52 protein-coding genes (1 of these 52 running past the window's edge) are annotated in these 57,671 nt (G+C 35.8%); 22 read left to right on the top strand and 30 right to left on the bottom strand.

What is annotated here, in order from left to right:
- The 4 genes from HOO91_06875 to HOO91_06860 all read left to right on the top strand — a co-directional run.
- Positions 1 to 677, top strand: the 3' portion of a protein-coding gene (locus HOO91_06875) for a glycosyltransferase family 2 protein (protein NOU17267.1). It extends 280 nt beyond the left edge of the window; the window shows 677 of its 957 coding nt (coding positions 281–957); its start codon lies beyond the left edge, outside the window; the stop codon is at positions 675 to 677.
- 439 nt (positions 678 to 1,116) lie between these two features.
- Positions 1,117 to 3,138 carry a methyl-accepting chemotaxis protein gene (locus HOO91_06870; GenBank protein NOU17266.1) on the top strand — a complete coding sequence of 674 codons (2,022 nt, stop codon included), beginning with the start codon at positions 1,117 to 1,119 and terminating at the stop codon, positions 3,136 to 3,138.
- A gap of 253 nt (positions 3,139 to 3,391) precedes the next feature.
- Positions 3,392 to 4,141 (top strand): NADPH-dependent oxidoreductase, encoded by a 750-nt coding sequence (locus tag HOO91_06865; GenBank protein ID NOU17265.1) that lies wholly within the window; start codon positions 3,392 to 3,394, stop codon positions 4,139 to 4,141.
- Positions 4,142 to 4,294: 153 nt separating this feature from the next.
- A complete protein-coding gene (locus tag HOO91_06860) occupies positions 4,295 to 6,007 on the top strand; it encodes a BamA/TamA family outer membrane protein (GenBank protein NOU17264.1) in 1,713 nt (570 codons plus the stop codon).
- Positions 6,008 to 6,026: 19 nt separating this feature from the next.
- Here the strand turns inward: HOO91_06860 and HOO91_06855 are convergent, their stop codons facing one another.
- Together HOO91_06855 and HOO91_06850 are read right to left on the bottom strand one after the other, a co-directional pair.
- On the bottom strand, positions 6,027 to 7,100 hold the full coding sequence (locus HOO91_06855; GenBank protein NOU17263.1) for an Ldh family oxidoreductase: 1,074 nt from the start codon (positions 7,098 to 7,100) through the stop codon (positions 6,027 to 6,029).
- A gap of 209 nt (positions 7,101 to 7,309) precedes the next feature.
- Complete coding sequence (locus HOO91_06850; GenBank protein ID NOU17262.1) at positions 7,310 to 8,065, bottom strand: SDR family NAD(P)-dependent oxidoreductase; 756 nt, start codon at positions 8,063 to 8,065, stop codon at positions 7,310 to 7,312.
- Between the two features lie 225 nt (positions 8,066 to 8,290).
- On the opposite strand from HOO91_06850, the gene purL reads away from it, so the two are divergent.
- The 5 genes from purL to HOO91_06825 all read left to right on the top strand — a co-directional run bounded on the left by purL (position 8,291) and on the right by HOO91_06825 (position 15,540).
- Positions 8,291 to 10,534 carry a phosphoribosylformylglycinamidine synthase subunit PurL gene (gene purL / locus HOO91_06845; GenBank protein NOU17261.1) on the top strand — a complete coding sequence of 748 codons (2,244 nt, stop codon included), beginning with the start codon at positions 8,291 to 8,293 and terminating at the stop codon, positions 10,532 to 10,534.
- Positions 10,535 to 11,275 carry a bifunctional demethylmenaquinone methyltransferase/2-methoxy-6-polyprenyl-1,4-benzoquinol methylase UbiE gene (ubiE, locus tag HOO91_06840; protein ID NOU17260.1) on the top strand — a complete coding sequence of 247 codons (741 nt, stop codon included), beginning with the start codon at positions 10,535 to 10,537 and terminating at the stop codon, positions 11,273 to 11,275.
- A gap of 96 nt (positions 11,276 to 11,371) precedes the next feature.
- A complete protein-coding gene (locus HOO91_06835; GenBank protein ID NOU17259.1) occupies positions 11,372 to 12,112 on the top strand; it encodes a PorT family protein in 741 nt (246 codons plus the stop codon).
- A gap of 124 nt (positions 12,113 to 12,236) precedes the next feature.
- Positions 12,237 to 13,811, top strand: a complete 1,575-nt coding sequence (locus HOO91_06830; protein ID NOU17258.1) for an FAD-binding protein — start codon at positions 12,237 to 12,239, stop codon at positions 13,809 to 13,811.
- Positions 13,812 to 14,124: 313 nt separating this feature from the next.
- Positions 14,125 to 15,540, top strand: coding sequence for a sugar transferase (locus HOO91_06825; protein ID NOU17257.1), 1,416 nt, complete (start codon positions 14,125 to 14,127; stop codon positions 15,538 to 15,540).
- On the opposite strand, the gene thpR is transcribed toward HOO91_06825, so the two are convergent.
- From thpR to HOO91_06765, 12 genes are all read right to left on the bottom strand, one after another.
- The gene (thpR, locus tag HOO91_06820) at positions 15,521 to 16,090 is read right to left on the bottom strand and encodes an RNA 2',3'-cyclic phosphodiesterase (GenBank protein NOU17256.1); all 570 of its coding nucleotides are present in this window, start codon (positions 16,088 to 16,090) and stop codon (positions 15,521 to 15,523) included. The two genes, HOO91_06825 and thpR, sit on opposite strands and share 20 nt — an antisense overlap.
- Before the next feature lie 60 nt (positions 16,091 to 16,150).
- Positions 16,151 to 16,396: a hypothetical protein gene (locus HOO91_06815; GenBank protein ID NOU17255.1), complete on the bottom strand. Its 246-nt coding sequence runs from the start codon at positions 16,394 to 16,396 to the stop codon at positions 16,151 to 16,153.
- An 81-nt stretch (positions 16,397 to 16,477) separates the two neighbouring features.
- A complete protein-coding gene (locus HOO91_06810; GenBank protein ID NOU17254.1) occupies positions 16,478 to 17,221 on the bottom strand; it encodes a hypothetical protein in 744 nt (247 codons plus the stop codon).
- Positions 17,222 to 17,499: 278 nt separating this feature from the next.
- Entirely contained in the window at positions 17,500 to 19,773 is a 2,274-nt protein-coding gene (locus HOO91_06805) for a T9SS type A sorting domain-containing protein (GenBank protein ID NOU17253.1), read from the bottom strand.
- Positions 19,774 to 19,794: 21 nt separating this feature from the next.
- The gene (locus HOO91_06800) at positions 19,795 to 20,382 is read right to left on the bottom strand and encodes a hypothetical protein (protein NOU17252.1); all 588 of its coding nucleotides are present in this window, start codon (positions 20,380 to 20,382) and stop codon (positions 19,795 to 19,797) included.
- 664 nt (positions 20,383 to 21,046) lie between these two features.
- Entirely contained in the window at positions 21,047 to 21,424 is a 378-nt protein-coding gene (locus tag HOO91_06795; GenBank protein ID NOU17251.1) for a hypothetical protein, read from the bottom strand.
- Positions 21,425 to 21,907: 483 nt separating this feature from the next.
- Positions 21,908 to 22,555, bottom strand: a complete 648-nt coding sequence (locus HOO91_06790; GenBank protein ID NOU17250.1) for a DNA repair protein — start codon at positions 22,553 to 22,555, stop codon at positions 21,908 to 21,910.
- A 728-nt stretch (positions 22,556 to 23,283) separates the two neighbouring features.
- Positions 23,284 to 24,660, bottom strand: coding sequence for an aldehyde dehydrogenase (locus tag HOO91_06785; protein ID NOU17249.1), 1,377 nt, complete (start codon positions 24,658 to 24,660; stop codon positions 23,284 to 23,286).
- 26 nt (positions 24,661 to 24,686) lie between these two features.
- Positions 24,687 to 25,493, bottom strand: a complete 807-nt coding sequence (locus HOO91_06780) for an SDR family oxidoreductase (GenBank protein ID NOU17248.1) — start codon at positions 25,491 to 25,493, stop codon at positions 24,687 to 24,689.
- Positions 25,494 to 25,868: 375 nt separating this feature from the next.
- On the bottom strand, positions 25,869 to 26,147 hold the full coding sequence (locus HOO91_06775; GenBank protein NOU17247.1) for a DUF2442 domain-containing protein: 279 nt from the start codon (positions 26,145 to 26,147) through the stop codon (positions 25,869 to 25,871).
- Positions 26,144 to 26,449 (bottom strand): DUF4160 domain-containing protein, encoded by a 306-nt coding sequence (locus HOO91_06770; GenBank protein ID NOU17246.1) that lies wholly within the window; start codon positions 26,447 to 26,449, stop codon positions 26,144 to 26,146. The genes HOO91_06775 and HOO91_06770 overlap by 4 nt, the downstream gene beginning before the upstream one ends.
- Positions 26,450 to 26,679: 230 nt before the next feature.
- Entirely contained in the window at positions 26,680 to 27,279 is a 600-nt protein-coding gene (locus HOO91_06765; GenBank protein ID NOU17245.1) for a DUF4294 domain-containing protein, read from the bottom strand.
- Between the two features lie 150 nt (positions 27,280 to 27,429).
- Between HOO91_06765 and HOO91_06760 the strand changes: the two genes are divergently transcribed.
- The 3 genes from HOO91_06760 to HOO91_06750 all read left to right on the top strand — a co-directional run bounded on the left by HOO91_06760 (position 27,430) and on the right by HOO91_06750 (position 28,877).
- The gene (locus tag HOO91_06760; GenBank protein NOU17244.1) at positions 27,430 to 27,939 is read left to right on the top strand and encodes an RDD family protein; all 510 of its coding nucleotides are present in this window, start codon (positions 27,430 to 27,432) and stop codon (positions 27,937 to 27,939) included.
- 257 nt (positions 27,940 to 28,196) lie between these two features.
- Complete coding sequence (locus HOO91_06755; GenBank protein ID NOU17243.1) at positions 28,197 to 28,679, top strand: hypothetical protein; 483 nt, start codon at positions 28,197 to 28,199, stop codon at positions 28,677 to 28,679.
- Between the two features lie 6 nt (positions 28,680 to 28,685).
- The gene (locus HOO91_06750; GenBank protein ID NOU17242.1) at positions 28,686 to 28,877 is read left to right on the top strand and encodes a CDGSH iron-sulfur domain-containing protein; all 192 of its coding nucleotides are present in this window, start codon (positions 28,686 to 28,688) and stop codon (positions 28,875 to 28,877) included.
- A gap of 36 nt (positions 28,878 to 28,913) precedes the next feature.
- Here the strand turns inward: HOO91_06750 and rsmI are convergent, their stop codons facing one another.
- On the bottom strand, positions 28,914 to 29,627 hold the full coding sequence (gene rsmI / locus HOO91_06745) for a 16S rRNA (cytidine(1402)-2'-O)-methyltransferase (GenBank protein NOU17241.1): 714 nt from the start codon (positions 29,625 to 29,627) through the stop codon (positions 28,914 to 28,916).
- 228 nt (positions 29,628 to 29,855) lie between these two features.
- Positions 29,856 to 30,665, bottom strand: a complete 810-nt coding sequence (locus HOO91_06740) for a hypothetical protein (GenBank protein ID NOU17240.1) — start codon at positions 30,663 to 30,665, stop codon at positions 29,856 to 29,858.
- A 78-nt stretch (positions 30,666 to 30,743) separates the two neighbouring features.
- Between HOO91_06740 and HOO91_06735 the strand changes: the two genes are divergently transcribed.
- From HOO91_06735 to HOO91_06720, 4 genes are all read left to right on the top strand, one after another.
- Positions 30,744 to 31,337, top strand: a complete 594-nt coding sequence (locus tag HOO91_06735; protein NOU17239.1) for a thymidine kinase — start codon at positions 30,744 to 30,746, stop codon at positions 31,335 to 31,337.
- Positions 31,338 to 31,540: 203 nt separating this feature from the next.
- Positions 31,541 to 34,000, top strand: coding sequence for a bifunctional UDP-N-acetylmuramoyl-tripeptide:D-alanyl-D-alanine ligase/alanine racemase (locus tag HOO91_06730; protein NOU17238.1), 2,460 nt, complete (start codon positions 31,541 to 31,543; stop codon positions 33,998 to 34,000).
- A 398-nt stretch (positions 34,001 to 34,398) separates the two neighbouring features.
- Positions 34,399 to 34,941, top strand: coding sequence for a hypothetical protein (locus HOO91_06725; GenBank protein NOU17237.1), 543 nt, complete (start codon positions 34,399 to 34,401; stop codon positions 34,939 to 34,941).
- 460 nt (positions 34,942 to 35,401) lie between these two features.
- Positions 35,402 to 36,034 carry a hypothetical protein gene (locus tag HOO91_06720; protein NOU17236.1) on the top strand — a complete coding sequence of 211 codons (633 nt, stop codon included), beginning with the start codon at positions 35,402 to 35,404 and terminating at the stop codon, positions 36,032 to 36,034.
- 37 nt (positions 36,035 to 36,071) lie between these two features.
- Here the strand turns inward: HOO91_06720 and HOO91_06715 are convergent, their stop codons facing one another.
- The 3 genes from HOO91_06715 to HOO91_06705 form a co-directional block, all read right to left on the bottom strand.
- Positions 36,072 to 36,779 carry a Crp/Fnr family transcriptional regulator gene (locus HOO91_06715; GenBank protein ID NOU17235.1) on the bottom strand — a complete coding sequence of 236 codons (708 nt, stop codon included), beginning with the start codon at positions 36,777 to 36,779 and terminating at the stop codon, positions 36,072 to 36,074.
- Positions 36,780 to 36,901: 122 nt separating this feature from the next.
- Entirely contained in the window at positions 36,902 to 38,560 is a 1,659-nt protein-coding gene (locus tag HOO91_06710; GenBank protein ID NOU17234.1) for an NAD+ synthase, read from the bottom strand.
- Positions 38,561 to 38,569: 9 nt separating this feature from the next.
- Complete coding sequence (locus HOO91_06705; GenBank protein ID NOU17233.1) at positions 38,570 to 39,238, bottom strand: PorT family protein; 669 nt, start codon at positions 39,236 to 39,238, stop codon at positions 38,570 to 38,572.
- A gap of 54 nt (positions 39,239 to 39,292) precedes the next feature.
- Here HOO91_06705 and HOO91_06700 point away from each other — a divergent pair, with 54 nt between their 5' ends.
- The 5 genes from HOO91_06700 (at position 39,293) to HOO91_06680 (ending at position 43,357) form a co-directional block, all read left to right on the top strand.
- Complete coding sequence (locus tag HOO91_06700) at positions 39,293 to 39,514, top strand: hypothetical protein (GenBank protein ID NOU17232.1); 222 nt, start codon at positions 39,293 to 39,295, stop codon at positions 39,512 to 39,514.
- A 248-nt stretch (positions 39,515 to 39,762) separates the two neighbouring features.
- Positions 39,763 to 40,677: a toll/interleukin-1 receptor domain-containing protein gene (locus tag HOO91_06695; protein NOU17231.1), complete on the top strand. Its 915-nt coding sequence runs from the start codon at positions 39,763 to 39,765 to the stop codon at positions 40,675 to 40,677.
- A 192-nt stretch (positions 40,678 to 40,869) separates the two neighbouring features.
- On the top strand, positions 40,870 to 41,640 hold the full coding sequence (locus tag HOO91_06690) for a hypothetical protein (GenBank protein ID NOU17230.1): 771 nt from the start codon (positions 40,870 to 40,872) through the stop codon (positions 41,638 to 41,640).
- Positions 41,641 to 41,836: 196 nt separating this feature from the next.
- On the top strand, positions 41,837 to 42,280 hold the full coding sequence (locus HOO91_06685) for a VOC family protein (GenBank protein ID NOU17229.1): 444 nt from the start codon (positions 41,837 to 41,839) through the stop codon (positions 42,278 to 42,280).
- A gap of 177 nt (positions 42,281 to 42,457) precedes the next feature.
- A complete protein-coding gene (locus tag HOO91_06680) occupies positions 42,458 to 43,357 on the top strand; it encodes a hypothetical protein (protein NOU17228.1) in 900 nt (299 codons plus the stop codon).
- A gap of 123 nt (positions 43,358 to 43,480) precedes the next feature.
- Here HOO91_06680 and HOO91_06675 read toward each other — a convergent pair whose 3' ends face one another.
- The 11 genes from HOO91_06675 to HOO91_06625 all read right to left on the bottom strand — a co-directional run bounded on the left by HOO91_06675 (position 43,481) and on the right by HOO91_06625 (position 55,412).
- Positions 43,481 to 44,200, bottom strand: a complete 720-nt coding sequence (locus tag HOO91_06675; protein ID NOU17227.1) for an NUDIX domain-containing protein — start codon at positions 44,198 to 44,200, stop codon at positions 43,481 to 43,483.
- Between the two features lie 126 nt (positions 44,201 to 44,326).
- On the bottom strand, positions 44,327 to 44,887 hold the full coding sequence (locus HOO91_06670) for a GNAT family N-acetyltransferase (GenBank protein ID NOU17226.1): 561 nt from the start codon (positions 44,885 to 44,887) through the stop codon (positions 44,327 to 44,329).
- A 176-nt stretch (positions 44,888 to 45,063) separates the two neighbouring features.
- The gene (locus HOO91_06665; protein ID NOU17225.1) at positions 45,064 to 46,101 is read right to left on the bottom strand and encodes a winged helix-turn-helix transcriptional regulator; all 1,038 of its coding nucleotides are present in this window, start codon (positions 46,099 to 46,101) and stop codon (positions 45,064 to 45,066) included.
- 137 nt (positions 46,102 to 46,238) lie between these two features.
- A complete protein-coding gene (locus tag HOO91_06660) occupies positions 46,239 to 49,232 on the bottom strand; it encodes a type I restriction endonuclease subunit R (GenBank protein NOU17224.1) in 2,994 nt (997 codons plus the stop codon).
- Between the two features lie 9 nt (positions 49,233 to 49,241).
- Entirely contained in the window at positions 49,242 to 49,847 is a 606-nt protein-coding gene (locus tag HOO91_06655) for a hypothetical protein (protein NOU17223.1), read from the bottom strand.
- Positions 49,847 to 50,842, bottom strand: coding sequence for a hypothetical protein (locus HOO91_06650; protein NOU17222.1), 996 nt, complete (start codon positions 50,840 to 50,842; stop codon positions 49,847 to 49,849). Before HOO91_06650 ends, HOO91_06655 begins: the two co-directional genes overlap by 1 nt.
- Positions 50,839 to 52,155 carry a restriction endonuclease subunit S gene (locus HOO91_06645; GenBank protein NOU17221.1) on the bottom strand — a complete coding sequence of 439 codons (1,317 nt, stop codon included), beginning with the start codon at positions 52,153 to 52,155 and terminating at the stop codon, positions 50,839 to 50,841. The genes HOO91_06650 and HOO91_06645 overlap by 4 nt, the downstream gene beginning before the upstream one ends.
- A complete protein-coding gene (locus HOO91_06640) occupies positions 52,155 to 52,790 on the bottom strand; it encodes a transposase (GenBank protein NOU17220.1) in 636 nt (211 codons plus the stop codon). Before HOO91_06640 ends, HOO91_06645 begins: the two co-directional genes overlap by 1 nt.
- Entirely contained in the window at positions 52,790 to 54,577 is a 1,788-nt protein-coding gene (locus tag HOO91_06635; GenBank protein ID NOU17219.1) for an SAM-dependent DNA methyltransferase, read from the bottom strand. Before HOO91_06635 ends, HOO91_06640 begins: the two co-directional genes overlap by 1 nt.
- A 147-nt stretch (positions 54,578 to 54,724) precedes the next feature.
- Complete coding sequence (locus HOO91_06630; protein NOU17218.1) at positions 54,725 to 54,862, bottom strand: hypothetical protein; 138 nt, start codon at positions 54,860 to 54,862, stop codon at positions 54,725 to 54,727.
- Between the two features lie 199 nt (positions 54,863 to 55,061).
- Entirely contained in the window at positions 55,062 to 55,412 is a 351-nt protein-coding gene (locus HOO91_06625) for a hypothetical protein (GenBank protein ID NOU17217.1), read from the bottom strand.
- 612 nt (positions 55,413 to 56,024) lie between these two features.
- Between HOO91_06625 and HOO91_06620 the strand changes: the two genes are divergently transcribed.
- Entirely contained in the window at positions 56,025 to 56,495 is a 471-nt protein-coding gene (locus tag HOO91_06620; GenBank protein ID NOU17216.1) for a hypothetical protein, read from the top strand.
- Positions 56,496 to 57,671 lie beyond the last annotated feature (1,176 nt).

The raw sequence follows: 57,671 nt of genomic DNA, 5'->3' as shown, positions 1-57,671 counted from the left end.
ATTTACAGGATAGTCCTGATGAGATTCCAGAATTATTTCGAATGATTAAGGAGGATAGGTTTGATCTAGTTTCTGGGTGGAAGAAAAAGCGACATGATCCTATTCTATCGAAAAATATTCCCAGTAAATTTTATAATTGGATTACGAGGAGGATAAGTGGTATCAAGTTGCATGACATGAACTGCGGCTTAAAAGCTTACCAGAGTAAGGTTGTTAAAAGTATTGAGGTTTATGGCGAGATGCATCGGTATATCCCTGTGCTGGCTAAATGGGCTGGTTATCGAAAGATAGGGGAGAAGGTTGTTATCCATGGTGAGCGCAAATATGGGGTTACAAAGTTTGGACTTGAACGCTTTATTCGTGGGCCACTCGATTTATTGTCAGTTACTTTTATTACGCGCTTTGGTAAAAAGCCAATGCATTTTTTCGGTTCGTTGGGTATGCTTATGTTTGCATCTGGGGGGTTAATAACTATTTGGATGATTATTGCTAAGTTAATGGCTCAATATAGCCATCTTAAATATAGACCAGTGACCAGTCAACCCCTTTTCTATATAGCTTTGGTTATTGTAATTATTGGTGTCCAGTTCTTTATGGCTGGATTTATAGGAGAACTGGTTTCCCGCAGTTCGTCGGAGCGAAATCAATATCTGATTGATAAAGAGATTGGTGATTAATAATTCGAATTTACACAAAAAAACCACCTAATAACAGGTGGTTTTTTTGTGTCCTTATCACAAATGCATTTTAGAAACGTTGAAAAAAAATCAAAATCTTTAATGTTTGATGGCATATAAGAGTTCGAGAGGTGATTTTCGGTTGGTTGGTGCCTATTGTACTATGAAGGGATAGCGATAAATCTTTTGAGGTACTTCCCGCACTATGGGTATTCGAATGGACATTCTTTTCGTTAGAAAGTTTCCTTATGCCAAGTGTGGAATATGAAATACATCCTTTCAAGAACAAAGCAAGGAATAATTTGATTATGATTCAAATATAGAGTTGAAAAATAGATTTTAAACGGGCTTTACTTTTTCTGGGATTTTTATGGTGGAGTAACATTTTAAAATTAGTAGTTTTATAAGAAGTATTTTAAACTATTTATATTATTATTTTATGAAGAACCTTAAGATTTCTACAAAATTATTAACGATCTTTCTTGTTATCGGATTATTAAGTCTTACGATAATAGGAACCATATCAGTCATTAGTTCGGGTAATGCTTTACTTAATGCAACTAATGACAAATTAAAGGTTATTTGTGATTTGCGGAAAAAAAACATCGAAAATTTTTACACCAATCTTTCAACGGATGTTCAAATAATTGCTCTTAGAAATTTCGTCAAAAACTCATTTTACGATCTGAAAAGATACCATGACAGTTTACACGTCGGCTCGTTAGAACGATTTGTTACTACAAATCCTAACTATGAAACTATATATAATAAGTATGCGAAGGATTATAAACAATATCTTGATTATAAGGGATACACCGATATGTATTTGGTTTGTGCGGCTCACGGACATGTAATGTTTACAGTTAAACGCAACAGTGATTTAGGCGAGAATCTTAGATCGGGTAGCCTGAAAGATTCGCCACTGGAGCATTGTTGGAAAAATGCTATTTCAACAGGCAATATTGTAATATCGGATCTTGGATTGTATCAACCTGCTGGCAATAAACCCGCGCAGTTCATTAGTATGCCTGTAAAAGATAACGATGGCAAAATATTATGTGTATTGGTTGTCCAAATTCCAATAAAGATTATTAATAACGTCACAACAGATGTAACTGGGTTAGGCCAAACAGGTGAGACCTATTTGGCAGGTAAAGATTACATAATGCGTTCAGTTTCGAGGTTTGATTCCATATCAACCTTGAAGACAAAGGTTGAGAAAGAAATTATCGATGAGGCATTTGATGGAAAAACTGAAAGTGTGGTTTTTCAAAGTTATAAGGGTGCAAAGGTAATTGGCACATTTAATAAATTAAATATTTCTGGTTTAGATTGGGCGGTAGTTGCTGAGATAAATCGAGATGAAGCAATGGCCCCATCTTATAATTTACGAAATATTATTATTGTTTTCATGATAATTATTAGTGTCATGATTGTAGCAATTTCATGGTTTTTTGCACGTAGTATTTCGAAACCAGTTGAACAAGCAGCTATGTTTGCCGATGCTATATCAGAGGGAGATCTTACTTCTCAACTAAACATTGACCAGAAAGATGAAATAGGTCAGTTAGTGTCCGCTCTAAACAATATGAAAATGCGGTTACAGCAAACAATATCAGAAGTAGTTACAAGTGCCCATTATATTGCAGATGCAAGCCAGCAGCTCAGCAACTCTTCACAGGCAATGGTACAAAGTTCAAATGAACAGGCATCTGCAGTTGAAGAAATATCTTCATCTATGGAAGAGATGGTATCTAATATTGAACAAGGTGCTGAGAACGCTGGACAAACAGAAAAAATTACTAGTATATCTACTAATGGCATTAAGGAAAGTAATAAGGCTGTAGAAATTTCGGTGCTAGCAGTTAAATCCATTTCTGAAAAAATAAAAATCATCAACGATATAGCATTTCAAACCAATATACTTGCACTTAATGCTGCTGTTGAGGCGGCAAGGGCAGGAGAGCATGGCAGGGGTTTTGCAGTAGTTGCATTAGAAGTAAGGAAACTTGCCGAGCGCAGTAAGATTGCTGCTGATGAAATAAATGCCTTGTCTGTTAGTTGTGTTAACACATCAGAACAAGCTCTAAGTAAATTAACCCATATTATTCCTGAAATTGAAAAAACAATGAGGCTTATACACGAAATTGCTGGTGCAAGTGTAGAGCAAACAGCAGGAGCAAGCCAAATAAATAATGCTATTCAACAAATAACCAGGGGATCCCAACAAAATGCTGCAATATCAGAAGAACTGTCAACTAGTGCTGAAGAATTGGCCAGCCAAGCCGAAACATTAAACGATACAGTTTCCTACTTCAAACTAGGCTTTGTAGAAAATACCCATAAAAATAATAGTAATATTAAACCAATTAAACAAAATGTCCAGAAGAGCAATCTTACACAGATAATTAGTAGGGCTAAAACAAGAAAGAAGGAAGATTATAAATACGAAAATTTCTAAAATCTTAATAGACATTATACCGATTAGATTATAATCATGCTGATTATCAGTGCTAAATATTACCAACTAATGCTTAATCTATATAAAGTTTAATGATTAATTAAGATTTCTTTGAATATCGAAGAATTATTAGAATATATTTTATTAATAAATTAATTTACAGCAATATATATCGAATAATGTTAAATAACACTCATTAAAAAAATTTATTTTACTCCAAAAGTGATTCCTTTGCTAGGTTAAATTTTACACTATGAATACAATAATGAATCATCGCTCGATAAGGAAGTTCAAGAGCACTCCAATTGACAAAGCATTACTTGATGATATCCTACTTGCAGGTACAAGAGCATCAACAACTGGGAATATGCAAGTTTATAGTATTGTTGTTACAACAGATGAAGATATAAAAAAACAACTATTACCCTGCCATTTTAATCAGGAAATGGTAGTTCAAGCCCCAGTTGTTTTAACCTTTTGCGCAGATTTTAATCGTTTTAATAAATGGTGTCTACAGCGTAGAGCAAATCCGGGGTACAATAATTTTCTCTCTTTCTTTACAGCTGCAATAGATGCACTTCTTGTTGCTCAGAACGTTTGTATTGCTGCAGAGAAAAAAGGTTTGGGAATATGTTATCTTGGTACAACTACGTATACTGCGGATAAAATCATCGATATACTAAAACTTCCCAAAGGAGTAGTTCCTGTTACTACCGTTGTTGTTGGGTATCCCGATGAAACTCCTGAACTCAATGACCGATTACCGTTGGCAAGTGTTATTCATCAGCAAATCTATCAGGATTATTCCGAAGGGGATATCGATCAGATTTATTTTGCTAAAGAGAACCTTCCACTTACCCATAAACTTCTTATTGAAAATAATAAAGAGACCCTTGCCCAGATTTTTACCGATAATCGCTATACCAAAAAGGACAACGTTGCATTCTCAAAAGTGTTGCTGAAAGTACTCGAGCAGCAAGGATTTATGGATAATGAGATGTAGTTCTGGTAAGAAAATTAACCAGGAACTAGTCTAAACCAGCAAATTAAAAACAAATTGCTGGTTTTTGATTTTTGGATTTAAAATGCAAACTCATAATAATCTTTATCATATACCGTTGTGCTAATTTGTATAACTTTGGTGCAACCAATTCCTATGATGAATTTTTTTAGGATACCAATACTACTTATTTTTTGCTTGCTTTTTCACAAGGTGAGTATTTCACAAGAGTTGTCCATTACTTTTAGCGATATAGGTAAGTCTTTCAAGTACAAGTTACCCCCCAATAAGCACAGTGATTCAACTTTTATTGCAAAAACTCTTTACGAATTCCTGCTACCACTTTACAGTAAGGGTTATCTTTCAGCCTCAATTGACTCTTTTTGTTTTGATTCAACTTTAGTTAGAGCCTATGGTATTATGGGTTTACAGTATAGGTGGGTGCGATTTAAAACGGATAGTATATCGCAGTTTTGGTTTAATAATTTTGGGATGAAAATCCCCCGTAATGAGAATAAAATTATAAATCCTAGGAGATTTGCAAGGCTAACAAATACAATTATTAAGCGATTTGAGGACTCTGGATACCCGTTTGCAAAAGTTGAATTGGATAGTGTGAAAATTAGCAGGAATGAAGTCAGTGCAATTCTAAGGCTCGATAAAGATCCGAAAATTTTAATAGATACCCTTTATCTAAAAGGGAATTTCAAAGTAAACCATAGACACATAATGGCCTTACTGTCATTAAAAAAAGGAGAACCATATTCCGAATCGAAGATAAGATTGATTGATCAAAAGCTGAAACAACAACCATATCTAAGCATTATTAAACCAGCCGAAGTAGAGTTTTTAAGTAATACTGCTCGCCTATATTGTTATTTGAACAACAAAATTGCATCCCGCTTTTCGGGGCTTGCAGGTTTTTATTATGATAAAAAAGATGGGGAGATAAAACTGAATGGAAATCTTAATCTGCTGCTTGTTAACGCCATGAAAAATGGTGAAAAGATAAATTTCTTGTGGAATGCACCTGGTAAAGGAATTCAAAATCTAAATGTCGAAACCGATTGGCCTTACATTTTTGCATCTCAGATGGGTGTAACCGGTTCATTCTCGTTATATAAACATGATAGCACTTACATTACCATCAACCCGAAGCTCTCAATTAGTTTTTTTTCACAAAATAGGGACAGGTTTTTGCTAAACCTTGACTATAAAAGCACTTCTTTTTCTTCGATCACTCTGGCTCAAGAATCTCAATACTCGAATACTTCAGCATTATTATATGGTATAGGTTACGAGTTTAATAGTTTGAATGGTTTAGTACTTCCTACACAAGGTTTGTATCTTAAGAGTTCACTAAATACAGGTATCAGAAAGTTAAACCAATCAAATAAATTCAATTCAAATCTAATTGAGGGAGAGATACTTGTAAAAGGATTTGTTCCTTTGCATGAAAATAGGTTGATTTTGGCACTGATTTCAAATTCAAAAATAAAAGGAGTATACAATTCAACAGCTAATACCAAACTTTACGAAAATGAGATGTATCGCATAGGGGGGATGGAAACAATCAGGGGGTTTAATCAGGAGGAGATTTTGTCACAAGCCTACTCAATTGCATCTGCTGAAATACATTTGAGGATTAGCGAAGGTTCTGGTTTTTACCTTTTTGCCGATAAAGGTTTTGTCAAGGGCTATGAGTCAGGTAAAAATAATGATGCTTGGCCTTTAGGTTTAGGTATAGGCTTGAATTTAGTTACCAAATCTGGATTATTCAATTTGAGTTATGCGCTAGGAGAGGGCTTTGGTCAGTCCATATCGCTTAGAGATGCAAAGGTGCATTTTGGGATTTCAACGGTCTTCTAAAAGATAACTCAGCTATTTCTCAACCCAAAATATCAATTCCCAATTTCCCGGCAACTTCATTCAGTTCAGTAAGAACTTGGGGCATAATGGTAATCCCCTCCTTACGAAGTTTTTCTTCGTTCAACCTTTCTGGATCACCCGGAATCATAACCTTTGGTTGATTTTCACCGCTTTCGGCGTTCCTAAAGGTATCAATCCACTCATCCATTTTTTGCTTAAAATCATTTGCGGGACGAAATGAATCAATCCGCATGGCTCCAAAGAAATGACCGAGCCCCTCACCAACAGATTTTTCTAGCAAAGGGAGATATGCAACTTGAGGTGGTACAAATGGACCAAAGTTTGCGCCAGAAAAAACAGAAGAGAAAATATCAACTAGAGCCGTCATGCAATATCCCTTATGCCCACCGTGGATAGTATCACCACCAAGGGGTAGTATTGCTCCTCCGCGAAGTAGGGTGTCGGGATCATCAGTTGGATTTCCTTTGGCATCTTGGACTAATCCGAGAGGCGCTTTTAAACCCTTTTTCCCCATGATTGCCAATTTGCCACGGGCAATGGGTGTTGTTGCAAAATCAGCAACAAAGGGTGGTTGATTTAGTGTAGGAATAGCAACTGCAATTGGATTTGTCCCCATGAATTTGCTCACAGAGAATGTTGGTACTACAAGTGGATTGGCATTAGTCATGGTTATACCAGTCATATCGTGCTCAAGAGCCATCATTGAGTAGAAACCTGCTATTCCAAAGTGATTACTATTTTTTGTAGCCACCCAGCCTGTTCCAACGCTATTTGCTTTTTTGATTGCAACCTCCATTGAAAATTTTGCTGCAACTGGGCCTAGCGCATTATCACCATCAACAGTAGCAGTAGAAGGTGTTTCGTGTATTATCTTAACTTTTGGATTAACATTAATTCTGCCCGCATCAACCATAAGGAAGTAGTCCTTTACCCTCATCAACCCGTGCGATGGAATTCCACGTAGTTCAGCCGCCATTAGAACATCTGCCACGATTTTTGCATCCTGAATAGGACATCCCATCTTTATGAAAAGTTGGGTTGTATAATCCCTAAGAAAAGTATATTCAAACATAATCGGCTTGGTGTTTGGGAAAGGGTGATTGAAATAGGCTTTAAATGTAGTTTATTATCTAATTAATTCAAATTGGGATTCCTAAATCTTAAATGTTGGCTAATTGCAGGGTATAATACTTGTAATCAGTAATATATTAAGTCGCATCAATTAATGAGCAACTTCAACTAATCACAGCATCAAAAACAGTACTCAACAACCAGCAGTTTTTATTTTCTATAAGCAGAGATTGCATTCGCTTGTGCGGTAGGAGTAATATCAATATCATTAATACAAACGTGATCTGGTCTAGTTAAAACAAAAAGTATAGTTTCTGCAATATCTTCTGCAAATAATGGAGTTAAACCATCGTAGGGTTTTTTAGCCATCTCTTTATCGCCTTTAAATCTTACAAGTGAAAATTCTGTTTCAATAAGACCTGGGCGTATTTCAGTAACTTTAATACCATGTTTAAGCATATCTACTCTCATTCCCTGAGAAATAGCATGAACAGCATGTTTGGATGCACAGTAAACATTCCCGTTCTCATAGATTTGAGTTCCAGCAATTGATCCAATATTAACAATATGACCTTTTCTGCGTTCAACCATTATTGGTGCTACTTTTCGTGTGATATAGAGTAGCCCTTTAACATTGGTATCAATCATTCGTTCCCAATCATCAACATCTCCATCTTGTATATGATTTAGACCAACCGCTAGACCAGCATTATTTACCAGAACATCAATTTTTTGCCACCTCTCGGGTAAGCTGTCTATCGCTTTGTCAACAGACTCCTTAATTCTGATATCAAAATTTAATGTAAGAACATCTCTTTTATACTTTACTTCAATTTCACGCTTAAGGGCATCAAGCAAATCGACACGTCTTCCTGTTAAAATTAGGTTAAAATTATTTTCTGCAAGTTTAATGGCTGTACTTCTTCCGATTCCTGATGTTGCGCCAGTGATTAATGCTATCTTCATGTAATTCAATTATTTTGTATTTTTAATAATTTTTTAAAGGACTGTAAAATTAATAAAAAAAGGGTTTGCTACTTAAAATTGTTGATTTGTTTAATAAAAGTATTTGTAAGTAATTGAATAATAGTATAATAAAAAATTGATAGATTGATTGATGGGCTTCTTACTTAATGTTAGTATTTTTGGCTCAGTTTTAAAGTTAATTAAAATACACAATACCATAAAAACATGTCATCAATTGAAGTAAATCTCGAAACCGCAAGGGAGCTTGGACTGCTGCCTGAAGAGTTTGAAATGATTAAAAAAATTCTTGGTCGAGTACCTAATTATACTGAGCTTAGTATCTACTCAGTAATGTGGTCAGAGCATGCTTCCTATAAGAATTCAATCAAATGGCTAAAAACCTTACCCCGTAAAGGTGAGCAAATACTTGCCGAAGCCGGTACTGAAAATGCCGGATTGGTTGATATTGGCGATGGAATGGCTTGTGCCTTCAAAATAGAATCTCACAACCATCCATGTGCTGTTGAACCCTATCAGGGTGCTGCCACAGGAGTTGGTGGAATTAATCGTGATATTTTTACAATGGGTGCGAGACCAGTTGCACAGCTTAACTCACTTCGTTTTGGTAGCCTTAAGTTGGATAGAACAAAATGGCTAATCAAAGGTGTTGTTAAAGGAATTGGCGATTATGGCAACGCTTTTGGTATTCCTGTTCTTGGTGGTGAGGTGTTTTTTGATGAATCATATACCATGAACCCGCTAGTTAACGCTATGTCGGTTGGATTAGTTGAAAAGAGAAATGTTGTATCGGCAATTTCAAAGGGAGAGGGAAATCCAATATATATTGTTGGATCAGCTACAGGTAAGGATGGTATTCATGGTGCAACCTTTGCATCTGCTAATATTACTGAAGATTCTGCCGATGATATCCCATCAATTCAAGTTGGAGACCCATTTCAGGAGAAAATACTTTTGGAAGCTTCGTTAGAGGTCATTAAAACAGGAGCTCTAGTTGGTATGCAGGATATGGGTGCTGCGGGCATTATCTGCTCAACTTCAGAGATGTCTGAAAAAGGAAAGCATGGCATGAGAATTAGCCTTGATAAAGTTCCACTAAGACAAAAAAATATTGAAGCATTTGAAATATTGCTTTCTGAGTCGCAAGAACGTATGCTAATGGTAGTTCATAAAGGACGTGAGAAGGATATTGAAAATGTTCTTAACAAATGGGATTTAAGTTATGCTATTATAGGTGAAGTAACCAAAGGCGATAGGTTGGAATTCTTCTATCATGGAGAAAAGGTTGCCGATGTACCAGCTTCATCATTAGTATTAGGTGGAGGCGCTCCTGTTTATGATAGGGAGTACAAAGAACCTGCTTACTACAAAAAGTACAAAAAATTCGATATCAATAAAATACCTGAACCACAAGATTTACATGAGGTGGCTTTACAAATGGTACGTCATCCTAATATTGCCTCAAAGCGTTGGATTTATGAGCAGTACGATACCATGATTGGCACTGGTAATATGAGTACTAATTTTCCCTCCGATGCTGGTGTCTACAACCTTAAAGGCACAAATAGGGCTTTGGTTATGACTGTTGATTGTAATTCAAGGTACGTTAAGGCTGATCCGGAAATAGGAGCAATGATAGCTGTTTCCGAAGCAGCACGTAATATTGTTTGTACAGGCGGAAAACCTTTAGCAATAACAAACTGCTTAAACTTTGGAAACCCTTATAATCCTGAAGTATATTGGCAGTTTGTAAACGTAATTAAGGGGATGGGACTGGCTTGTGAAAAATTCAAAACCCCTGTAACCGGCGGTAATGTTAGTTTCTATAATCAGGCATCAATAGGGGGTAAGGAGGAAGCAGTTTTTCCAACACCAACAATTGGTATGATAGGTTTGTTGGAGAACAAGAATCATCATACAACGCTCGCATTCAAGGAGAAGGGTCATATGATTTTCTTGATTGGTCGCTCACATAATGATATTGCATCATCAGAGTATCTATACAGCTATCATGGTGTAAAAGAATCTCCCGCTCCCTACTTCGATTTGGACGAGGAATATAGAGTTCAACAAGCCGTTTACCAGTTAATCAGCAAGAATTATATCCAATCGGCTCATGATGTTTCGGATGGTGGTTTGTTTATTGCTTTGCTTGAGAGTGCAATGCCACGAGGTTTAGGATTTGATATCACTACTGATGCTGAGGTAAGAAACGATGCGTTTTTGTTTGGGGAATCGCAGGGTAGAATTATTGTCACTGTATCAACTTCACGCGAAACCCATTTTATCGATTACATGGTTGATAACAAGATACCTTTCTTTGCTATTGGGCATGTTACAAAATCCGAAATAAGAATTGATGATGTTTCATTTGGTTTTATCGCAGACTTAAAGAAAATTTACGATAATGCTATCGATGAGTTGGTTGCTGGTCAAAATTCTGTATTGTAGATGATGAGCAACAACGCAAATCAAGGAAGCAAAACACAGCAGGTAGAGGCAATGTTTAATGACATTGCCCCTAAATACGATTTTCTAAACCACTTCTTAAGCCTTGGAATTGATAAGATTTGGAGACGAAAGGTTATTCGGAAAGTTATTGCTGAAAAACCTTCCGATGTTCTTGATATTGCTACTGGTACAGCAGATTTGGCTATTGTGCTAGCAAAGAAACTCCCTGAGGTTAAAATTACAGGGGTTGATCTGTCTGAAAATATGCTTGAGGTAGGCAGAAAAAAGGTTGAAAACCTTAATTTATCTAACAGAATAACCTTAAAACAAGGCGATTCCTTATCACTCCCCTTTGCCGATGAATCATTCGATTCTGCTATGGTGGCTTTTGGAGTACGAAATTTCGAGAACCCAGTTGCAGGAATGGTCGAGACTTACCGAGTTTTAAGGCAAAATGGAAAATACTATATTTTAGAATTTTCAATGCCTCGTCGTTTCCCTATGGCACAACTTTACCGTTTTTATTTTTGGGCAATACTTCCATTAATTGGGCGAATGGTTTCAGGTCATAAAAAGGCTTACACCTATCTGCCAGAGTCGGTAAGTGCATTTCCTGATGGGTTGAATTTTATTAAGTTGATGGAGGAGGCAGGTTTTACATCTTGCAAATATCAAAAGTTAAGTTTTGGAATAGCAACCATTTACGAAGGAGAAAAGATTAAAGTAACTATAAGCAACTAAGACATTCTAGGCACTTGAAGTACTTTAGGCACTCTAAGTATTTATTGAGATAATATTTATAAAAGTAACTCGTTTCTATTAGGCAATTTGTTTATAGTGAAAAACTCCAAGAAATACTTTGTTTTATTTGTAATGCTGATTTTGGCCTTTTTTGCCAATGCGCAGTATAAGAAACCTGTATTGCTTAATGATCCTGAATATGATGTGGGTAAAAAGTTACGATTCGGATTTTCTATTGGCATAAATTCAATGGATTTCAAAATTAAGAATGGGAGAGGTATCGAAATTTCAAAAGATTTAAAGGATACTACACAGTATTTTGCCGATGTCAGCCATATTGTTCCTGGTTTTAATGTTAATGCGATAGTAGATTATCGTTTAAATGAAAACTTTCATTTACGTTTTCTGCCTGGGTATGGTTTTGGGCAGCGTAACCTTAATTTCTTTTTTCCTGCGAATATGTTGGCGAAGCAGATGAAGATTGAATCCTCTTTTATAGAGTTTCCCCTTGGTATCAAATATTCTGCTAATAGAATAAATAATTTTAGACCTTATGTTTTAGCTGGTGGCAATTACAGGATAGATTTGGCCACTCATAAAAAGTTAAATGTTGAGGAAGGCGTTCTTCTTCGATTGGTAAAGAGCGATATATACTATGAAATTGGTTTTGGAACCGATTTCTTTCTTCAGTATTTTAAGTTTTCTATAGAATTTAAGTATTCCATTGGGCTTAATAATGTTTTGTCAAGCGATAATGCAATTGGCTCTGAGAATTATGTTCAGGCTATTAGTAAAATAAACTCCCAGATTTTCATTGTAGCGTTTCATTTTGAGTAAGAAGTTAGTTAGAAGACGGAAGATGGAAGTCGGAAGACCGAAGTCAGTAGTTAGAAGAAAAAGATAAAATATTCAACCAGCGTATCTTCATCAACAAACAATAATTCAAAACTCATAACCGATAATGCCCATCGATATAAACGTAGAACTTTCACCATATCAGGCAGTTGATCCATTGCAAGTCAAAAAAGTGATTGCTTCAAAGCTTAATTTAAAGGTCGATCAGGTTGGTGAATATATTATTACACGTAAATCAATTGATGCACGTAAGGCTAAAATAAAGGTAAATATAGGTGTGCGTGTATTCGGGCCACAAGAACCTCTTTTTACTGATGCTCCTGAGTTTATTTATAAAGATGTTAGAAATGCTGAACCTATTGTAATTGTTGGTGCTGGGCCAGCAGGACTTTTTGCTGCGCTCAAACTATTAGAACTTGGCATCAAACCAGTTATCGTAGAACGAGGAAAACCTGTTAGCGACCGTAAACGAGACATCGCTTTACTAAGTCGAGAGCACAATCTTAACCCCGATTCGAATTATGCCTTTGGTGAAGGCGGAGCAGGTACATTCTCCGATGGAAAACTTTATACCCGTTCAAAGAAGAGAGGCGATTTCAAAAGGGTTCTTTTTGCATTACATAATCATGGTGCCGACGAGAATATTATTTACGAAGCGCACCCACATATAGGAACAAATAAACTTCCGGGAGTAATTGTTAAAATTAGAGAGACAATTCTTGATCATGGGGGACAGTTTTTATTCAATAGTAGGGTTGAATCCATTATTGTTAAAGACAATAGTGCAAGAGGTGTTAAACTTTCAGATGGACAAGTTGTTGAGGGACGTGCTGTAATACTGGCTACAGGCCACTCTGCCCGTGATATCTATCAAACGCTTATAAATCAAGGGATACAAATTGAGGCAAAGGCTTTTGCCATGGGGGTTAGGGTGGAACACTCTCAGGAGTTAATTGACCGCATTCAATACCACGGAACCAAGCGGGATGAATTTCTTCCAGCATCATCCTACAATCTGGTTCATCAGGTTAATGGGAGAGGGGTTTACTCGTTTTGCATGTGCCCCGGCGGATTTATTGTTCCTGCGGCAACATCACCGGGCGAGGTGGTGGTTAACGGAATGTCTCCTTCGCAAAGGAATTCCCTTTTTGCAAATTCTGGGATGGTTGTTGAGGTTCGGCTCGAAGATGTAGCTTCTTATTCTAAGTTTGGTGAACAGGCAGGGTTAGAATATCAGCATCATCTAGAAACACTTGCGGCTAAATATGGTGAATTTGGAGTAAAAGCACCAGCTCAAAGGCTTGATGATTTTGTAAATGGACGATTCTCTAGTTCCTTACCAATTTGTTCTTATCATCCAGGTACAACCTCATCGGCAATGCATGAGTGGTTACCCAAAGATATTTCCATTCGTTTGCAGGAAGGATTTAAAGAGTTTGGCAAAAAAATGAAAGGATTCCTTACGAACGATGCAATCATTCTGGGTGTTGAATCCCGAACATCATCCCCAGTTCGCATACCACGTGACCCTGAAACACTACAACATATTAGGATTAATGGACTTTTTCCTTCTGGGGAAGGTGCTGGTTATGCTGGTGGTATAGTATCCTCAGCAGTTGATGGTGAAAGATCGGCAGAAGGAGTAGCAAGATATCTTCAATTGAATTTCAAGTCGGTTTAGTCAATGATATTTATTTACAATAGTTCGGTAAACTTTTTGGTGTATTTTGGTGGCTAGGTGATTTTGTGGCTATTATAAAATTTTTGCCACCAAAACACGAAAACACAAAATATCACAAAAACAATATGTTACAAATCAATAATAAAACTTTAACGAACTATTGTCTTTATATAACAGACAAAATCAACAAAAGGATAAGAAATACAACGAAACTTATTTCTAATCATTAAAAGAGTTTGCCCTAGAATTGGATGCTTATTTTTTCGTAATGTGTATATTTTACCTAAATTGTGAACCCCAAAAAAAATGAACAGTGAATAGAAAAAAGCAGATTATTAAGTGTGTTTTTTTTGATCTTATAGGTATAGTAATTACTTGGATTTTATTTGTTTACTATAGAAATAAATTCACTAATAATTCAATTGCATCTGATTTACTACCTTCCGAAGCATTAGCTAAGTATTACCTTGGTTTAGCCTTTTTTACCATATTCTGGTTATTTCTTTTTAGTCTAGCAGGTTTCTATAATGATGTTTTTAGAAAATCAAGAATTAAAGAATTGGGTAATTCAATTGGAATAACATTATTAGGTGCTCTTGTGATTTTTTTCATCTCATTGAATATAGAATCTGTGTTATCATCGTTTTATTACTTTAAACTTTTTTATACCCAGTTCATTCTTATATTCATTTTCACCTATTTCCCTCGATTGGTAATCACATCAATTACAATTCATCGCATTCATACACGCAAATATGGTTATCCTACAATAATTATTGGTGAAGGAAAAAAAGCTCTTGATCTGTACAACGAGCTTCAGGCTCAGGTAAAATCGCAAGGGTATAAAATTATAGGTTATATTGAAACAGGAGATAATTCTAATGAAGGTCTTGCTAGTATTATCCCAAATTTAGGTTCAATGCAATCCATAGCAGGGGTGATTCAACAATACAAAATAGAAGAGGTTTTACTTGCCCTTGATAATACCGATAATAAGAGCATGCTTAAGCTAATTAACGAGTTGCTCTGCCTTAATGTTATGATTAAAGCGATCCCGAGTCTTTACGATTATTTAACGGGAAGGGTTAAGATGTCCGAAATATTTAGCGCACCATTATTTACCATTTCGTTTGAGCTGATGCCCTCTTGGCAGGTTAAGGTTAAGCAACTAATGGATTATGTACTTTCCTTTATAGCATTGATTATCCTTTTACCTATTGTTTTACTATTATGTATTCTGATTAAGCTTACCTCAAAGGGTTATATAATCCATAAGCAAGAACGGGTTGGGCAATACGGAAAACCTTTTACTTTATATAAATTCCGCTCGATGTATATTGATGCTGAATCATCAGGCCCAGCGTTATCAAGTAAAACAGATACTAGGGTAACTCCTTTGGGACGATTTATGAGGAAGACTCGTCTCGATGAAATTCCTAATTTCGTTAATGTGATTAAGGGGGAGATGTCGTTGGTGGGACCAAGACCTGAAAGACAATTTTTCGTAAACCAGATTGTAGCTATTGCTCCACACTATATACATCTGCAAAAGGTAAAACCTGGAATTACATCTTGGGGACAGGTTAAGTACGGCTATGCCGAAAATGTGGATCAGATGGTGGAACGGCTAAAGTACGACCTCCTTTATATTGATAATATGTCGCTAATTGTTGACCTGAAAATTATAATTTATACTCTGATCACCGTTTTTAAAGGGAAGGGAGTTTAATTATTTTTAATGGTTTGTATATAGCTCCGCTAGGTTTTAAAATACTCTGGTAGAAAATTACTTCATCAACCTTAACCTCTTGCAAAACATTTGATGCATTATTGTTAATAAAGCTGGCTAAACCGTTTGGAAATCGCATTTGCTTTACCCTTCCTAGGGTAAAGTGAGGAGAAAATCTTTCCGATTGCGCCTCAAATCCCAATGGCATTATTGCACCGCTAACAATTCTATTTAATTGGTTTAACTTTTCAGCATTTGCAATTCCCGCCCAAATAACCTTAGGCGATTTAGGGTGACCAAAAGTTCCAAATCCCTTAATTGTAATATTGAACGAGGCAAAATCTTGTAATTCACGCTCAAGGTTTTGTTTAATTGTATCAATCTTATCGGTTGGAGTATCTCCCAAAAAGAAGAGGGTTAAATGAAGCGAATCCTCATTAACCCATTTAATAATGTCGTTGCTAAGTAGTTTTTTTAGTTCCCTCCATTTAGTGGCTAATTCCGTCTCAACCTTAACGTTTATGGCTATGAATGTGCGTTGTGATTCCATTTTTTCAATTAATATCTTCCAGTAATTGTTTTGGTTTTAAGGTTTTTCAGGATGCTCATCCTAATAGTTTTGTGCCTTGTTGGAAAGAGTTTTCGTTTTGTCCATCCTATCAACTCCTTTTGCTATTACATAAAATCCTTTGTTAAAAGCTTCAGCATCTTCGCCTATTATGTCAGATCCTTTGTTAAAAGTTTCAACACCTTCGTCTATTATGCCAGACCCTTTGTTAAAAACATAAACCCCTTTGGCAAATATTTCAGATGCTTCGTTTATTACGCCAAACGCTTCAATAAAAACGTCAGCCACATTGAGTAATACATAAACCCCTCTTACTATTACATCATGTACTGACGTTCATGTTTTAAGCAGCTAGCCTATTGCAATTTTCTACCTTGGTTTTGAAAACTTAATCCCGCTTATCTTTTTATACTGGGGGCTTGATGCACCGAATACTGATTTAATATAAATTTTTACATCGAGGGCAACATCAACCATGCCTGTGTTGGGTTTGTACAGGATGTCGTTTCGTGCAATACGGGCGTTGTTTAAAGGAATTTCGGCGGTGGTAACCGCTAGGTTTTTCGCTTTTAAATCGTTTAAAACATCAATAAGGGTTTCTATCTTTAATTCTTTTTCGTTTGGGGTGTACTGTGGAACTGAGGTTAAGAGTTTAATTAGCTTATCGAAGTTTTCAATACGACTATCGTAGCTCATCTGCGATGATGATATTTCTACTATTTCCTTCCCTGCATCGGCAGCAACCTTTTTCTGCTCCTCAGTTTTTTTAGGGGTTGCCCTACGACCTTGCAGCTTGCGAACAATGGATTGTGCTGTTTCATCAACCTGAACCGTGGTGTCCGTTGCCTTTAAGGCGTTAATAATTTTGGTAACCAATGTGCTAAAGGGTTTAAATGCAGCATCGCGTGCATCTTTAGCCAATTTAAGATTAAGGTCTGCTACACTTACCGCATTAACAGCATTCTTTGAAGTTGTAGAAAGAACTGTTAGTGCTGGAATTTTTAAGCTCGCCTTTGAAGGGTTGTAGGTTTCACCGTAAGAGGTAATGTCCGTAATAATGAAATCGAAGTTTGCAACATTTTTTGCATGACCCGTTTCTGATGTACTTGCCATAATAATTTAATTAGTGTTTAATTATAAGACCAAATTGTAGATTAAAATTAAATAAAATATTTTATTTGAGCAAGTGTGAATAATGTTTTAATCATAAAATTAGCTAAAAATCCACTATACCATTATGTATGCACTCTTTAGGGATTATTTAGTGAGGGTTTGAAACCAAAATTACAAAACAAATTTTAAATGGATTTAAAACCCTATTTGCAGCAAAGAGCCGGATTAAAAATCCGGCTCAACGTTGGGCTTATATATCATTGATTATTGCATTCATTCTATTTGTTGATGATTACCTGATGTTTCTCGGTGTATTCATTATTCCCAATCTCAAAGATGTAGACACCACGCTTTAAATCTGCAATATTTATTGAAGCATTAATCGTCTTAGAGTACTTTAAGAATTTCTTAAGATTACCTTGAAGGTCGAATACTCGCACAAAATCGAAGGAGGAATAGGTAATCATTGCTGAATCGGCAATCTTATTGGTATTTGCAACTGACAAAGTAACCATTGATGATGCTGGGTTTGGTGAAACGGAGTAGTTGGCTATTCTTGTGCATTCGCCAGTTGGGGCAATACTGTTACTGAAAGCAGAGGTGCCACAAAAATTGGTAAGACTGCATTTTACTGTTTTGGTAACCCTGCATGGGAAGTACAAATCAAACACGTTGTTAATTTCATTTTGTTGTAATATCCCATTTACATACCAGTTATAGGTTGCGTTACTATATGCAGTAGCCGTAAACTCAACGGTGGTTGGTTCACCGCTAGCTGATATTTGTTGTGCGCTGATGGATGGGGTTGAGTTACCAACAGTAACAGATATTTTTGGTAAAGGAATACTACTGCAGGAATTAGCAATCGTTGCCTGAACCCAACCGTTTCCACTACCATTGGCTATATATGTAGCAGTATTTCCAGATGCGTATGACAAGCTTAGGTTAGAGCTACTACTCCATGCCACAGAGCAGCCTGAAGGTAAGTTGTTAACAGTAAAAGTGGAATTAGAGGAGCATACAAACGAGGGGCCGGAGAGGGATAGCGTTGTGGGTAGGTTATAACAGCACCCCTTAATTTTAGGGTAATTGGTAGATATTTGATTTAATAGCCAACTTACCAACCCTGCATTCTTGGTTTGATCAGAAAGATGAGATAAATTATCGCTTGACAGCCCATAAATTGCATCGAACGGATTTTTATTCTGCTTGTTAGCATCATTTCCTATATCATAGAACAAATTATCGGTATCAAAGCATAGTGCGCTAACCGTTGGAATAAATGTGTTATTCGAAATATATGCAAAACTACAATTGATCTGTTTGTTTAAACCATCTACAATCATTCCTCCAATTGGGCTATAGGAGCCGGGAGCAAAGTCCATGGCTTCGTGATTATTGTAGTTCCAAACTTTTGTTGTGCTATATAAGGGGAGAAAAGGGTTATTATTGGGATTTATATACCAATATTGCGTACAGAACCAGCTACCCAAATTCCAGAAACTTGTGCTTCTGGTGCTGAAATAAGGGTAGTTATCCGAATAGATTGTACTAACCCTTGCTTCGAAGGAGGCTGCTGCCACCGCTTGACACGGGGTTATATTGAGTAATGATACTGAGCCTCCAGTACCTACAGGTATATTGATATCTATCATTGGCATGGCGGAATGCTGAAAATCTTTATTTCCATCATGATCATAATCTAGGTTCGAACGCTGGGGTCTTCCGTTCCAATTACCCAAAGAAATTGCAATATTCCTGCAATTTTGTGGAAACCCGTTGCACGAATTCAAACTATTTAATTCCGAAAAGAAGGTAAGGTAATCGCTGTTTATAGAAATTTCCCCGCTTGCTTGATCGAAGGAGGTTAGGCGGTACTTAAGCATCTGCTTGGCAGCTGTAGCTTTAAATAAATTTAGGCTTTTTGCAAGTTTTGGAAACATTTGTAGATAAACGGGGTAATCGAACCCTAGAGCCAATTCCTGCAAGCCTACTGGCACATGAGCTCCCTTATGCGGAGAATCGAATGAAACGTACAGCCTAGTTTTATGATCCATCCCATGCTGCTCCATATAGGTAAGGGCGTAACGGGCAACAAGCCCACCCATGCTATAGCCAACAACCACCAATGGCTCGGTATTGGGTTTTTGCGCGTTGATCTGGTTAATCAGCTCAACCAGAAGAAAAGCATTTCGCTGTATATAGTCCCCGCCATTGCTAAAGTTAAGGATTACAATATCGTAACCATTTACATGTAAACTTGAGGCTAAACCACCTTGATCAATTATATCATATAAATCTGTAACATCTGGATTTAAATTGTTTGGATCGAACTCAAATTCATTATTAGGATCGAATCCCTCAACAAATATTAAGGGTTTTCTAAGTGTATTCAAAGAAATATTGTAATTATTCCAAGCCCGATAAACCATATAAGTTCCGCTGGCAAATGAACCATTATAAGAAATCTGTGCAGCTATTGCGGTAGGTTGAGAGTAGCTGTTGATTCCTGTTATGAGATTAAATAGTAATACAAGGATAAATTTTTTCATTCTGCTTGTGATTAAGGCTTATTAATATAGGTTGTAAAAGTCGTCAAATCTTCCTTCGGTAAGACTCTTAGATGTGCCATCAGGTTTTACCAACTTTAAGGTGAAGGTGCCAGATACGATTTGCATTGAGGTATCCAACCTGGTAATTTGTAACAAAGAGGTTACAGAGTCTTTGAGCATATAAGAGTTACTGCACGCACCATCCTGAAATCTCGTTGAGTCCATACATCCAGAACCATTATGTATTTTTGCCAAAACATTATCCCTATATGAGAAATTATAGTAACCAACGGATTCTATTTTTTCGGCATATAATGCTATCGAATTTTTTTTATCCGTATTAATTGCATTTATAACTAACAGATGATATTTTGTTGAATACTTTATAGTTACTGCTGGCGGGCCTATTATTGAAGCTGTAGATCGAGGTTTCCATATTTTCCCATTTATAAGTACTCCAAAGATTCCACTTCCAGTCTGAGTAGGCTCTGGAAGCCCTTCCTCTAATTTATCACATCCCACAAGGGTTATAAGTATAAATATTGCTAAAACAATGATTTTATTGATTCGTTCAAGCAAATAGGTTGATACAATAGATACTTTATTCATGTTTTTGATATTTTAATGTGTTAATGATTTAAATATTACTTAATAAGTTGTGCAATGGCTTAAATTTATTGATTTTCTGATAAAAATAGTTAGATTAAAAGGTTGACAAAAAACAGATTCTGTTATAACAAAAAACAAACTAAAAGTAATAAAAAGTTTTTTCATATTTATTTCCTTTAAAATGGTATTACAGAAAGAATGTTTCCAAAAGAATCAATTATAGAAATTTGTTTTGGCACTCTTTTTCTCGAATTGGATATCTCAATCTCAATTTCAAATTCATTATTATTATCCTTAATTAATTTTAGGATATCAATTGGCAATATTCGGGCTAACGAGGGTTTCTATTGTTTGAGTACAATGCAGTCAAAGCCTGTATGAATAGTTAGTACGAAGATACGCTTCGCTAATCTTCGCCCAGCGGGGGCACAGACTACAAGATATAGAAAGGACGAGGCTAGAGTCTCGCCCTTTTTATATTTTACCTACCATAAAGAATAGATGGACGGCGGCGCAATTTGTCCCGATGTTTTTTATCGGGAGCCAACCACCCAACCCAATCATTTTTGGTTCTTATAGCCTCAGTTTAACTGGGGGGGAGGTGTTATTATGTGTTCGCCCGGCTGTTAACATAAAACTTTCTGTTTAAGTTCAGATATAAATTTTACCAATCGTTCTTATACTTTCGGTAATTTTCACCTTCCTTCCAAAAAGCGTAACACTCTTTCATTTTTTCAATCTCAAAATTTTTGTCCTCTTTTAATTGCTCCCAAGGAGTGCCCAATAATTCCTCACACAATTTATAAAACCCGTCACCTTGTTCTCTGTCTCTTCCTTGATGAATAACAAGCGAGCTTAAAAGTGGTCTGCCTTTTTCAAATTCGTGCCTTGAAATTTCCCCCAACCATTCTCCAATTAAATCCCTGTCATAACCGTTTTGAAAATTCAGTCCTAATTGCAATTGGTCGTTGAGTTGAGAATATGACCAAGGTGTTTTTAGTCTTGCTAGCTCAATTAATTTTTTGCGGATATCTTTTTTCATGATACTAAAGTTTAAAATAAACTCCGACAAAGTAGTTTACAGTGTCGGAGTTTGGTTAATTACTTCTTAGGTTTTGGAGGATTATTGTCTCTTCCACCACCTGAAGGTTTTCCTGTTGTGCTTGGCTTACCGCCATTTCCCTTTGCCATTGGTTAAAATAATTAATTGTCTGTGCCTACTCTTTATCGGATTTTCGGCATACTCCGTTTTACAGGTATTAATTTTTTCGGTCGTTTTCAAGTTGTGTTGTCTTCACGGGTGACGCACAACTTAATAGGGGATAATCGTTTATATGCCTAGTTTTTCCAGACCTATACATCCAATTTAGGTTTATAGGTCTGGTTTTTGGCATCCTTATACAAATATAACTTTTTTGTAAATTACTGAAAGATTGATTCCGTTGTAGAATTTAAAACACTCCAAAATTTGTTTGATAAGTTGAATAGGTCAGCACAGGGATTGCGCATTATAGATGGGGATTTGCTATGATTTTATCCTCTCTATCTCCCTCCTCGTTAATCCCGTATATTCTATAATCTTTTCTATAGGTTCTCCCTTTTGTTTCATTGTTTTAGCCATCTCAATCGCCTTTTTCTTTTCTCCCTTTTTCTCTGCAACCCTTACTGCCTCCTCCCTAATCTTCTTCTCCTCGGCTCGGATTCGCTCAATTAGCTCAAACGAGGGAACGTACTTGGTGCTTTCCCCCAGCTTTTCCATTAAACCTTTAGCCTCAAAGTTTAGGTAGGATTTGGTGGAGATAATTAGGTGGTCAAACACCTCAACCTTGATTATACGTCCTACCTGAATTAGGCGGTCGGTGAGGTCTAAATCTTTTTCGGAGGGGTTAAGCCTCTCGCTGGGGTGGTTGTGTATTAGGATTACCCTTGTGCAGCCTTTCGTCAGCGCAAAGCGGAACACGTTTATGGGCTCTGCATAAGTGGCTCCAACGCAGCCCAAGCTAACCAGCTCAACATATTTTATGCGGAAGCTCGGGGCAAGTCCCATTACCCAGAAGTGCTCCTTTTCCCTATCAATTTTATCCTCACGCAGGAGTATCTCCTTCATTACTTTGAAGGCATCATCGGGGGTTCGGATTTTTATGTGCTGCTTGCGGGTGAGCGTTATGTTCATGGATCTGTTTTTTCCGTTGAGTGGAAACAAATGTAGGAAAATTTTGGGAAAATTGACTCACCCCCCAACCCCCTCTCTATTCTTTGAATTAACATTAAGCATTCATTAAGCGTTTGTTTTTCAATTCATAATCTATTGAATAGAGAGGGGGAGAAAGATGGTTATTAAGAGAGATTGCTGGTTGCTTCACTCCCCTCTCTCTTGCCGAGAGAGAGGGACCGGGGGAGAGTAAGTTTTATTGGTTATGAGTTCCGAATTTTTGAAGAGATAAATTGAATGATGAACAAGGAACAACGAATGTAGATTTTAGAAGATTTTGGGGAACAAGCTGATTACGTATACATCAAACATCAAAAATCGTTGTTCCTTGTTCTTAAATTAAAATAACAGATCCTTCGCTGCGCTCAGGATGACAGTTTATATTGAGCTGACGTTGATTAGGGTTTGTTTCTAATGTCAGAAAATTATACCTAAATTGAATATCGAACAAGGATCAACGATTTAGCTACGCTGAGCTCGCAAAAAACGCTCGGTTTAGATTTTATAAGATTGCGGGAAACAAGCTGATTGCGTAACAAACATCAGAAATCCTAAATCGTTGTTCCTTGTTCTTAAATCAAAATAGCAGATCCTTCGTTCTGCTCAGGATGACAAGGGAATCATATTGCAATTCATCATTATTAAGGAAAGGGGCTGAAAGTTTCTGAATAGCATAATCTGTAATTGAGCTATATAATCTTTCTAATTAGCTTGAAATATTTGAACGGCACATATTTGAATGGCAAATCAATCCAGGTTGGTGTTGATACAATACCACGCTGATTGCTGAAAGCCAGAAAACTATCTTTTCCGTGATATTTACCCATACCACTATTCCCTACTCCTCCGAATGGCAGATGATGATTTGTGATGTGCATCAGGGTATCGTTTATACAACCTCCGCCCGAAGTTGTTTTTGAAAGAATTATCTCTCCTTTGCCAGATTTTCCGAAGTAATAAAAAGCCAATGGTTTTTCATTTGAATTAACAAATTCAATAGCTTCATTAATATCTTCAAAAGTTAAAATCGGTAGAATTGGTCCAAATATCTCCGCCTGCATTACTGGATGTTCATGCAATACATCGTCAATAATAGTAGGTGATATAAATCGTTCTGACTTGTCGGTTTTTCCTCCAAATCTAATTGTTCCGTCCTTTAGGTAACCTGCTAAGCGGTCGAATGCCTGTTCGTTTACAATACGTGGAAAATAATTACTTCTCTGAATGTCTTTTCCGAACATCCCCTCGATTTTTTCTGCAATCTTGCTTATTAATTTTTCTTTAACCGAATTATGCACAAACACATAATCGGGAGCAATACAGGTTTGACCCGCATTGATGGTTTTTCCCCATGCAATTCGTTTAGCGGCAACATCAATATTGGCATCTTTATCAACAATGCAAGGACTTTTCCCTCCTAATTCCAGAACAACTGGAGTAAGATTTTCTGATGCCGCTTTCATTACGACTTTCCCAACAGCCGGGCTTCCAGTGTAAAATATTATATCAAATCTTTTAGAGAAAAGCAATTCATTGGTTTTCCTTCCTCCCTGAACTATATTGATATAGTTTGGATTGAAAGTTTCCTTAACAAGTTCTTCCATTACTCTTGCCGTATTTTCGGAATATGGCGAAGGCTTTAAGATTGCACAGTTTCCGGCAGATATTGAACCAACCAACGAATTCATCAGTAGCTGGAACGGATAATTCCAAGGAGCAACAATCAGCGAAACACCTAATGGCTCATAAATTATTTTCCCCGAAGATGGTAATAAATGAAACGGAGTGCGAACCGATTTTGGTTTTGCCCATTTTTTAAGGTTTCTGATATGGTTATCAATCTCCTGCCTTACGATACTTATTTCAGTTAGATATGCTTCCTCAAAAGATTTGTGCAAATCAGCCCAAAGTGCGTCTGCAATTTTTTTCTCATATTTTATGATAGAGCATTTGAATTTCTTAAGCTGTTCAAGTCTGAAATTTACATTTTTAGTCTGATGGCTTCCGAAAAATTGACGTTGTTCAAATAGAATACTATCAATTCTATTTTCTAATGTATCTTGCATAATATGTGACTTTTATGAGTGAATGATTATTTATTTTTATGTCCTTCGAAATGTTCCATAGTTTTGTAAATTCCCATTACACCACCAATAAACCAATCGAAAAACCATATAGGCATTACTCCTTGCCCAAACCTTACAAATCGCATACTCCAAGGCATACTTACAAATGGTAGGTTGCGTTCGATACCTCGTATAACCTTTTTAGCAACTTTTTCGGGTTTTAAAATAGGAACAATTGATTTTACACCATCAAACATTCCTGTATTTATATAGTATGGTGTTACCGTTGTAACCCCAATGTTTTGGTGGAGTTGTTTCATTTCAAGTCTAAGGCTATCACTCCAACCAATTGCTGCCCATTTGCTTGCAACATATACCGACATTTTGGGATTGGAAATAAGACCTGCCGAAGAAGCAATATTGCAAATATGGCCGAAGTTCTGTTTTTTCATAGCAGGTAAAAACTCATTTGTAATAAGCATTGGTGCAATTGTGTTGATATCCATTGTTCTTTTAATATCGTTGTACGAATGCTCATCAAAATACTTTCCAATTACAATTCCTGCATTATTAATCAGGATATCAACAATTCCGATATTTGTACGCACATTTTCTGCGGCAGATTGAATTTGTTCCGGGCTAGAAACATCAACTATAAACTTGTATACTTCACCTAAATTTGAGAATTCGGCGGTAGTTGCATCAAGCATTAGCTGATTTATATCCCAAATAACCAATTTCGCTCCTTTTTGCAAGGCAATACGCCCCATTATTTTTCCAATACCAGAAGCTCCTCCGGTAATCAAAACAAGTTTGTTTTTAAATTTACTCATGGATTTAATTTTTTAAATGATTATGATTCAGAAATACAGTATCTTCCTAAAATAACCCGACAGGTTTTTAGCTAAAAACTACTTTAAGTTTACACGAAGATATGATATTTCTTTAAATTTAATCCAGAAGGGATTGAAAATGAATAGCCCCGCATGCAATGCGGAGTAAAATATGAGAAATACAATAACTACAAAGTGATTGTATATTGCTTATATAATGAATTCTGCGGAAGTAGGTTTTTGTTATTTGAATATTATGCAGGTTAACCCTAGAAGAATAGATGGACAGCGGCGCAGCCTATCTCTCAACCCGATCATTTTTGGTTTTTATATCTTCAGTTTAATGGGGAATCTCTCAATTGTGTGTAACTGTTTTTATAGTCTTCCTTCGTATAAGTTATCTATTGGGAAAATTAAATCATAGTCATTCCAATTCAAATTACCATCAACCAATTCAAATGATTTAAACATTTTCTCATCCAGATATTTACGAATTGATGGATGAAGAGAGGATTCTAAAAAATGTTTAAAATCCACCAAGCGATTTACACCGTCATTGAAGGAAATCCGTATTGCGAAATCTCCAATATATTTTGCTGATTTTATTTCTAATAAATCAACCTGTAAATCATTGTATTCTTCCACTATTCTCATTTGATTCTTGTATTAATCTTTTCAAATTCAACATCTTTGTGGTAAATGAAGTAATCAACCCATTTTTGTACAATTTTATCAGCATATAATTCAAGAAAATCCTCAAAATCTTTAAGTTTAGATCCAGTTAAAGGGCGTGATCCTTTTATTTGTTTTATCTTAATTTCAATAATCTTGCCATCAACAATATAAAATTCAGCTTTACTTTCGAATTTATCGTATTTGCCATGAACATGGATTGGCTCATGCTCATTGGAGTAAAAAAATAGCAGAATCCCTAAATATTCAAAAATCTTTGGCATTGTTTATCTTTTTGCCCAAAGTTAAGCAATCTTACCATTTAATGCAAACTGTTGATCCGAAGCGGTTTTTGCATTTATACACACGGATTTAAAATCGAATTCAAAACTCTAATAGCAGTAAAGAGTCTGATCAAAGTTATGGCTCAAAGTTTAGATCTCAAATATTCAATTTGGCAGGGATTTCTGCTATATAATCCCGAGGAAATTATATGTAAATAGCCCCCATTTTTCTATAGCTGATTATGTTCGTAAAGAACTATCAGCTCGTTTAGCATTTTATCTTCACCTTCGGAATCGAATTCTGCTTTAAGATTTGAGCCAAATATACGGGCAATGGCTTGCCAAAATCCTGCTGAAAATTTTCCTTTGAGTTCTCTAACTAGCTCGTATGAGGTTTTTCCTGTTTCCCTATCAATTAGTTTTATTAGCAATTTACCCTGAGAAACGGTAAGTTGGGTTAGTTGCCCTTCGAATTGTTCGCGAATTTCTTTTTCTGCTTGATTTATAAATTCTTCCTTATCTCGTTTTGCTGTGAGTAGTTGCAATTGCTCATTCATTTCGCTAAGTTTGATTCTTGCAATTCTGGCATAAGGATATACTATCTTTATATTCCTAATTATTTTTTGATATTGTCTATAGTCTCTATTCGTTTTAAAAGTACGAGTGGGAAATACAACTATTTCGGGTATTAACCAGTTTGGCACAAGCTTTCCGTCTATTATTCTAGTTGATGGTATAGTTAAACCATCAATAACAACGGTCTGTTGCGCCAAACATGCTGAGATGTTAGCCGTTAAAATAAAAAGTAATATTAGTATACACCTATTCATAGTCGATTTACATAAACTTAAACGTTTTTTCTTCTTTTTTTGTTTTAAGAATATGATAAGCAAAAGTATTTTTTATTTTAAAAAATTGATAAAAATATTTTATGTGTTGATTTTTTTTATGAATTTTCAAAAAAAATAAAACTAATAGTCATGGAAGTTATTTCGAGTTCGGAACAGAGTCAAGTAAAATATGCTGGATTTTGGTTAAGATTTGCAGCCTATTTAATTGATCAACTTGTCATTTCGGTTGTAGGGGGTATCCTTGCTATCCCTGTAATATTGGGTGTTATAGCATTTGGATTAAATCTAAAAGATATTGAGAGTCGCTCAGATTTTTTTAATAACGGTGGATTATTTATGGTGGGTGGGATTATCGGTTTGGTAGTACTCGCAATTTTAGTTTTCATTGTGATGAAATGGTTATACTATGCAATTATGGAATCGTCGAAGTATGGTGGAACCTTAGGTAAAATGGCGGTGAATATCAAGGTTGTTGATTATGAATATAATAGGATTAGTTTTGGAAGAGCCACCGGTCGATATTTTTCCAGAATTATCACTAATATGACCTTTTTTATAGGATATATTATTGCTGGATTTACACAGAAAAAACAAACACTTCACGATTTAATGGCGAATTGTCTGGTAGTGTGTAAGTGAGGTTGTTTGGAGAAAGATTTAAATGAATATGAGTATCCGTCTAAAATACTATTTCAACAAACAAACTTAGTTGTCATTCCGGGCGAAGTCCCGGAATCCCGATATGAAAAAGGAGATTCCTGCATTATTCGCTTCGCTCATGAGCTAACGGTTCGCAGGAATGACAAAGCAAAGGTTTGATTTTGTTATTTAAACGGGTATACATTTAAACAAATTGCTATTGGCATTCGTTAATGGTTTGAAGAAATTGATTATTTATGGAAAGAGTTAAGAAGAAATATTCTAACAATGAAATAACTGTCTATTGGGACTCTGCGGAGTGTGTGCATGCATCAATTTGTTATACAAAATTGCTCTCGGTTTTTAACCCTCGTAATCGCCCATGGATTACTTTAGACGGTGCATCTGCTGATAAAGTAATTGATATTGTTAACGAATGCCCAACAAGAGCCCTCACGTTTAGCTGGAATAACCTCGAAAAGAATAAGGCTGAGAAATCACCAAAAGTTATAAAGGAAGAGATTGAGATAGATAATACTGGGTTTGATTCTACCCCCGTTAGGGTTCAAATCATGCGCAATGGACCAATGTTGATATCTGGCAAATTTAAAGTGACTGGTTACGATGGTAATGAGCTAAAATCGATGCAAATGATATCGTTATGTAGATGTGGTCAGTCAGGAAGTATGCCATTTTGTGATGGTAGCCATTTTAAAAAGAATTTTAATGATGAGGAGTAATTGGCAATGGATGAGAATAAAAGAGTATCAGCAGAAATAATTCTTAGTAAAAATGGTCCAGCTAAGATTATTGGGAATTTCGAAATCTTTAGTTTTGATGGTAAATCATTAACAACTGACTTTAGCGAAGAGGTTTACTTATGTACCTGTGGTAAATCCAAGTGCAAACCTTTTTGCGATGAGAGTCATAAGGTCTAGATTCAGATGAAATGAGAATTGTATGATTGAGGTGGTTTATTCTTCTTCACCATCATCCAATAGTTCTTCACTCTTCACCTTTCCATATCCTTCAACTACAACTACAATTTCGCCTTTAACTCCTTTCTTCTCAAAAAAAGCAGCAAGTTCTGTTAGAGTTCCTCTAGCAGTTTCTTCATGAAGTTTTGTTAACTCACGCGAAACGCTTGCTTTTCGGTCAGTTCCAAATATTTGGAATAGCTGTTGTAAGAGTTTCACAAGCCGGAATGGCGATTCGTAGAAAATAATTGTACGTTCCTCATCTTTAAGGGCTTCAATACGCTTGTTCCTTCCTTTTTTTTGAGGTAAAAAACCTTCGAAAATAAATCTATCACACGGTAAACCGCTGGCAACAAGTGCCGGGACAAATGCCGTTGCACCAGGTAAACATTCAACTTCAATACCCTTTTCAACGCAAGTCCTTACTAAAAGAAAACCTGGGTCTGAAATGCCCGGTGTTCCTGCATCTGATATAAGTGCAACAGAATCACCTGCTTCAATCCGTTGAGCAATTTGCTCCACCGTTCTATGCTCGTTAAATTTATGATGGGAGTGAAGCGTAGTAGTAATCTGAAAATGTTTGAGCAAGAAATTGCTTGTTCGAGTATCCTCAGCAAGCACCAACGATACCTCTTTGAGTATTCGAATAGCCCTGAAAGTAATATCTTCTAAATTTCCTATTGGTGTTGGTACTATATAAAGTTTGCCCATGATGCCTATTGCTTAGTTAATTAGAAAAATGAATTAAGATGATTGAAAATTTAAGGTATTACACATTGTTATTTTTGGATTTATGCAAAAATAATAAACCTCTGTGTTCTCTGTGCTCCTCAATACCAATAAACATTATTATAGTAAGTATGTAGCTTATTATAACGATCATTTTGTTAGATCCAGACTTAAAACCTCTGTGTTAAAATTTGTTTCGAATTCAGGTTGTTAATCATTTAGCAGTTTACGCCGAATAAGATCAATAAACTTATTTGCTGCTTTGTTATTCTCATTCCAGCTAAAATTTTCCTGAATATATATTAATGCTTCAGCAATATCATCGAACTGGTTTATCTTGTTTATAGTGTCTTCATACAATTTACTATCTCCATCAAACAGTTCTTTAATAAAGTTAAATTTATCATGTACCCCAATTTCCTTGGTTAAATCAAATATCGGCTTGTCTTGCAATTTAGCTGCTACTGGTTTTGTTTTAATTTGATTAGAGAGCGAATCGGTCATAAATTTACTTTTACCCTGAAATTTTTCAGCAAGACTTTCGGCTTGCTGAGTATCAAGGATAGATGATTCTTTAGAATGTTTTATCTCACTTGTTTTTTCTTCAACTTTGGTTTCTTCAACTATTTCCTCCTCCTTAACTTTTTCAGGAACTACTTTCTTTACAGGATCAAAAATTGATGTTCGTTCAAAAACTTTTGGTTTCTCCGATGCTTGAATCTTCTTCTCTGTTAAAGATGTTTCAGGTTTACTTTGAGGCTTTATTTCAGGGGTTGATGGCTTTGATGGAATCTCAGGAACTTTCTCAACTTTTATGGGTTGAGGAATTATTGAAGTAGATATTATTTTTTTTTCAACATCATTTTCAAATAGCAATGAATCGTAGACTTTGCGTAGCTTTTCGAGAATTAAATCACGTTCTATCGATGAAATATTCTCTTTTTCAATTGCAAGCAATAGCAACTGCTGTGCCTCATTGAGGTTTTCAGATGCAGTTTTAAGATATTCTGTTCTTTTCATGTTGATAAGATTCTGATTTCAAAGATAAGTTTTTGCTTACTTTTGTAAAGCTAACGTATTTTATTCTTTTTTTCACATATGATATTCCAAGAAAATTCAATCGAAGGCAAAAAACGAAAAGGCTGCATAGAAGTAGTTGTCGGATCGATGTTTTCAGGTAAAACCGAAGAGCTAATCCGTAGGCTTAAAAGAGCCAAATTTGCCAAACAAAGAGTTGAAATATTTAAACCTCAGTTAGATACGCGATATTCGCAGGTAGAGGTGGTTTCTCATGATTCCAACTCCATTCACTCAACTCCGGTAGAATCATCAGGAAATATTTTTCTACTCTCTTCTGATGTTGATGTTATTGGAATAGATGAGGCTCAGTTTTTTGATATGGGACTTATTGAAGTGTGCGATAAACTAGCCAATCAGGGCGTTAGGGTTATTGTTGCAGGACTCGATATGGATTTTAGAGGAGTACCATTTGGCCCAATACCGCAACTTATGGCTTGTGCAGAGCATGTAACAAAAGTTCATGCAATTTGCGTAAAATGTGGCGATTTGGCTCAATACACGCATCGAAAATCTGAATCCGAAAAGCTTGTTTTATTAGGCGAAATGGATATATATGAACCTCTTTGCCGCGCATGTTTCAACAAGGAAACAAAGAAAAAAAAGAAAGCATAAGGGTGAAACTGACTAGTGTTATGGTAAACTTGATAAACCCCAACCCCTTAAAAGGGTCTATAACAGAGTAGTGCCGCAGTTTCCCCTCCTTTTTAAGGAGGGGTAGGGGTGGTTACTTTTAAATTTTACAATAAACATTACACTAGCAATTTTTATTAAACTTTTTTAAAAGTAAATTCCCTATTTATATAAAAGGCAGATTCATGCTTAACTACACAACTGGCAAAGTTTCTGAAATTCTCGATGCCAAAATAATTGGCAAAACTGAAAGGGTAATAAAATCGGTATCAATCGATAGTCGTTCCGTTGCTGGTGGGGAGAGTGTTCTTTTCTTTGCAATAGTTGGTCAGCATCATGATGGTCATCAATTTATCAATGAATTATTTAGTTATCATGATGTTAGGACATTTATAGTTAGCAATTCAGAAGATTTTAGTAAGCAGTTTCCTGAAGCAACATTTCTTTTAGTTGATGATACCCTTTCATCACTTCAAAAATTTGCTTCGTTTCATAGGAAACAATTCACTTACCCTGTTATTGGCATTACTGGGAGTAATGGGAAAACCATTGTAAAGGAGTGGCTGAGTCAGTTATTATCTATTGATTATCGAGTAGTTCGTAGCCCGAAGAGTTTCAACTCACAAGTTGGAGTGCCTCTTTCGGTTCTTCAGATGGACGAGAGTTATCAAATAGGCCTTTTCGAAGCAGGTATTTCATTACCCGAAGAAATGGAAAAGCTAAAATCAATAATTGAGCCTGTTTACGGTATATTTACAAACATTGGTCTTGCTCATCAGGAAAATTTTAAGGATGTAAAGCAGAAAACTCTTGAAAAATTAAAGCTTTTCTCAAACGTTCAAAAGCTTATCTATTGCAAAGATCACGAGATGATTGATAGTCTTATCAAAACGAATGGGAGAATGGCTGCTTTCACTTGGGGTAAGACTAAGGAGGCTGATATTCAAGTCAAGAAAATCACAATAACCATCGATTCAACTACAATTCAATTAGTATATAAATTAAGCAATTACTCTTTTAGCATTCCTTTTACCGATAGTGCATCTATTGAGAATGCAATGCATTGTTTTTCCTTTTTAGTTCTTTATGGTTTAGAACCAGAATCAATCCTGCCAAGGATGCACAGACTAATTCCAGTTGCTATGAGACTTGAGTTAAAGGAGGGTATCAACAATTGCACACTGATTAACGATAGCTACAACTCCGATATTGGCTCATTAAGTATCGCACTTGATTTTCTTCTTCAACAAAAACAGCATCCTCAGCGAATGCTGATTCTATCGGATATACTTCAAAGTGGGCAAGCCCCAAATGCCCTTTATGCCGATGTAGCTCGGCTTATAGCAGAAAAAAAGGTTGACAAGATAATAGGGATAGGTAAAGATATAAACCAGTTTGCTAATCTATTCAATGTTGAGAAGGAGTTCTACTTAGGGACTAATGAATTTCTCGAAAGTTTTTCGCGCCGACAAATCTCTAATACAGCAATTCTTCTTAAAGGAAGTAGGACTTTCCACTTCGAAAGGATTTCGGCAGTTCTAGAACGTAAGGCTCACAGAACTGTAATGGAAATAAATCTGAATGCATTGGTTCATAATCTCAACTATTTTAGAGGTTTACTTAAGCCAGATGTTAAGGTAATGGCATTGGTTAAAGCTTTTTCATACGGAAGTGGCTCTTTTGAGATAGCGAATCTTCTCCAATTTCACCGAGTCGATTATCTCGGTGTGGCATTCGCTGATGAGGGTGTAGCGCTTCGTGAAGCGGGTATCACACTCCCCATAATTGTGCTAAATCCATCGTTTGGTACCTATGAGTTAATGATTGAGTATAACCTTGAGCCAGAAATTTTCAACTTCTCGGGGTTGGATGAATTCGTGAATATCCTTGATCGTTCCGGTGTTGGTAAATATCCTATACACATAAAGATAGATTCGGGAATGCATCGCTTGGGCTTTATGGAAGAAGAGGTGGATGAACTCATCAATAAACTTATTAAGTATAATAACATTAAGGTTCAAAGTGTCTTCTCTCATTTTGCAGCTAGTGAGGATAATGTACATGATAATTTTACCCAAAAGCAAATTGACACATTCAATTCGATTAGCGGTAGAATTTCCGATTCAATTGGATATGCACCAATTAAACATCTCCTAAATTCAGCAGGAATTGAGCGATTTCCACAGGCACAATTTAACATGGTTCGTTTGGGAATCGGTCTTTACGGTGTTAGTTCCATTGATCAGGATAGACTTCAAAACGTAAGCACTTTAAAAACGCATGTAATTCAGGTAAAGCAGCTTAAATCTGGAGAAACAGTTGGGTATAATCGAAAAGGGAAAATCACCAAACCCTCAACCATTGCTACTATTCCTATCGGTTATGCGGATGGGCTAGATCGAAAACTCGGCAACGGAAATGGGCGATTCCTTTTAAATGGGAAACTTGTACCTACCATAGGAAATATAAGCATGGACACCTGTACGATTGATGCGACAGGCGTTGATGTAGTTGAAGGTAATGAGGTTGTAATTTTTGGTAAAAATCCAACTATATTTGATATAGCTAGGGCTATTGACACTATACCCTATGAGGTACTCACTTCAATATCAAGAAGGGTTAAAAGGATTTACTTTCAAGAATAGATTTTTCCTACAAAAGGAGTCTACGGAAGACTTTTCGACTGGACTCATCCTTGTTTTCAAATAAGTAATACTGGTATTTCAATATATTGTATAAAAATATTCTATTAACTCTCTTCCCCGAAGTTCAAAAAAGATTAAAAAAGATTAATTCGTCAAAGATCTGTCGTTATTTACCAAAGATTATTGCCTAATTATTTTAAGCACAAAAAAACTTCAGTAAATATTTATATATCTGTTATTTTGTAATTGATAAAGAGAGTGTCTATTAATCTAACAATGTAAATTTTATTGATTTGAAATACAATTTTCTAATGATTTTTTATTAAAGAGATTGTTTAGATAAAATTAATTCAGATAGGATTTTAAAGTTCATTTACATATTATCTAAATTTATAGCCATGGACAAATCAACTGATAACGTTACAATATCTGCTGGAGTTATTACTGATGTTTTGAAAAACTATCAGGATAAAAAGCAAGAATATAAAGCTTTGTTTGACATTGCAAACGGGTGTGATTTTTCAAAACCTACGAATAGGGTTTCAATTCAAGTTTATCTTCAGATGTGTGAATGGATTGAACAAAATTTGGGAAGGTTTAATCTAATGCGGATTGGAAGAAATGTCGGTGAGTCTACCTACGATGTGATGGTAACAAATAAAATGATAGCCGGAAAATGTTCCCCCTTGGATGTTATGAAAGCCCTCTTAATCACTACTCAAATTGGTGTTCAAGATCCCAAAAAAAGGGGTTGGGAAATTGTTAGCCATACTGAAAAATCAGTATTAATGAGAAAAACTCAAAATTTTAATTGTGTGCTTCAAATTGGACTTTTAGAGGGATTGGTTAGGAAAACAGGTGTAATGGGCGTGAAAGTTGAACTCGTTCAAGAGGTAAATAAAGGTGCTGAGTACGATGAATATATGATTACATGGTTTTAATATTGCTTTCTTTTCAAAATTATTTGTATATTGAGATGATTTGAATTTTAAATAGTTAACCTAAGTTACTTGTTGCAAGTTGCTAGTTTGATGATTTGCAGTATTTAATTCTTTTTGCATTTAACTTTATATGCAATATCCATTATGCTACCTATAAGCAAAACACGCTCTCCATTGTCATTCCGGGCGAAGTCCCGGAATCTAGTTAAAGAGATGGATTCCTGCATTATTTGCTTCGCTCATGAGCTAACGGTTCACAGGAACCGAGCGCATTTTGCGAGTTCGCCGTTAGGCAATGACAATTTGGATTATTTATTCTTCACTAGGTAATATTGCGGACAATCATATAACTTTAATTTTAAGAGGTTAAATCTTGTATCAATCCGAATATCAAATAAATAACAAGATATCAGTAACTAGCATCTAGCAACTTGAGTTAATTACTTAAAATATCCACAATATGATGAAATTTAAAGTATTAGTTTTCTTACTTGTAGTAGTAATTTCTTCATGTAAGAATAGCCCCTCTGGTATTTCAATACAACATATTAAAGAATTTGATAGCACCTTAAACTATCAAATTGATATTGATTACCCTACCTTTTCATCATTAAAAGCAAGTGCTCTTAATGAATTAATTAAGAGTAGGATTGATTCGAATGTTTTTGAATTCAAAAAATTTATTCTCGATTTTGAGAAGGATTTTACTCGTGCATTAACCTATCATTACGAGATTAAGACAAATAATGGGCAATATATAAGTCTTGCTCAATCCATAGAATGGGCTATTCCTGGTATTGAGAGAATTCTATATCAAAATTATAATATAAACTACGATATAGCTAATAATAGGTTGATTAGAATTGAAGAGCTATTTACGAATCCCCAAAATTTTCGTGATACTTTAAAATACATTATTGAAAATCAACTTAAAGAAGAATCTGTATGCTCCCTTGATACCTCGGAAAAATTCGAGAATTTTTTCTTTAATAATGATACTATCTTTTTTAACCTAAGCTACAATGAATCTTATCAGTGCGATGACTACCCAATTGCAATTGATAGAAAAAGGTTAAAAAGTATAATGAAATAGGCGGTATCCTTTATAGTTCTTTAGAAATCTTTTGAGATTACCCTAAGTTACTTATTCTATCTAATTTGTAGGGATCAAGAATCTTAATCCTACGACCATCAAGTTCTAGAACATTTTCATTACAGAAACTGGATAAGGTACGAATAGCATTAGATGTGGTCATGTTTGAGAGGTTTGCAAGATCTTCTCTCGAAAGGTAAACCTTAATGGTTTGATTGTCATCCTCAAGACCATACGTATCGCGCAAGAAAAGCAATGATTCAGCAAGTCTACCTCTAATATGTTTTTGGGTAAGAGTGATTGTACGATTATTCGAAATACCAAGCTCCGTTGCCAGTGACTTTAATATATGAAATGTGAGTTGCGAATTGGTTTGTAGTATCTCAAGCAGGCAATCACGTTCAATGGTACAAATTATTGAGTCTTCAAGAGCCTCAGCAGTGGCAATATGGTTTTCATCAGCAAACATGGCTCTGTAGCCAAAGAAACCAACCGGTTTGGCCATTCTAACAATTTGGTCGCGCCCACCAACACCTTCCTTAAAAATCTTAACCTTACCTTTGTATAAACAAACCAAACCTGTAGGTTTTTCACCATCCCTGAAAATTATTTCTCCTTTCTTGATGTAAGTGCATGTGAAATTAGCCTTCATCTTTTCTTTCTCACTGGGCTGGAGGTTGTGAAATAGTGCGCACACCGCTTCAAAGGCACTTTCTCTCTGATTATCAATGTTTTGGTAAGCCATTGTAGTATTTCTCAACATTAAGGAGTAGCAAAGTTAATAAAAATATGCTTTAGAACATTAAAGTCTATAAATATATTATTTTAGGACATAGGGTTTTATTACTTCAAAAATAAGATTATTTGTTACCATTTAGCAACAATTGGCATTCTTCTACCAAATCCAAATGCTTTTGATGAAACCCTTAAAATAGGAGGGGCTTGAAATCTTTTGTACTCATTGACGTTTACAAGTCTGATAGTTTTTAGTACAGTTGAACTATCAAATCCTTCTGAGATGATAGCGTCTGAACTTTTTTGCTCTTCAATATATCGAAACAGAATTTTATCCAGCAAATCGTATTCTGGGAGCGAATCAGAATCTTTTTGGTTGGGTCGTAACTCGGCGGAAGGTGGTTTCACAATAGTATTTATTGGAATTATCTCCTTCTCCCGATTAATAAAATAGGCAAGCTTAAAAACGTCAGTTTTATAAACATCGCCTAAAACGCTTAGCGCACCATTCATATCCCCGTAAAGTGTCCCATAACCTACCGCAGCCTCACTTTTATTTGAAGTATTAAGAACTAGATGCCCGAATTTATTGGAAAGAGCCATCAGCAGAGTTCCACGAATACGAGCTTGTAAATTTTCTTCAGCAATGCCTTCATTCAAGCCTTTAAATAGTTCCGAAAGCCCATTGTTAAAGCTATCGAACGTATCCTGAATGCTAATCAAATCGTATTGAATATTTAGATTATTAGCCAAGGCAACCGCATCATCAATTGAATGTTGAGAGGAGTATTTCGATGGCATTAAAAGGACTCTGAGATTTTCACTACCTAAAGCCTCAGCTGCCATAGCCAGTGTTACTGCCGAGTCGATACCACCCGATAAACCAAGAGTTGCTTTTGTAAAGCCCATTTTTTGGAAATAATCCCGAATGCCAAGAACAATTGCATTGTAAATTCTTGATATCCGAATGTCTTCGGAAATGGTTTCTGATTTAATTGGTTGATTTGATTCAAGTGATTCTGAATCAACAATCTTATAATCTTCCTCGAAACTACTTAGCTGCTCTAGAACCTGTCCTTTTCTATCCAGTACCATCGATCCACCATCGAAAATTAGCTCCGTGTTAGCGCCAATCTGATTAACATAGATAACAGGGATTTTATAGCGATTGATATTATCTGTAAAAACCTTTTTCCTGTGCTCCTCATTGTTGTAGGAGAATGGGGATGCCGCAATATTTATTATAAGTTCAGGATTAAACTCTTTGAGTTTATCCATTGGCGACGATTTGTAAAGCCGACTTTTTGCAAAGGTTGATGAAACAGGCTGATCGTCCCATAAATCCTCGCAAATGGTAATTGCTATCTTTTTCCCATTAATGGTTATAATGTTGAACTCACTATTTGGCTCAAAGTATCGGTACTCATCAAATACATCGTAGGTTGGCAGTAGGGTTTTATGATGAACGCTAACCACAGCACCGTCCTTAAGTACGTATGCTGAGTTATATAGCATTTTACCCTTCGGGTTAGGGTTTAAGCTTGGTGCGCCTACAATTGCTGTAATTCCTTTGCAGTGGGCGGATAGTTGGTTTATTGCAGTATCGCAATTTGCGATAAAATCCTCTCTTTCCAGTAAATCATGTGGAGGATAGCCACATATGGAGAGTTCGGAAAAAACGATTAAATCAACACAATCCGATTTTGCTCGCTCAATTGCTTTAACCATCTTCGTTTTATTGTACTCAAAATGGTTAACAGTATAATTTAGCTGAGCCAGTGCAATCTTCATAGCCAATTATTAAAAAACGATGCCTATTCTTAGCGATAAACTTCCTATGCTGACGGTACCATGTCCTGCTTTGTAGGCTTCTGTAAAGCCACCTGAGTATGTAATTCCAGTTTGTACGCTGCTGGGTCCACCCAAGGAGTATTCAATTCCAGCACATACATTGTAAGAGGCAAAAGCTAAGTTAAATTGTGGAGTGGCGGTTTCTTTGTCAATCTTATCCTTCACATCCCATGCCGATGCTTTTAGCCTAATATGACCCGATACCCCAACCTGAGCAAAAAAGGTGATGTAACCAATTTGATTTGTTTTAAACTTTAAACCCAGAGGTACAGTTAGGTATTGAGCCTTAAGCTTAATATTTGTTCCTGGGGTGATTGAGTAGGTGGAATCGCGGGTTTCGAGTTTATATCCAGCCTCGTTATATTTAATGTTTCCGCCAAGATTATTGATTGATAACCCAGTATATACGGCATATCGATCGGCAAAATACTTGTCGGCTATTAAGCCAACATTAAAACCTCCCACCGTACCGTTTGGGCTAAATTTCTTTGTATCGGATGTAAACCACGATAATTGAGGATCGGCAAAAATGCTAAACCTGCGATTTTGTGTTTGAGCATTAGCTATGCTTGAGTTCAAAAGCAACGAACAAACTATAATATAAAATACTTTTTTCATCCGAATGATATTTACGTTAAATATGTAATTGGTTGTTTGTCAGCGTTATTTTAAATGATAGCATTTTGCAATGATGGTACACCCATGCTTTATTTATTCGTATTAATGCTAGCTGATTCCATGGGTGTTTCATCTCTAATAAATTTAGGGGATATCAATACTACAAAAGTATATAAAAAAAGATGTTATTCGGAAGTATTTTGGGAGTTAGAAGCTAAAGAATTAGGAGAATTTAACGAATCAGTAAAAATATTTGAATTTTTGGTTGGGTTATAATAAACATAAGTAAATGGTAGTTTTTTTTCATAAATCATAGGCTTAGCCTAAAAGAATAAAACGATGGAGGTACAACTGACAGCAGAACCGAGAAGTATTCAAATTATAAAATAACAATTTTACTATGGTTAATTTTTTTTTAACTTTGATAAGTAAGATGACGAATAAGACCTATTTCTTAAATTTTAATATATAGGTCTTACATGAATAGGCTTATATTAAGTTAGTTGCCATAAAAAAGACCTGCTATGAAACCAAATAATGTATTTATCTCACATTCAAGCAAAGACAAATTATTTGCGGATAAGCTAGTAAAGGATTTAACCAAAGTTGGTGTGCCAGTTTGGTATGATAAATTTGATATTCAATTAGGCGATAGTATACCAGGTAAGATAAACGAAGGAATTTCAAATTCTAAACACTTTATAATTATTTTATCTAAAAATGCCACCAATTCAAAATGGGTAAATGAAGAACTTAATGCTGCACTAATAAAACAAATAAACCTAACTGGCACATTTATAATTCCTCTCTTATTAGAGGATTGCGATGTGCCTCCATTATTAAGCCATAGAGCATTTGCAGACTTCAGAAAAGATTATAAAATTGGTATTGATGAGATTTTGAAGTTTTTTGGAAAAGATAATGAAGCTCTAAATGAAATTGGAGATAAAATATTATACCCCTGGCCTGATTTTACATTAAGTGATAAACAATTTGTTTACCTTCATTCTACTCGATTTGATAAGTTTTTTCGTATGAGCTGTGATTTATCTTGGACAATTAATCAAACAATAGAGTATATAACTAGCACTCTCAATCTTCCATGGAGCAAAGAATTACCTGAATTTGGAATGCGTTGGTCATTTAGTTATGGTTTAATTTATAATCAGGATTCACTTAGTTTATCCCAAAAACTTTCAGATTCAAAAATAGATGTTGGTGCTGTATTAAATTTGAGAATTAATGGCACATATGAGGATTTATTAGAGAATAAATCAAAAGACATATGGGAAGAAGGAGTGTTTTATGACATTGCACCTAGAATGCTAAATGACTCATTTTTAAACGATTTAGAAAATAATGTAATAAGGGAAAATAGAGGTATTTTAAATCAAGAAAGATTAAGGGTAATAGCAAATATGTGTTTTAAGCATGTATAATTTACGACATATAACAGCGTATTTATTGGCTCCGCCAAACTCGCACAAAACGTTCGGTTGTATTTGGGTTGATGACGCATTTGGAGTTCTTAACGCTTTTAAGTAGCATTATAACGAGGGGCAAGAAAGCGTTTAAACTCCCAAACACAACAAATACGCAAAACTATACTATGAAAGACGACACATATGACCATGAAGAGTGAAAGAGATAGATTTATAATTCAAAAATTGTGGACAAGCCTTTTGATATTATCACATGTACTACTCTCTTATTACTTTTTAGGTGGTTGGTGGATTTCATCAATAGGAAGTATTCTAATAATATTATTCAGTTACTTAATTTGGAAAAACGATTTTTTAAAAGTCATTGGATTAACAATTGATTATAAAATTGTTATCAAGTCTATATTTCTTGCAGGGTTAGTCACAATTTGCGCCCTTTTGCTAATGAGTTATATTGCTCATAAGCAAAATGTAATCATACAATTTAGAAATTGGAGAGATTACTACCATGATATATTCTACATTCTTAATGAAGAAATTGTTTTAGGAGCAATAATTCTTTATTTTCTTGTTAATAAAAGGAAAATAAAACCAATTATTGCCTCTTTAGGGTTAGCTATAGTTTTCTCTTTGATACACTTTATTTTCTACAAATGGATTTTTAACGACAGAGGTATTATTGAGATTACAACTTTATTAACATTATTTCTTATAGGTTTTGTTAGAAATAACTTGATACTTTATACAGGACACATAGGATACTCATGGGCGCTTCATTTCGGGTGGATGGTTGTTATGTTTGGTAGTTTTCATATTTACTCAGACTCAATGAATCCATTATCTGAACCAGAGAGATTTAATACCTATTTAGGTTCATTAGAAATGTTAACACTCTCGTTAATTTTAGCTTTAGGTAGTTTGATATTTATGAAGAGGAATGAAAAAAGGTACAGCCACTAACAGCCGCTAAACCCAATCAGGGCTTGATTTGTAGAAACGAAAGTTTTTCCTAACTTAGCATAACCGTTAACGGTGGACAGGTAAGTCGCCCGCAATCCCTTACTGCACTTAGCCTCAACCGTTAGGCATCATTGTATTGTTAAACTCTGTACTTGGACATTTGGAATAAGAAAAAAACAATTTAAAAATACGAATTATGGCACTTATCAATCCACACATTAACTTCAACGGAAATGCCGAAGAAGCATTCAATTTTTACAAATCAGTATTTGGCGGTGAGTTCGCAATGATTATGCGCTTCAAGGATATATCAAGCCCTGAATATCCAGTAGCAGAAAATGAAGCAAATAAAATAATGCACATTGCTTTGCCAATTGGCAAAAACATTTTAATGGGCAATGACGTTCCCGAAAGTATGGGACGAGTAAATGAAAATGAAAACAGGTCTAAGATATCTATTAGTGCAGAAAGTCGTGAAGAAGCCGACAAACTATTTAGCGGACTTTCAGAAGGCGGAGATATTGAAGTGCCTATTGACGACAGTCCTTGGGGTTCATATTTTGGAATGTTTAGAGACAAATTTGGTATTGAATGGATTGTGGATTTTGACCCCCGTTTGCAAGAGGCTGTAAGTAGCTAAAACAAAAATTATTCGGTTTGGCAATGGTAGGCGGAGCGTACTCCAAAAAAAATAATTTATGGGGCAACACAATTCGATACATAAACCTTTGAACTTACTTTAGTATTGACGAATGGCTCTACGATTTTTATTATTATGCTGGCGATTACATAAATAAGTTGCAAACTAAATGGTTATATGACAGACACAGAAACCCCAAGAATATACCTGTTTTTCACCGATTATATTCGAACCGAAATAAAACCGATTTCTATAAACAGCGACGATGAAGCCCAACTAAGCAGTAATTTCGATTACGAAATGCTGTTCGATTGCACCAAACGGGTGTATATCGATATTGGCTTAAATTTTAACCGTGTGGAAATTATGTTCCGTTCAGGTTTCGAGTTCGATGGTCGAGAATTGGAATGGTCAGATGTGTTTACCCCCGAATACATTTTGCCTTTTACCACTGAGGCAATAGACCTCTGCTACGAGGCTTATACCGAGTATTGTTCCGAGCATGGTATTTCGCTTTCTGAAGACATCGTATATGATCCTACCTTAGCCGAAGAGTTTTCGCAGAGTATTATTGAAAGGTATTTGAACTACCGAAGTTTCGATGATGCTAAAAATGCGTATTTGCTTAGCAATGTAGGTCTTGAATGCGAAAGTGGAACCGACTCAATTTTAGTTTTTAAATGCACGTATACCATTCTCGACGAAATTTTATTTTCTAACACCGCATTTAGCAATGCCCGCAATCGCGATGCTTTTGGTGAGGTTATCCCTCTGCCTCGTTACATTACCATTAAAAACAATTGTATGTTAATAGAGGTTGAGGATGTGCTGCTAAACTTTGTCGATACCATTTACTTCTTCCAATGCCTCGATTGCGCTTTACAAATGCTTGTGGGCGATAAATCCGATATCGTTGCTTCGGCAATTGCAAGTAAAGGGATAAGCAATGAAATGGTACAAGAATACATTAAAGCAGGAACCAAACAATTCAAGCAGTTTCGTGAAATGCTCCAAAGTTCAAATGCTAGTATTGCCAACCTCGGAACCTTGCCCGACTGGAACAGCTTGTTACATTAACAATTTTATAAAAACCATGTCTCTAAAAACAATAGTTTGTTAAAGTATTATTATTGATTTGTAACATTTTGTTTTTGTGGCTATTATAAAATGTTTGCCAAGCTATTGATTAAATAACTTTTTTTAGAAGAACACCTCCCCATCAGCAACTCTCAGCTTAATTTTCCGCTCAACAAGTTTTAGCTCCTTGCTATTTAAAGCAGCCTCTACAACACTCCTGTTATAGCTGTTTACATCGTCCGATTTTAAAAAATCTACAGGGGCTATCCATCTTGCTTCTACTATTTCTGATGGGTCATTTATTGCAATTTCTTTTGTTAAAGCTTTTGCAGTACATACAATATAAAGATTGGCTTCACCAAACTGCCCATTTTTAAAATGTCCAATATTAACAATCGACTCAAATTCGATATTTACACCTGTCTCTTCGTAAACCTCTCTTTTTACTGCTGCTATGATTGATTCATTTTTATCAATATGCCCCCCAGGGAGTTTATAACCAGCGGAGAACCTATCTTTAATGACCAATAGCTCCTCTTCATTAAACACTATGGCTCCAACACCCACAATGTAATTCTTTGTTGTGGGAACGATAGAATCTGGCGTTAACCTTTTTACAAGCATTAAATTTCTCTCGTCGCAGTGATGGAATTCAAAATCAAGACCTGTAAGTATTGGAATAAAATCAGACTTCTCGATAGGTATTTTAACCCAAAGAAGTTTTTTATTTTCCAGAGATTCAATTAGTCGAGTAATCTCTTTTTTAAATTCATCCTTCTGATCTGGAAGTGTTGAACTGTCAATAGTTATACCATCATATTTATTCTCAATAATCTCTATCATTGTTACTTTTCTTTAATATGATTGGTTACGTTCCGCGTATTTGTTGTGTTTGGGCGTTTACCTTTTGTGCTAGTTTGGCGGAGTCAATAAATACGCAGTTAGCGGTTCGTTGTTTTTGTCTTTCTGTCAATTGTTATGGGTTTTATTTTTCCACTCTCGTTCTAGCATGGCATATTGAAATTCGCTTCCCCATTTCCCCTTAAAAAATATATTCTCAATGAAATGTCCTTCCTTTCTGAATCCCATACTTTTCAATAAATTGATTGAAGCAATGTTTTCTGCGTCCACAGTTTCAACAACTCTGTGTATTTGTTTTGTGTCAAATAGAAAAGTTAATATGCTACATAAAACCTCTTTTGCATAACCTTTCTTTTGCTCAAGATGTGAAATGGTTATGCCGATTTCTGCAATTCTAATATCGCACAGGTCAAGTTTAATAGCACAGTCACCAATAATTTTACAAGTTTCCTTATTTTCAATTCCATACTGCACCCATTCTCCTGCTTTGCCAAATTTTTTATCTGCTTGTTCTTTAATAAACTCGTCTGCTTGTTCAATTGTCATTACGTCAAAGCCCTGAAATCTTGTTACATCAGGATTGGAACGATAAATATGAAAGTCGTTCAAATCTGTCTGTTTCAGATTTCGAATGTGAAGTCTTAGTGTTTCAATACTTAATATTTCCATTTTCTGTAATGTTGTTGCGGTGACAGGTACAATGACCGCTAACTCATTCGACCCATCGAGGAATGTATTATGTACCTTCCAGTAATCTTTACCAAAACTAATATTCTTACTTGAATTAATAAATAGTATTCACGAACACCATCAAAATATTAATGTTCTGTGAGTAATTGTGTGGGTTATTCATCAACTATTTTCCAAACACCTGTTTTGTCGCTCCCAATGCGTTCTACTTTTCCACTTTCTTTAAGTTCTTTTAATTTCCGTTTTGCTGTGCTTAAACTTATCTTTAATCGTTCGCTAATTTCGGTTGCTGTAATTTTGTTATTCTGCTTTATCAAATTAAATACAGTGTCATTTACAGTGTCATTTTGTGATTTTACAGTGTCAATGTATTGAACGTGCATTTCTCTGTTTTTCAGCGAATGATTTTCGCCAAGCATTAAATTTGAAAGAAAGTGAATAAGATATTTTTCTGTTTTGTGAATACCTTTGGATAAATCTTCGTAGTTGGCTCGCACAAGTGCATTGCGGAAATACCACGAATGTTCTGCAAATAAGTTGTTGTTTACCTCTTTAAAACCAAGTTTGCGAAGATATTTTATTAAAAAAATTGCCGTTGTCCGTGTGTTGCCCTCGCCAAAAATATGAATTTGCCATAGGTAGCTAATAAATTGTGCTATGTGCTCTATGATTTCCCGCTGGTTTAGACCGTTGTAGCTAAATTTTTTTTCTTGTCCTAAATCGTACTCCAAAGTAGCTTTTAAACTCTCGGCACTAGCATACAAAACCGTTTCGCCATTTAAAACCCATTCTTGTTTTGTAATGTTATAATCACGGATTTTGCCAGCATGGCTGTAAACATCTTGAAACAACCTGCGATGAATGCTAAGAAATTCGACTGGTGAAAACGCAAAGGTTTGCTCGCTCAATATTTCGGCAATACGTGCCGAAACTTTGTCGGCTTCTTCGGTGCGATTTCCAATATCTTTTACAGGATGTTGTTTGTAATAGGTATCAATTCGCTCTTTTACCTCATTAATGGAAATGTCGCCCTCAATGTTCTGCTTGGCGGTTGCTATTAAATAGTCAGAAGGCTTTAGCCCATCAACTTGTTGTAAGCCGATAGCAGTTTTCCAAACTTTTGCTTTTTCTGCTCTGTTTGGTTCACCTAGCCGCAAATATTCTTCAAAATTATCTATTAAATATTCTGGCATATTTATTCGTTTACAAAATTACTTCTAAAATAACCATAATTTTCGTATCAATTGTCTCTCGTATGTTCGGACAGACACACTCTTTGACAAGCTTTGGTTTGAGCGTTGTCATGTGGGGCTTGGCAATGTGTATGCAATTAGGGTCGGATGTTTTCTGTTTCATTTAATTTCAGATATACACTTTTCATTAATAACTCTTTTACAACTCCACCAAAAGCCTTGTTCTCTAAAATCTTTTCAAATATTTCCTGATTTTGGTCCATTCTCTCAATCAGTTTAGTGAGAAACAAATCCTCAAAAGCAAATTTAAAAGTATCAATCTTATTAGCTTGTGCTTGTTCTTTTAACTTGTGATCTAAAAGCAAATCGGCTTCCATTTGGTCAAAGAATAATCTGTCAGCCTCGGTGAAATCAGTCCCAAACCTGTCATTTAAAACATTTATAATCTGTGACAATGGAGCTTTTTCTTCTTTTGCTCTCTTAATCCCTGCTTCCGTTAAACCATCCAGTTCGCCATCTTCTTTTTGCAATTCAATTGTACCATCGGCAATTTTCTCTAAACGGTAGTATTCCATTGCCAATTCATCAGTCAGTTGAAGGTTTTCAGACAAATCGCGTTTGGGCAATTTGGTTTGTAAAAGCTTTGCGTAAGCATAGAATTTTTCAAAATCAGAATCATAGAACGGCATTATCTGAGAAAGGAAAGAATACAAATTGCACCATGTTCTTAATCCTTTTTTGAATTCATCTTTTATTTCTTCCGTTTCTAATGCTTTAAACCTATCTACGGCAGGATCAATATAAGCGTAAAGGCTTGATTGGTCTTTAATTGATAAACGGTTACTTGGTTTAAAATACACGTTTGCAAAAGCTTCAATTTCCGATTGCCAGTAAACTTGTTTCTCGTCTAGTATTCCTTTCAAATCATATAAGTGATTTGGGTCTGGGTTTTCAGATACACTGGTACGCTGATAATATGGCTGAAACGATCCTAATATAGTTTCCCTGTCATTTACAAAATCTAATATAAAAGTATCTTCTTTTCCCGGACAGGTTCGGTTTAAACGTGATAATGTCTGAACCGCTTTTACACCTGAAAGGGCTTTGTCGACATACATGGTATGTAAAAGCGGTTGGTCAAAACCGGTTTGGTATTTTTCAGCAACAATTAATATTTTGTAATCTTCCTGATTGAAAACCTTTGGCAATTCCTTTTCTCCATAACCAGTTAATTCAGGTTCTGAGACACCTTCGGGAAAATCATCATCCATTACTCTGCCGGAAAATGCTACTAGTATTCTTATATCATTATAGTTTTTGGCTTTTATATAGTTATTGAATTCGGTGAAAAAACGTTTGGCATGAAGGCGAGAACCTGTCACAACCATAGCTTTTGCTTTTCCACCTATCTTTTTGCAAACAATTTGTCGAAAATGCTCAATAATTACTTCGGTTTTTTGAGCCAATTCATGCGGATGCAATGAAACAAAACGCCCAATTGCCTTTGCTGCTTTCTTTTTGTTTAATTCGGGGTCTTCGTTTATTGCTTTGGTTAATTTAAAATATCGTTCGTAAGTTGTGTAATTATCTAAAACGTCAAGAATAAAGCCTTCTTCGATTGCCTGACGCATTGAATACAAATGAAATGGTTCGGGTTTGCCATCCAAATTTAATTGACCAAAAACGCCTAAGGTTTTTGTTTTTGGTGTTGCGGTAAAGGCAAAGAATGAAATATTTTGCTGCTGTCCTCTCGATTTGCACGATTTTTCAACCTCTGCATTTATTTCATCTTCTAAATCATAGTCGTTTTCATCTGATCTTTCAGCATCCTCCAACGTTTTTGCAGCCAAAACCTCTTTCATTTTCTTGCTTGCTTCACCGCCCTGCGAACTGTGAGCTTCGTCAATGATTACGGCATATTTACGGTCGGGAATGTTTCCTACCTTATCAATTACAAAGGGAAATTTCTGTAAGGTTGTAATGATTATATGTGTACCTGAAATAATTGCATTGGCTAATTGCGTGCTGTCTTGGTCAATCTTTTGGACTACACCTGTTTTATGTTCGAATTGATAAATGGTATTCTGCAATTGTTGATCAAGTACACGACGGTCAGTAATTACAATTACGCTATTGAAAACTCGTTCATCTAATTGGTTATGCAGACTCGACAAGCGATAAGCCAGCCAAGCAATTGAATTACTTTTGCCCGAACCTGCCGAATGTTGAATAAGATAGTTTTTACCTGCTCCGTTGATTTTTGCATTGGAAGTGATTTTCCTAACTGAATCTAATTGATGAAAACGAGGGAAAATGAGTTTTTCCTTTTTTCGTGTTTGTCCTTCAAATTCATATTCTTCTACTTGTAAGTGAACAAAGCGATAGAGAATATCCATTAAACTGTCTTTCGCCAAGATGTTTTCCCACAAATATGCGGTTTTGTAACCATCAGGATTTTGCGGGTTTCCTTTTCCATTGTTGCAACCTTTATTGAAGGGTAGCCAATAGGTGCGTTCAGCATCAATTTTTGTTGCCATATAAACCTCGTCGGGGTCAACGGCAAAATGAACCAACGCACGTTTTTTAAAGGAAAAAAGCAATTCTTTATTATCCCTTGTGGTTGAATATTGCTTTTTAGCATTGTCGGTAGTTTGTCCTGTAAAATGGTTTTTCAGCTCCACTGTTGCCACTGGTAAGCCGTTTAAACTAATTACAAGGTCAACTGAATTCTTGTTTTTGTTGCTGTAATAAACCTGACGAATAATTTTTAATTGGTTTTTACCATAAAGCTCAATCGTTTCATCATTTAAACCTGTTTCGGGTTTGAAAAATGCCATGCGAAACTTAACACCATAATCGGTAAATCCATTCCGTAAAACGTCTAAACTTCCCCGCAAATCCAGTTCTTTGAAAAGGCGTTGAATAATACGGTTATCAGCATCAAAACCGTGAACGGCTGTGATTTTTTCCCAAGCTTTGGGCTGTGTATCTTGTAAAAATGCAATTACTTCATATTTAAACATACCCAATTCGGGGCTGTAATCGGGTGCATTGCCTTGTGTATAGGTCCCATGTTGAACCAACGATTCAACAATAGCCGTTTCAAATGTATGTTCAGTAGTTATGCTCATGCCAATTACTTATTTATGTTTGCCAATGATGGGATTTAGCTCTTTTGCCAAAATTTTCTCAAAAGCTGATATATATGGTCTCATTTCTTTAGCAAACCAGTATATGCTTACAGATATAAGCAGTGCAGGGTTCATTTCTCTTGCCCAAAATGCTAATTGTAACCCATGGTTGCCTTTGGTTTGATAGTATCCTAAATGCGTTACCAATCTGCCTCCTACTTCTTTTTCTACCTTGCCTACGTATAAGTATTTAGAATCGGGGATTTTTGTTTTAAATGGTGGTAAGGTTCTATCTATGTTTTTAGATTTTATTTTTTGCAAAGCCTCAATAACTCGTTTACAATCATTTTTATCTGTAAGCTCGAAAACATATAAACAGGGTAATTCATTTACCATTGTTTCAGAATTATCATCTTTATGAAGATGATAGAAAAACTCCTCTTTAATCTGCTCCGACAAATCTTTGCCGTCAGTTTCAGTATCGGGCAAATGCGAGCAATCAAAATTGGGAATTTCTATTTTATGATACAGACTATTCTTGTTAAAAATATCTTTTGCCTTTTTTAACGAATCAGTTAATGTTTCATCAATAAGACCATAACTAGTATTATCCATCACAATTCCTCCTCTTGTCTTTCGGTTTCTTTAACAAATTCGGAATAAGTAATTTCCTGTATAACCGATTTTAAAATATGTCGTTCTTTTTCAGAAATATTGTCTTTCAGTTTTCCTTCGGGGTAACATTCGGCAATTAAATCGCTGAACATTCCAAAATTGTCTTCTGATAACTCGTTCAATTTTTTAGGTACTTCCAAATCCATTAACTCGCAAGTGTCGGGGTTTAAGTATTTAATGCGTGGTTTGTTGTAATCGTTGTATTCACGACCTTGAAAATAGGGTTTGCCCTGACTTGATGGCCAAAGAATTCCAAAGAACTCTGAACGACCGGATTTGTAGACTTTGGCTATTTGTAAACTTCCGCCAACTTCACGAATGGTTTTATCTAAAGCAATATCACGTAAAATAAAAAGAGGTTCCATATTCAATTTTGAATCGTATTTATCCTCTTCCATCAACAGTTTTTTAAAACGGTCTTTAGCTTCTTTTTCAACGGCTTCCTGTGGGTCTCCCAAAAAAGTATAAAAACGTGTTTTAGTGTCATCACTAGTTAATTCTTTGAATAAAAAACCTTCGGCATCGCCCGAATAATACAAATGCCATATACGGAAACTGCTCGATTGCCAACACCAACCGCCAAACAGAAATTTTGCACCGCTCCGCAATTCATGTATATCTTCGCCTTGAATTTCGGAAACTATTGTTTTTATCAAGTTGGTAAACAAATCGGAAATGTAATTGAGAACTTCCGTAATATCTGTTTCGGGTTTGCTTAAATAGGTGTTGAATTTAATGGATGATACCAAATTTAGAATTAAAGGATAAGCACGGAATGTGCTGCCAGCGAAGCAAAGCAAACAATCTTTACGGGGCAATTCAAACAGTTTAATGCCATTGTCCCATTTCTCCCCACCTGTTAAAGTGCTGTCAGTAGCAAAAACTAATTCTTCGGTATTATTGGATTGTCTTATCCATGCTGTACAAAGTGTCATGCTTCTATCGTATTTGGTACTTTAATTTTACCTGTTACTACTTCTGAAATTAAAGTGATTCTATATTCTTGTAAAAGGTCTATTTGTTTGTTGAATTTTTCAATTATGGTATCTAATCGGGAGCATTCTTTTTCGATGTGGACAATTATATTTATTTGTTCTTGAATCGGAGGTAATGAAAGGTTTATTTCAGCAACATTGACTAGATATATTGCTTGTTGTGCAGAAGATTGAGATGTTAAGAGAAAATTATCTAATAATAACTTATTCTTAAATGAGTTAAGAAGAAATTTGCTCAAAATACGTGGTGTTGGTTTTATTAATATCACACTTCCAAGTAAACAAAATTTTTCATCAGTATCAACAATAGCGACTCGACCAACAGTTGCTCCTCTGCTGACAATTAAAATATCACCACTCTCAGGATTACATCTTTTTCTAAAAAAATCTCCGTCTTCATTACTCACAAATTTATCATAATCGATTTGAACAAAACCATCTCTAACATCTTTGGCTGAGAGAAAAGGCATGCCTTCAAGTGTGAAATTTGGCGAAATATGTTCTCCATCTGTTATTTTTGCTGAAATTCTTTTAAGTTTTATTAAACTCCAATGCTCTGGTATTTCCCCCAACCATTCAACTCCGGAATCTTTTAGTGTTACATTGGGGTCAAGACCTTTGGTTACAGCTTGGTTAATAATTGCCTGTTTTTCTTCTTCGTAAAAGGCAATTAATTTTTGTTTGTTGTCTATGATGCGGTCTATTTCGGCGGTTTTGCGGTCGAGAAAGGTGGCGATGTGGGTTTGTTCGGAAAGTGAGGGAACAACGGTTTCAAATAATCCAATATTACTACTGTTAATCGCAGGATAGCTAACGCCAACCGAATCTGCTATAGTTTTATGAATAAAAAAGGGTGTTAAGACGTAATATCCTAAGTATGAAGAATCAATAGTTTTTGGTCTTAAAACCGCAAATCCAGTTGAAACGATTAAATTACCATAGATTTTCTTAATTTGAGCTATTGCCTTCAAATATGTTCTAACTGTTGATACAATTACATCTCCTTCTTTTACAATTCTCCTTGCCCTTGAAGGTGCATTTTTAAATTTATAAACTGTTGAATTATTAATGCCAGTTAGAAAATTAACGTCTCCTATTTCTACATAATTAATCTCAAATTCTTCATCTGTTGTTTCATTTAAAACATCATCATTAATCGAAATGCAATATTTCAACCTCTTCACCTTCCAATGTTCAGGAATTTTACCAATCCATTCAATGCCTGAATCTTTATATTTTTCGTATCGTTCCATTAGTCTTTGCCACTATAAAATTTGTCTTCACCCCATTTCAGGGGGTTGGTAATAATGTATTGGGTAATGCGTTGGTATTCGCCATCGTTACGAATAATATGGTCGTAAAAACGTTCCTGCCATTTCAATGCAAATCCTAAACGGTTGGCATGTTTTGTTACGGCCGATTTGTATGAACCAATTATTGATGACACGGTATTTTTACCAATATTCTGAAATCGTTGTTGGCCAATGGTTTTTTCGGTTTGTTGTGATGGTTGTGGTTGTAGAGACAGGGCATGCCCTGTCTCTACATTACCAACAACGATACCCATATCATTACCATTGCCAATATCAATAACGTTATTGTTATCATTACCGTTTTCACCATTCAAAATCAAAATACCATGTACATGGTTGGGCATAACCACAAATGCACCCAATTCCACATTTTTTGCATGGTTTTTAATTTCGTACCAAAAAACGTTGCCCAAAATTCCCGCACCTGATAATTGCATTTCACCATTTGTAATGTTTCCAAAATAATTTTTGCGGTCTTTGGTGCAAATGGTTATAAAATATGCACCCGCCCAACAGTAATCCCAATTCTGTAAACGTGATGATGGTATGCGATATTTATTTTGAAATCTATCCATTAGTCAAGCACTGTTTTTTCAAGTTCAATCGTTTCTTCCTCCAATGCCAAAATATCAGCTTTAATCTCGCTTAATGAGCGTAGTTTTTTAAACTCGTAGAAATATTTGGTAAAGTTTATTTCGTAGCCTGTTTTGGTTTTACTTTCATCAATCCAAGCATCGGGAACGTGGGGTTTTACTTCACGGTCGAAATACTCCTGAATAGTTTGTTGAACAATGTTTCCGTTTTCATCTTTTCGCAAGAAAGAAATGTTTTCGTAATCCCTTAAACTTGAATCAGGCTTTGGGTTGCCTTTGCTGTCTTTTTGAATTTTCCCTTTTTCGTTTTTCAATGGTTGTTCAACTGTTACACGCCAAAATCCGAAAAATTCTTTAGGGAATATTTTGCAAAATTCGGATTCGAAAAACTCACCATAAATTTTGGTTATATAACCAATTCCTTTTGTGTCGCCGTTCTCGGGGATTTCTTTTCGTTTATTGCCTAAACTACGGGGCATTTTTTGCCAAAAACGATTTGGGTTTTGCCCTGTTTCTTCGTCTTTCGTACCTGTGGCATTTATCAATTGAACTTTCCCTTTGCGTTCGGCACTTTTTTTATTGGATAGAATCCAAATGTAGGTTGAAATACCTGTGTTGTAAAAAAGTTGGTCGGGCATTGCTATTACTGCTTCCAACCAATCGTTTTCAATAATCCATTTTCGGATTTCGCTTTCACCGCTTCCTGCTTGACCCGTAAATAAAGGCGAACCATTAAAAACTATTCCTATTCGGCTTCCTTCGGGTTTCATTTTCGAAAGCATGTGTTGAAGGAATAAAAGCGAACCATCATTTATTCTTGGTAATCCTGCACCAAAACGCCCTGCATAGCCTTTTTTATCTGCTTCGTCAGTTATCATTTTTTGTGCTTTTTTCCAGTCCACACCAAATGGTGGATTGGATAGCATATAATCAAACTTTTCGTTTTCAAGTCCATCAACTGTAAATGTATTTCCAAACTTGATGTTTGCAGGGTTTTGCCCTTTAATCATCATGTCCGATTTGCAGATGGCGTAAGATTCGGGGTTTATTTCCTGTCCGAATACCTCCATTTTTGCATCAGGGTTCTGTCTTTTAATAAAAGACTCTGCTTCTGAAAGCATTCCTCCTGTTCCACAGGCAGGGTCATATAAAGTTTTTACAATTCCTTTTTTGAAAATGTCTTTCTCGTCAATAAACAAAACATTTACCATTAATTTTATTACCTCACGTGGTGTGAAATGTTCTCCTGCGGTTTCGTTTGAAAGTTCGGAAAATTTGCGAATAAGTTCTTCAAAAACATACCCCATTTCCATTGAGGTCATTTTCGATAAATCAATGTCGGCAAAGGCTTCAACGATTTTAAAAAGCAAATCCGTTTTAGGGTCATCTAATCTGTCAATATGTGAATCAAAATCAAAATATTCAATTATCTCTCTTGCACCACTTGAAAAACCGTTTATGAAGTTTCTCAAGTTGGCAGCTACATTATTGGGGTCGGCTTTAATTTTTGCAAAATCATATAAACTGCGATTATGAAAATTAAGTCCAGCAACTTTGTTTAAAGTAATGTCTTTCGCACTGTCCGAGAGCTTTTCGATTTTTGGCATATAGTCTAAAACCTTTTGCTTTGTCGGTGTAATCACACAATCCAAACGCCTTAAAACAGTCATAGGCAAGATTATTTTCCCATAATCTGACTGTTTGTAATCTCCTCTCAATAAGTCGGCTACTTTCCAAATGAGGTTTGCCTTTTCTTTAAAATCTATCATTATCTATTTTCTTCTTTTTAAAATCGTTCATCAAAAGCTCAAATGTAACAAATTTGCACGGGTGCGTGAGTAAGATTGCACTCTTTGACAAACTTTGGTTGAATATCGGCTTGTATGGTTTGCCTTCGGCGAGCTCCCTTCGGTCGGTTAGCTTTGCTGGTCGGTTGTAAATGTGCTGTTTGGTGCATTAACTACTTCAGTTTTTCTCTCATTTCGCAGCAAAAACACCATTGTAGTTACGCCTAACACTTGCCATCCAGCCCATCTCCATTCAACCATATCCATAAATTACTCACCTTCCAGTAATCTTTACCAAAACTAACATTCTTTCTTGAATAATTAAACAAAATTACATTCCATTTACACTTTTCTATGGAAGCATGATTGTAAACCCCAGATGAAGTTAACGGTGCATCCTGTAATTGGATCAATTCCCCCCTAAACCCATCGGGCTAACTCTTGAATACTCGCTATTCATGGAGGATTAGGAATGACTCTCTGGTGATATTGTTGCTATTTTCCTTGTATAGGTAGAGATTATCCATGTATCGGAACAAAACATCCTTGCATTGGAATAAAACATCCTTGCATCGGAACAAAACATCCTTGCATCGGAACAAAACATCCTTGCATTGGAACGAAACATCCTTGCATTGGAATGAAACATGCTTGTATCGGAACAAAACATGCGTGCATCGGAATAAAACATGCTTGCATCGGAATAAAACATGCTTGCATTGGAACAAAACATCCTTGTTTTGGTAAAGATCATCCTTGCATTGGTAAGAATCATCATTGTTTTGGTAGGGATCGTCCTTGTTTTGGTAAAAATCATCTCTGATTTTTTCGTATTACCCCTTAAACATTATCATTTATAGGTAGTTAGGTTTGTTTTTGGGTTGGGGCTTATCTGGAATTCCTGTGCAAAGATGGGTTGGCTACCGATTCTTGTAACATTCTTTAGCAGTTTTTAACATCAGCTAAATAATTTTTGGCAAAGTTTGGCGTTTAAATTGTAATAAAAGTGATAGCATATACTTACTCGGCCGTTTAATGCTACTGCATCTGGGTTTAGATGCGTTCTTTTAAATTATGTAATTAGCCTAAGTTGCTAGTTGCTGATTACAAGTTGCTAGTTTGTTAATTTACAGTATTTTATTCTTTTGCATTTAGCTTTAATTAAAATGTAAAAAAATGTATCAATCAAAAATATCAGATAAATAACTAGAAGCCAGCAACTAGTATCTAGCAACCAGAACTAATTATATTTTATAGTACATTAATCTTAAAAAAAATTAGTATTATGAGAAAGTTAGGTTTGCTTTTAGATTTTGTGAGATTTTCTGTTCATGAGAAGATCGTTTTCTTTAGAAAAGTAGTTACAGATATGACCAATAACCCCTTGTTCCCCAAACCCGACGTTCCGTTGGCGGAGGCCACCGAGGCGGTGAACCAGCTGGAGAAGGATTATATAAACTCCGAGAACGGGGGCAAGGCAGCCACGGCAACTATGCACGAGAGCGATAGGAGGACAACGAATATCTTCCGCAAGCTAGCCGATTATGTGGATCGTGTAGCCGATGGCGATGAGGTGATTATCCTCGGTAGCGGTTTTAATACCACAAAGGAGCGAGCAGTAGCAAAGAAGGTGGAGTTTAGCGTAAACTCTGGCGAGAAATCGGGGACAGCACTCCTTAAGCACCAAGCCATTAAGGGAGCCCGATCCTACCTGTGGCAGTACTGCACCAACGAAATCCCTTCCGATGATAGTGGGTGGACGTTTGCAGGGGCAAGCACACAGGCAAGCTACGAGATTAACAGGCTTGCGCTAACAACCCGCTACTGGTTTAGGGTGGCGGCCGTAACATCAACGGGAACAACGGATTACTGCTCACCCATTTCGAAGATAATTCTGTAAAAACCCCATGCGAACGCGGTTTCCCCCGCGTTCCTTCCCAACTACCCCGTTCTCTCCGACTAGTCAGGAGTAACCCGTAGCACAGCCGGGAGAACTTAGGGTAAAATTCATTTAATGCCTTTGTTTAAAATTCTTTAACCGCTAAGGTCGCAAAAGAAAACGCAAAGAGCGCAAATGTTTAATAAGCAACACATTGCTTTTTTTGCGAACTTTGCGAAATCTTTTAATTCTACTTTGACAGATTAGCAAAACACACGAAAAATCAACCTAATTTACCCCTATCCCTAAAGGGTGTAGGTTGATTTTTCTGCTTTCTCCCTTTAGGGCAAGGGGTAAAAAAGCAGGAAAATCAAGTACAAAGTTAATATGTCAAAGTAGAATTAATGCTTTGCGAAATCTTTTAATTCTACTTTGACAGATTAGCAAAACACACGAAAAATCAACCTAATTTACCCCTATCCCTAAAGGGTGTAGGTTGATTTTTCTGCTTTCTCCCTTAGGGCAAGGGGTAAAAAAGCAGGAAAATCAAGTACAAAGTTAATATGTCAAAGTAGAATTAATGCTTTGCGGTTAATTCACTTTTTTTGACAGCCTTTTTGGGAGCTTTAGCCCTATAGTTCCAATTGATAATCCTATCTACACACAAAACCCAGCGGTAAATGCGCCAAACGTTTCCGCATCCCAACTATCGCAATTTGCGATACTCCAATACTAGGGGCAATTTCACCGAAGTACGCTAAAGGAGATACTTTGTATAAGGGACTGTATAAAAGGTTATTCTTTAACCGCTAAGGTCGCAAAAGAAAACGCAAAGGGCGCAAATGTTTAATAAGCAACACATTGCTCTTTTGCGAACTTTGCGAAATCTTTTAATTCTACTTTGACAGATTAGCAAAACACACGAAAAATCAACCTAATTTACCCCTATCCCTAAAGGGTGTAGGTTGATTTTTCTGCTTTCTCCCTTTAGGGCAAGGGGTAAAAAAGCAGGAAAATCAAGTACAAAGTTAATATGTCAAAGTAGAATTAATGCTTTGCGGTTAATTAACTTTTTTGAGGTGTTTATTTAAGCACTAATTTTAACATTCTGATATGTAATGGGATCACCTTCAACCATTCGAACAATAAGTTTATGAAAAATGGTTTGCTTATGTATCGATCTGTTGATCCTAAAGC

This window comes from Bacteroidales bacterium, from assembly GCA_013141385.1.
GTDB lineage: Bacteria > Bacteroidota > Bacteroidia > Bacteroidales > Tenuifilaceae > UBA8529.
This window is presented reverse-complemented; position numbering and strand designations above follow the sequence as displayed.

What these genes read in the sequence shown, in the direction of transcription:
- HOO91_06870 (NOU17266.1), top strand. Translation starts at nt 1,117, where the DNA reads ATGAAGAACCTTAAGATTTCTACAAAATTATTAACGATCTTTCTTGTT.
- HOO91_06865 (NOU17265.1), top strand. Translation starts at nt 3,392, where the DNA reads ATGAATACAATAATGAATCATCGCTCGATAAGGAAGTTCAAGAGCACT.
- HOO91_06860 (NOU17264.1), top strand. Translation starts at nt 4,295, where the DNA reads ATGATGAATTTTTTTAGGATACCAATACTACTTATTTTTTGCTTGCTT.
- HOO91_06855 (NOU17263.1), bottom strand. Translation starts at nt 7,100, where the DNA reads ATGTTTGAATATACTTTTCTTAGGGATTATACAACCCAACTTTTCATA.
- HOO91_06850 (NOU17262.1), bottom strand. Translation starts at nt 8,065, where the DNA reads ATGAAGATAGCATTAATCACTGGCGCAACATCAGGAATCGGAAGAAGT.
- purL (NOU17261.1), top strand. Translation starts at nt 8,291, where the DNA reads ATGTCATCAATTGAAGTAAATCTCGAAACCGCAAGGGAGCTTGGACTG.
- ubiE (NOU17260.1), top strand. Translation starts at nt 10,535, where the DNA reads ATGATGAGCAACAACGCAAATCAAGGAAGCAAAACACAGCAGGTAGAG.
- HOO91_06830 (NOU17258.1), top strand. Translation starts at nt 12,237, where the DNA reads ATGCCCATCGATATAAACGTAGAACTTTCACCATATCAGGCAGTTGAT.
- thpR (NOU17256.1), bottom strand. Translation starts at nt 16,090, where the DNA reads ATGGAATCACAACGCACATTCATAGCCATAAACGTTAAGGTTGAGACG.
- HOO91_06810 (NOU17254.1), bottom strand. Translation starts at nt 17,221, where the DNA reads ATGGCAAGTACATCAGAAACGGGTCATGCAAAAAATGTTGCAAACTTC.
- HOO91_06805 (NOU17253.1), bottom strand. Translation starts at nt 19,773, where the DNA reads ATGAAAAAATTTATCCTTGTATTACTATTTAATCTCATAACAGGAATC.
- HOO91_06800 (NOU17252.1), bottom strand. Translation starts at nt 20,382, where the DNA reads ATGAATAAAGTATCTATTGTATCAACCTATTTGCTTGAACGAATCAAT.
- HOO91_06795 (NOU17251.1), bottom strand. Translation starts at nt 21,424, where the DNA reads ATGAAAAAAGATATCCGCAAAAAATTAATTGAGCTAGCAAGACTAAAA.
- HOO91_06790 (NOU17250.1), bottom strand. Translation starts at nt 22,555, where the DNA reads ATGAACATAACGCTCACCCGCAAGCAGCACATAAAAATCCGAACCCCC.
- HOO91_06785 (NOU17249.1), bottom strand. Translation starts at nt 24,660, where the DNA reads ATGCAAGATACATTAGAAAATAGAATTGATAGTATTCTATTTGAACAA.
- HOO91_06780 (NOU17248.1), bottom strand. Translation starts at nt 25,493, where the DNA reads ATGAGTAAATTTAAAAACAAACTTGTTTTGATTACCGGAGGAGCTTCT.
- HOO91_06775 (NOU17247.1), bottom strand. Translation starts at nt 26,147, where the DNA reads ATGAGAATAGTGGAAGAATACAATGATTTACAGGTTGATTTATTAGAA.
- HOO91_06770 (NOU17246.1), bottom strand. Translation starts at nt 26,449, where the DNA reads ATGCCAAAGATTTTTGAATATTTAGGGATTCTGCTATTTTTTTACTCC.
- HOO91_06765 (NOU17245.1), bottom strand. Translation starts at nt 27,279, where the DNA reads ATGAATAGGTGTATACTAATATTACTTTTTATTTTAACGGCTAACATC.
- HOO91_06760 (NOU17244.1), top strand. Translation starts at nt 27,430, where the DNA reads ATGGAAGTTATTTCGAGTTCGGAACAGAGTCAAGTAAAATATGCTGGA.
- HOO91_06755 (NOU17243.1), top strand. Translation starts at nt 28,197, where the DNA reads ATGGAAAGAGTTAAGAAGAAATATTCTAACAATGAAATAACTGTCTAT.
- HOO91_06750 (NOU17242.1), top strand. Translation starts at nt 28,686, where the DNA reads ATGGATGAGAATAAAAGAGTATCAGCAGAAATAATTCTTAGTAAAAAT.
- rsmI (NOU17241.1), bottom strand. Translation starts at nt 29,627, where the DNA reads ATGGGCAAACTTTATATAGTACCAACACCAATAGGAAATTTAGAAGAT.
- HOO91_06740 (NOU17240.1), bottom strand. Translation starts at nt 30,665, where the DNA reads ATGAAAAGAACAGAATATCTTAAAACTGCATCTGAAAACCTCAATGAG.
- HOO91_06735 (NOU17239.1), top strand. Translation starts at nt 30,744, where the DNA reads ATGATATTCCAAGAAAATTCAATCGAAGGCAAAAAACGAAAAGGCTGC.
- HOO91_06730 (NOU17238.1), top strand. Translation starts at nt 31,541, where the DNA reads ATGCTTAACTACACAACTGGCAAAGTTTCTGAAATTCTCGATGCCAAA.
- HOO91_06725 (NOU17237.1), top strand. Translation starts at nt 34,399, where the DNA reads ATGGACAAATCAACTGATAACGTTACAATATCTGCTGGAGTTATTACT.
- HOO91_06720 (NOU17236.1), top strand. Translation starts at nt 35,402, where the DNA reads ATGATGAAATTTAAAGTATTAGTTTTCTTACTTGTAGTAGTAATTTCT.
- HOO91_06715 (NOU17235.1), bottom strand. Translation starts at nt 36,779, where the DNA reads ATGGCTTACCAAAACATTGATAATCAGAGAGAAAGTGCCTTTGAAGCG.
- HOO91_06710 (NOU17234.1), bottom strand. Translation starts at nt 38,560, where the DNA reads ATGAAGATTGCACTGGCTCAGCTAAATTATACTGTTAACCATTTTGAG.
- HOO91_06705 (NOU17233.1), bottom strand. Translation starts at nt 39,238, where the DNA reads ATGAAAAAAGTATTTTATATTATAGTTTGTTCGTTGCTTTTGAACTCA.
- HOO91_06700 (NOU17232.1), top strand. Translation starts at nt 39,293, where the DNA reads ATGATAGCATTTTGCAATGATGGTACACCCATGCTTTATTTATTCGTA.
- HOO91_06695 (NOU17231.1), top strand. Translation starts at nt 39,763, where the DNA reads ATGAAACCAAATAATGTATTTATCTCACATTCAAGCAAAGACAAATTA.
- HOO91_06690 (NOU17230.1), top strand. Translation starts at nt 40,870, where the DNA reads ATGAAGAGTGAAAGAGATAGATTTATAATTCAAAAATTGTGGACAAGC.
- HOO91_06685 (NOU17229.1), top strand. Translation starts at nt 41,837, where the DNA reads ATGGCACTTATCAATCCACACATTAACTTCAACGGAAATGCCGAAGAA.
- HOO91_06680 (NOU17228.1), top strand. Translation starts at nt 42,458, where the DNA reads ATGACAGACACAGAAACCCCAAGAATATACCTGTTTTTCACCGATTAT.
- HOO91_06675 (NOU17227.1), bottom strand. Translation starts at nt 44,200, where the DNA reads ATGATAGAGATTATTGAGAATAAATATGATGGTATAACTATTGACAGT.
- HOO91_06670 (NOU17226.1), bottom strand. Translation starts at nt 44,887, where the DNA reads ATGGAAATATTAAGTATTGAAACACTAAGACTTCACATTCGAAATCTG.
- HOO91_06665 (NOU17225.1), bottom strand. Translation starts at nt 46,101, where the DNA reads ATGCCAGAATATTTAATAGATAATTTTGAAGAATATTTGCGGCTAGGT.
- HOO91_06660 (NOU17224.1), bottom strand. Translation starts at nt 49,232, where the DNA reads ATGAGCATAACTACTGAACATACATTTGAAACGGCTATTGTTGAATCG.
- HOO91_06655 (NOU17223.1), bottom strand. Translation starts at nt 49,847, where the DNA reads ATGGATAATACTAGTTATGGTCTTATTGATGAAACATTAACTGATTCG.
- HOO91_06650 (NOU17222.1), bottom strand. Translation starts at nt 50,842, where the DNA reads ATGACACTTTGTACAGCATGGATAAGACAATCCAATAATACCGAAGAA.
- HOO91_06645 (NOU17221.1), bottom strand. Translation starts at nt 52,155, where the DNA reads ATGGAACGATACGAAAAATATAAAGATTCAGGCATTGAATGGATTGGT.
- HOO91_06640 (NOU17220.1), bottom strand. Translation starts at nt 52,790, where the DNA reads ATGGATAGATTTCAAAATAAATATCGCATACCATCATCACGTTTACAG.
- HOO91_06635 (NOU17219.1), bottom strand. Translation starts at nt 54,577, where the DNA reads ATGATAGATTTTAAAGAAAAGGCAAACCTCATTTGGAAAGTAGCCGAC.
- HOO91_06630 (NOU17218.1), bottom strand. Translation starts at nt 54,862, where the DNA reads ATGGATATGGTTGAATGGAGATGGGCTGGATGGCAAGTGTTAGGCGTA.
- HOO91_06625 (NOU17217.1), bottom strand. Translation starts at nt 55,412, where the DNA reads ATGATTTTTACCAAAACAAGGACGATCCCTACCAAAACAATGATGATT.